Annotated in this window: 55 protein-coding genes, 5 tRNA genes and 1 pseudogene (2 of these 61 running past the window's edge); 51 read left to right on the top strand and 10 right to left on the bottom strand. The window is 60.8% G+C overall.

What is annotated here, in order from left to right:
- Positions 1–365, bottom strand: the 5' end (the start) of a protein-coding gene (locus tag OH720_RS25005; RefSeq protein WP_032831861.1) for a response regulator. 394 nt of this gene lie to the left of the window's left edge; only the first 365 of its 759 coding nucleotides appear in the window; its start codon is at positions 363–365; its stop codon lies beyond the left edge, outside the window.
- Positions 366–661: 296 nt separating this feature from the next.
- Here OH720_RS25005 and pyrF point away from each other — a divergent pair, with 296 nt between their 5' ends.
- Positions 662–1360: an orotidine-5'-phosphate decarboxylase gene (gene pyrF / locus OH720_RS25000; protein ID WP_008016546.1), complete on the top strand. Its 699-nt coding sequence runs from the start codon at positions 662–664 to the stop codon at positions 1358–1360.
- Between the two features lie 111 nt (positions 1361–1471).
- Here the strand turns inward: pyrF and OH720_RS24995 are convergent, their stop codons facing one another.
- On the bottom strand, positions 1472–2476 hold the full coding sequence (locus OH720_RS24995) for an NADP-dependent oxidoreductase (protein WP_180202714.1): 1005 nt from the start codon (positions 2474–2476) through the stop codon (positions 1472–1474).
- Between the two features lie 235 nt (positions 2477–2711).
- On the opposite strand from OH720_RS24995, the gene OH720_RS24990 reads away from it, so the two are divergent.
- The 3 genes and pseudogenes from OH720_RS24990 (at position 2712) to OH720_RS31920 (ending at position 5572) form a co-directional block, all read left to right on the top strand.
- A complete protein-coding gene (locus OH720_RS24990; RefSeq protein ID WP_008062892.1) occupies positions 2712–3473 on the top strand; it encodes an SDR family oxidoreductase in 762 nt (253 codons plus the stop codon).
- Positions 3474–3607: 134 nt separating this feature from the next.
- Positions 3608–4666, top strand: a pseudogene (locus tag OH720_RS31925) (HAMP domain-containing protein); the annotation flags it as partial.
- 24 nt (positions 4667–4690) lie between these two features.
- Complete coding sequence (locus OH720_RS31920; protein WP_442967322.1) at positions 4691–5572, top strand: methyl-accepting chemotaxis protein; 882 nt, start codon at positions 4691–4693, stop codon at positions 5570–5572.
- Positions 5573–5642: 70 nt separating this feature from the next.
- Here the strand turns inward: OH720_RS31920 and OH720_RS24980 are convergent, their stop codons facing one another.
- Positions 5643–6401, bottom strand: a complete 759-nt coding sequence (locus OH720_RS24980) for a hypothetical protein (RefSeq protein ID WP_272603292.1) — start codon at positions 6399–6401, stop codon at positions 5643–5645.
- A 384-nt stretch (positions 6402–6785) separates the two neighbouring features.
- Between OH720_RS24980 and OH720_RS24975 the strand changes: the two genes are divergently transcribed.
- From OH720_RS24975 to OH720_RS24955, 5 genes are all read left to right on the top strand, one after another.
- Positions 6786–6861 (top strand) — tRNA-Glu (locus OH720_RS24975).
- A 2-nt stretch (positions 6862–6863) separates the two neighbouring features.
- Positions 6864–6939 (top strand) — tRNA-Gly (locus OH720_RS24970).
- A 104-nt stretch (positions 6940–7043) separates the two neighbouring features.
- Positions 7044–7119, top strand: a tRNA-Glu gene (locus OH720_RS24965).
- Positions 7120–7122: 3 nt separating this feature from the next.
- Positions 7123–7198, top strand: a tRNA-Gly gene (locus OH720_RS24960).
- 77 nt (positions 7199–7275) lie between these two features.
- A tRNA-Gly gene (locus OH720_RS24955) sits at positions 7276–7351 on the top strand.
- 113 nt (positions 7352–7464) lie between these two features.
- On the opposite strand, the gene OH720_RS24950 is transcribed toward OH720_RS24955, so the two are convergent.
- Together OH720_RS24950 and OH720_RS24945 are read right to left on the bottom strand one after the other, a co-directional pair.
- The gene (locus OH720_RS24950) at positions 7465–8103 is read right to left on the bottom strand and encodes a LysE family translocator (protein WP_272603291.1); all 639 of its coding nucleotides are present in this window, start codon (positions 8101–8103) and stop codon (positions 7465–7467) included.
- A gap of 24 nt (positions 8104–8127) precedes the next feature.
- Entirely contained in the window at positions 8128–8754 is a 627-nt protein-coding gene (locus OH720_RS24945; protein WP_272603290.1) for an alanyl-tRNA editing protein, read from the bottom strand.
- Between the two features lie 91 nt (positions 8755–8845).
- Here OH720_RS24945 and OH720_RS24940 point away from each other — a divergent pair, with 91 nt between their 5' ends.
- On the top strand, positions 8846–9844 hold the full coding sequence (locus OH720_RS24940; RefSeq protein WP_008062897.1) for a LysR family transcriptional regulator: 999 nt from the start codon (positions 8846–8848) through the stop codon (positions 9842–9844).
- Between the two features lie 59 nt (positions 9845–9903).
- Here OH720_RS24940 and OH720_RS24935 read toward each other — a convergent pair whose 3' ends face one another.
- Together OH720_RS24935 and OH720_RS24930 are read right to left on the bottom strand one after the other, a co-directional pair.
- Positions 9904–10311 carry a PA2817 family protein gene (locus tag OH720_RS24935; RefSeq protein WP_008062898.1) on the bottom strand — a complete coding sequence of 136 codons (408 nt, stop codon included), beginning with the start codon at positions 10309–10311 and terminating at the stop codon, positions 9904–9906.
- Between the two features lie 81 nt (positions 10312–10392).
- Complete coding sequence (locus OH720_RS24930) at positions 10393–12840, bottom strand: acyl-CoA dehydrogenase (RefSeq protein WP_272603289.1); 2448 nt, start codon at positions 12838–12840, stop codon at positions 10393–10395.
- 261 nt (positions 12841–13101) lie between these two features.
- Between OH720_RS24930 and OH720_RS24925 the strand changes: the two genes are divergently transcribed.
- From OH720_RS24925 to OH720_RS24910, 4 genes are all read left to right on the top strand, one after another.
- Positions 13102–13761, top strand: a complete 660-nt coding sequence (locus OH720_RS24925) for a transglutaminase-like domain-containing protein (protein ID WP_272606518.1) — start codon at positions 13102–13104, stop codon at positions 13759–13761.
- A gap of 43 nt (positions 13762–13804) precedes the next feature.
- The gene (locus OH720_RS24920) at positions 13805–14428 is read left to right on the top strand and encodes a glutathione S-transferase family protein (protein ID WP_272603288.1); all 624 of its coding nucleotides are present in this window, start codon (positions 13805–13807) and stop codon (positions 14426–14428) included.
- A 132-nt stretch (positions 14429–14560) separates the two neighbouring features.
- Positions 14561–15493 (top strand): ABC transporter ATP-binding protein, encoded by a 933-nt coding sequence (locus OH720_RS24915; protein ID WP_272603287.1) that lies wholly within the window; start codon positions 14561–14563, stop codon positions 15491–15493.
- On the top strand, positions 15490–16269 hold the full coding sequence (locus OH720_RS24910; RefSeq protein WP_008062909.1) for an ABC transporter permease: 780 nt from the start codon (positions 15490–15492) through the stop codon (positions 16267–16269). Before OH720_RS24915 ends, OH720_RS24910 begins: the two co-directional genes overlap by 4 nt.
- Positions 16270–17076: 807 nt before the next feature.
- Here OH720_RS24910 and OH720_RS24905 read toward each other — a convergent pair.
- A complete protein-coding gene (locus tag OH720_RS24905; RefSeq protein WP_008066572.1) occupies positions 17077–17592 on the bottom strand; it encodes a DUF2062 domain-containing protein in 516 nt (171 codons plus the stop codon).
- A 136-nt stretch (positions 17593–17728) separates the two neighbouring features.
- On the opposite strand from OH720_RS24905, the gene OH720_RS24900 reads away from it, so the two are divergent.
- From OH720_RS24900 to OH720_RS24845, 12 genes are all read left to right on the top strand, one after another.
- Complete coding sequence (locus OH720_RS24900) at positions 17729–19954, top strand: DNA internalization-related competence protein ComEC/Rec2 (RefSeq protein ID WP_272603286.1); 2226 nt, start codon at positions 17729–17731, stop codon at positions 19952–19954.
- Positions 19955–20061: 107 nt separating this feature from the next.
- On the top strand, positions 20062–20697 hold the full coding sequence (locus tag OH720_RS24895) for a MotA/TolQ/ExbB proton channel family protein (RefSeq protein WP_008066570.1): 636 nt from the start codon (positions 20062–20064) through the stop codon (positions 20695–20697).
- Positions 20694–21122, top strand: a complete 429-nt coding sequence (locus OH720_RS24890; RefSeq protein WP_008066569.1) for an ExbD/TolR family protein — start codon at positions 20694–20696, stop codon at positions 21120–21122. The genes OH720_RS24895 and OH720_RS24890 overlap by 4 nt, the downstream gene beginning before the upstream one ends.
- Positions 21122–22132: a tetraacyldisaccharide 4'-kinase gene (gene lpxK / locus OH720_RS24885; protein WP_272603285.1), complete on the top strand. Its 1011-nt coding sequence runs from the start codon at positions 21122–21124 to the stop codon at positions 22130–22132. The genes OH720_RS24890 and lpxK overlap by 1 nt, the downstream gene beginning before the upstream one ends.
- 25 nt (positions 22133–22157) lie before the next feature.
- On the top strand, positions 22158–22343 hold the full coding sequence (locus OH720_RS24880; protein ID WP_007945752.1) for a Trm112 family protein: 186 nt from the start codon (positions 22158–22160) through the stop codon (positions 22341–22343).
- A complete protein-coding gene (gene kdsB, locus OH720_RS24875) occupies positions 22340–23104 on the top strand; it encodes a 3-deoxy-manno-octulosonate cytidylyltransferase (protein ID WP_272603284.1) in 765 nt (254 codons plus the stop codon). Before OH720_RS24880 ends, kdsB begins: the two co-directional genes overlap by 4 nt.
- Complete coding sequence (locus tag OH720_RS24870) at positions 23104–23568, top strand: low molecular weight protein-tyrosine-phosphatase (protein ID WP_272603283.1); 465 nt, start codon at positions 23104–23106, stop codon at positions 23566–23568. Before kdsB ends, OH720_RS24870 begins: the two co-directional genes overlap by 1 nt.
- A complete protein-coding gene (murB, locus tag OH720_RS24865) occupies positions 23565–24584 on the top strand; it encodes a UDP-N-acetylmuramate dehydrogenase (protein ID WP_272603282.1) in 1020 nt (339 codons plus the stop codon). The genes OH720_RS24870 and murB overlap by 4 nt, the downstream gene beginning before the upstream one ends.
- Before the next feature lie 240 nt (positions 24585–24824).
- Positions 24825–25295, top strand: a complete 471-nt coding sequence (locus OH720_RS24860; RefSeq protein WP_008066557.1) for a (2Fe-2S)-binding protein — start codon at positions 24825–24827, stop codon at positions 25293–25295.
- Positions 25292–27613: a xanthine dehydrogenase family protein molybdopterin-binding subunit gene (locus OH720_RS24855; RefSeq protein WP_272603281.1), complete on the top strand. Its 2322-nt coding sequence runs from the start codon at positions 25292–25294 to the stop codon at positions 27611–27613. Before OH720_RS24860 ends, OH720_RS24855 begins: the two co-directional genes overlap by 4 nt.
- The gene (locus OH720_RS24850; protein ID WP_272603280.1) at positions 27613–28596 is read left to right on the top strand and encodes an XdhC family protein; all 984 of its coding nucleotides are present in this window, start codon (positions 27613–27615) and stop codon (positions 28594–28596) included. Before OH720_RS24855 ends, OH720_RS24850 begins: the two co-directional genes overlap by 1 nt.
- The gene (locus OH720_RS24845) at positions 28593–29183 is read left to right on the top strand and encodes a nucleotidyltransferase family protein (protein WP_272603279.1); all 591 of its coding nucleotides are present in this window, start codon (positions 28593–28595) and stop codon (positions 29181–29183) included. Before OH720_RS24850 ends, OH720_RS24845 begins: the two co-directional genes overlap by 4 nt.
- 210 nt (positions 29184–29393) lie before the next feature.
- On the opposite strand, the gene rne is transcribed toward OH720_RS24845, so the two are convergent.
- On the bottom strand, positions 29394–32621 hold the full coding sequence (gene rne, locus OH720_RS24840) for a ribonuclease E (RefSeq protein WP_272603278.1): 3228 nt from the start codon (positions 32619–32621) through the stop codon (positions 29394–29396).
- A gap of 702 nt (positions 32622–33323) precedes the next feature.
- Between rne and rluC the strand changes: the two genes are divergently transcribed.
- Genes rluC through OH720_RS24825 form a run of 3 tightly spaced genes read left to right on the top strand, consistent with a single transcriptional unit; the run spans position 33324 to position 35949 of the window.
- Positions 33324–34286 (top strand): 23S rRNA pseudouridine(955/2504/2580) synthase RluC, encoded by a 963-nt coding sequence (gene rluC, locus OH720_RS24835; protein WP_008066549.1) that lies wholly within the window; start codon positions 33324–33326, stop codon positions 34284–34286.
- Positions 34273–34935 carry an HAD-IA family hydrolase gene (locus OH720_RS24830; protein ID WP_272603277.1) on the top strand — a complete coding sequence of 221 codons (663 nt, stop codon included), beginning with the start codon at positions 34273–34275 and terminating at the stop codon, positions 34933–34935. Before rluC ends, OH720_RS24830 begins: the two co-directional genes overlap by 14 nt.
- A 24-nt stretch (positions 34936–34959) precedes the next feature.
- Positions 34960–35949 carry a S49 family peptidase gene (locus OH720_RS24825; protein WP_272603276.1) on the top strand — a complete coding sequence of 330 codons (990 nt, stop codon included), beginning with the start codon at positions 34960–34962 and terminating at the stop codon, positions 35947–35949.
- Between the two features lie 44 nt (positions 35950–35993).
- Here OH720_RS24825 and OH720_RS24820 read toward each other — a convergent pair whose 3' ends face one another.
- A complete protein-coding gene (locus tag OH720_RS24820) occupies positions 35994–36572 on the bottom strand; it encodes a Maf family protein (protein ID WP_180202691.1) in 579 nt (192 codons plus the stop codon).
- Positions 36573–36677: 105 nt separating this feature from the next.
- On the opposite strand from OH720_RS24820, the gene OH720_RS24815 reads away from it, so the two are divergent.
- The 22 genes from OH720_RS24815 to araH form a co-directional block, all read left to right on the top strand.
- Positions 36678–37205, top strand: a complete 528-nt coding sequence (locus OH720_RS24815; RefSeq protein ID WP_008066540.1) for a YceD family protein — start codon at positions 36678–36680, stop codon at positions 37203–37205.
- Between the two features lie 13 nt (positions 37206–37218).
- The gene (gene rpmF / locus OH720_RS24810; protein WP_003179396.1) at positions 37219–37401 is read left to right on the top strand and encodes a 50S ribosomal protein L32; all 183 of its coding nucleotides are present in this window, start codon (positions 37219–37221) and stop codon (positions 37399–37401) included.
- Positions 37402–37405: 4 nt separating this feature from the next.
- Positions 37406–38416, top strand: coding sequence for a phosphate acyltransferase PlsX (gene plsX, locus OH720_RS24805; RefSeq protein WP_272603275.1), 1011 nt, complete (start codon positions 37406–37408; stop codon positions 38414–38416).
- 126 nt (positions 38417–38542) lie between these two features.
- Positions 38543–39481, top strand: a complete 939-nt coding sequence (gene fabD, locus OH720_RS24800) for an ACP S-malonyltransferase (protein ID WP_033043587.1) — start codon at positions 38543–38545, stop codon at positions 39479–39481.
- A 16-nt stretch (positions 39482–39497) separates the two neighbouring features.
- Complete coding sequence (gene fabG / locus OH720_RS24795; RefSeq protein WP_008066534.1) at positions 39498–40241, top strand: 3-oxoacyl-ACP reductase FabG; 744 nt, start codon at positions 39498–39500, stop codon at positions 40239–40241.
- A gap of 191 nt (positions 40242–40432) precedes the next feature.
- The gene (acpP, locus tag OH720_RS24790) at positions 40433–40669 is read left to right on the top strand and encodes an acyl carrier protein (protein WP_007987170.1); all 237 of its coding nucleotides are present in this window, start codon (positions 40433–40435) and stop codon (positions 40667–40669) included.
- Between the two features lie 110 nt (positions 40670–40779).
- Entirely contained in the window at positions 40780–42024 is a 1245-nt protein-coding gene (gene fabF / locus OH720_RS24785; protein WP_272603274.1) for a beta-ketoacyl-ACP synthase II, read from the top strand.
- Positions 42024–42839 (top strand): aminodeoxychorismate lyase, encoded by an 816-nt coding sequence (gene pabC, locus OH720_RS24780; RefSeq protein WP_272603273.1) that lies wholly within the window; start codon positions 42024–42026, stop codon positions 42837–42839. The genes fabF and pabC overlap by 1 nt, the downstream gene beginning before the upstream one ends.
- Positions 42840–42842: 3 nt before the next feature.
- Positions 42843–44129 (top strand): endolytic transglycosylase MltG, encoded by a 1287-nt coding sequence (gene mltG / locus OH720_RS24775; protein WP_272603272.1) that lies wholly within the window; start codon positions 42843–42845, stop codon positions 44127–44129.
- A 19-nt stretch (positions 44130–44148) separates the two neighbouring features.
- A complete protein-coding gene (tmk, locus tag OH720_RS24770) occupies positions 44149–44781 on the top strand; it encodes a dTMP kinase (protein WP_272603271.1) in 633 nt (210 codons plus the stop codon).
- Positions 44774–45760 (top strand): DNA polymerase III subunit delta', encoded by a 987-nt coding sequence (locus tag OH720_RS24765; RefSeq protein WP_272603270.1) that lies wholly within the window; start codon positions 44774–44776, stop codon positions 45758–45760. Before tmk ends, OH720_RS24765 begins: the two co-directional genes overlap by 8 nt.
- 134 nt (positions 45761–45894) lie before the next feature.
- A complete protein-coding gene (locus OH720_RS24755; RefSeq protein WP_272603269.1) occupies positions 45895–46680 on the top strand; it encodes a TatD family hydrolase in 786 nt (261 codons plus the stop codon).
- Positions 46681–47022: 342 nt separating this feature from the next.
- Positions 47023–47661, top strand: coding sequence for a TetR/AcrR family transcriptional regulator (locus OH720_RS24750; protein ID WP_007945721.1), 639 nt, complete (start codon positions 47023–47025; stop codon positions 47659–47661).
- A gap of 137 nt (positions 47662–47798) precedes the next feature.
- Positions 47799–48767, top strand: coding sequence for a GTP 3',8-cyclase MoaA (locus OH720_RS24745; protein WP_272603268.1), 969 nt, complete (start codon positions 47799–47801; stop codon positions 48765–48767).
- A gap of 110 nt (positions 48768–48877) precedes the next feature.
- Positions 48878–49486, top strand: coding sequence for a DUF4823 domain-containing protein (locus tag OH720_RS24740; RefSeq protein ID WP_272603267.1), 609 nt, complete (start codon positions 48878–48880; stop codon positions 49484–49486).
- A gap of 16 nt (positions 49487–49502) precedes the next feature.
- On the top strand, positions 49503–50063 hold the full coding sequence (locus tag OH720_RS24735; RefSeq protein WP_272603266.1) for a DUF1285 domain-containing protein: 561 nt from the start codon (positions 49503–49505) through the stop codon (positions 50061–50063).
- Between the two features lie 125 nt (positions 50064–50188).
- Entirely contained in the window at positions 50189–50905 is a 717-nt protein-coding gene (locus OH720_RS24730) for a FadR/GntR family transcriptional regulator (RefSeq protein ID WP_272603265.1), read from the top strand.
- Positions 50906–50942: 37 nt separating this feature from the next.
- Positions 50943–51818: an SMP-30/gluconolactonase/LRE family protein gene (locus OH720_RS24725; RefSeq protein ID WP_272603264.1), complete on the top strand. Its 876-nt coding sequence runs from the start codon at positions 50943–50945 to the stop codon at positions 51816–51818.
- A 273-nt stretch (positions 51819–52091) separates the two neighbouring features.
- Positions 52092–52910: an SDR family oxidoreductase gene (locus OH720_RS24720; protein WP_272603263.1), complete on the top strand. Its 819-nt coding sequence runs from the start codon at positions 52092–52094 to the stop codon at positions 52908–52910.
- A 98-nt stretch (positions 52911–53008) separates the two neighbouring features.
- Positions 53009–54013 carry a substrate-binding domain-containing protein gene (locus OH720_RS24715; protein WP_272603262.1) on the top strand — a complete coding sequence of 335 codons (1005 nt, stop codon included), beginning with the start codon at positions 53009–53011 and terminating at the stop codon, positions 54011–54013.
- Positions 54014–54076: 63 nt separating this feature from the next.
- Positions 54077–55621, top strand: a complete 1545-nt coding sequence (gene araG, locus OH720_RS24710) for an L-arabinose ABC transporter ATP-binding protein AraG (protein WP_272603261.1) — start codon at positions 54077–54079, stop codon at positions 55619–55621.
- 12 nt (positions 55622–55633) lie between these two features.
- Positions 55634–56569, top strand: partial view of an L-arabinose ABC transporter permease AraH gene (araH, locus tag OH720_RS24705; RefSeq protein ID WP_272606517.1) — the 5' portion only. The gene runs 33 nt beyond the window's last position; the window shows 936 of its 969 coding nt (coding positions 1–936); the start codon lies at positions 55634–55636; its stop codon lies beyond the right edge, outside the window.

The raw sequence follows: 56569 nt of genomic DNA, 5'->3' as shown, positions 1-56569 counted from the left end.
TTGGCCATGTAGTCGTCGGCGCCGAGCTCAAGGCCGATGATCCGGTCGGTGGGTTCGCAGCGAGCCGTGAGCATCAGGATCGGAATATCCGATTCGCCGCGCAACCAGCGGCACAGCGACAGGCCGTCTTCGCCGGGCAGCATCAGGTCGAGCACCACCACGTCGAAATGCTCCGCCTGCATCGCCAGGCGCATGGCGGCGCCATCGGTGACACCGCTGGCATGGATGTTGAAGCGGGCCAGGTAGTCGATCATCAGCTCGCGGATCGGCACGTCATCGTCGACGATCAGTGCGCGAATGCTCCAGCGTTTCTCATCGCCGGGCGCTTTTTGATCGTCGTTCACGGGGGCTGGAGTGTTGTACATGCGTGCGTTCATCTGCCAGGTAGGCTGCCAACCACAAAGATAGGCCGCGAGGTTGTGGTTCCAGCATAGGCGTCCTGCCCGGAGGCGGGAAGCGCTGAGGTAAGGACGTATTGCGGTTGCCGAGGGTAGCGGGCAAGGATGTTGAGTGCGTGTCGTGACTGTACCGAACTCGACACAATTGCCGCAAAGGCTAGTCTTGCCTGAGCGTTCTCGACGATTTACCGATCATCGGGTCCCGCAGGGCCATTGGTTCCGCTACAATGCGCGCCGATTTCGACTTGCCTGAGAGCCCACTCATGTCCGCCTGCCAGACTCCTATCATCGTCGCCCTGGATTTCCCTACCCGTGACGCCGCACTGAAGCTGGCCGACCAGTTGGACCCGAAACTGTGCCGGGTCAAAGTCGGTAAAGAACTGTTCACCAGCTGCGCTTCGGAAATCGTCGGCACCCTGCGTGACAAGGGTTTCGAAGTGTTCCTGGACCTCAAGTTCCATGACATCCCCAACACCACCGCCATGGCCGTCAAGGCCGCGGCGGAAATGGGCGTGTGGATGGTCAACGTCCACTGCTCCGGTGGCCTGCGCATGATGGCTGCCTGCCGCGAAGTGCTGGACCAGCGCACCGGCCCGAAACCGCTGCTGATCGGTGTGACGGTGTTGACCAGCATGGAGCGTGAGGATCTGGCCGGTATCGGTCTGGACATCGAGCCGCAGGAGCAGGTGCTGCGCTTGGCCGCACTGGCGGAAAAAGCCGGGATGGATGGCCTGGTGTGCTCGGCCCTGGAAGCCCAGGCGCTGAAAGCGGCGCACCCGTCGCTGCAACTGGTGACCCCGGGGATTCGTCCGGCGGGCAGCGCCCAGGACGACCAGCGCCGCATCCTGACTCCACGCCAGGCGCTGGATGCAGGCTCCGATTACCTGGTGATCGGCCGTCCGATCAGCCAGGCGGCGGATCCGGCCAAGGCGCTGGCCTCGGTGGTCGCCGAACTGGCGTAAGCACCGCTAAACCTGTAGGAGTGAGCCTGCTCGCGATGAGGGCGTGTCAGTCGACATTAATGTTGTCTGATACACCGCTATCGCGAGCAGGCTCACTCCTACATAGTTACTTCAAACCTTTAGAACCAACTTGCCGAAATTCTCCCCGCTGAACAACTTCATCAGCGTCTCCGGGAAGGTCTCCAGCCCCTCCACGATGTCTTCCTTGCTCTTGAGCTGCCCCTTGGCCATCCAGCCGGCCATTTCCTGTCCGGCGGCGGCGAACTGCGCGGCGTAGTCCATCACCACAAAACCTTCCATGCGTGCGCGGTTGACCAGCAGTGACAGGTAGTTGGCCGGGCCCTTGACCGCTTCCTTGTTGTTGTACTGGCTGATGGCGCCACAGATCACCACCCGGGCTTTCAGGTTCAAGCGGCTCAATACCGCGTCGAGGATGTCGCCACCGACGTTATCGAAGTACACGTCGACGCCTTTGGGGCATTCGCGCTTGAGGCCTGCAACGACATCTTCGTTCTTGTAGTCGATGACGCCGTCAAAACCCAGCTCGTCGATGAGGAACCTGCACTTGTCCGCACCGCCAGCAATGCCGACTACCCGACATCCCTTGATCTTGGCAATCTGCCCGGCAATGCTGCCCACCGCACCGGCAGCGCCTGACAACACGACGGTATCGCCGGCCTTGGGCGCACCCACGTCGAGCAACGCGAAGTAAGCGGTCATGCCGGTCATGCCCAGCGCGGACAGATAGCGCGGCAGCGGCGCCAGTTTCGGATCGACCTTGTAGAACCCGCGCGGCTCACCCAGGAAATAATCCTGCACCCCGAGGGCGCCGTTGACGTAATCGCCGACCGCGAACCCCGGGTTGTTCGAAGCCACGACCTTGCCCACGCCCAACGCGCGCATCACTTCGCCAAGACCGACCGGCGGGATGTAGGACTTGCCTTCGTTCATCCAGCCGCGCATGGCCGGGTCCAGGGACAGGTATTCGTTCTTGACCAGGATCTGGCCTGCAGCCGGTTCGCCGACCGGTACTTCCTGGTAGGTGAAGGTTTCCCGGGTCGCGGCACCCACTGGGCGTTTGGCGAGCAGAAATTGGCGATTGGTCTGGGACGTCATGGCAGGCACTCAGGATGAATGAAACCTTGTTGATAGACCCTCAAGGTCGATGTCGCAAGTTCGGCTGATGCGGCGAATACGGACTGATCCAGTGCAGTGATAGTTGGTACGGTAGTTCCATCACTGCCGCTCATGGGGGCTCAACCGGCCTTTTGATAGTGCTGCCGGGCCAGGGAGGCTGTGGCTATGCTGGGGAACACGCGATCCCCGCAAACTTATCTTCGAGGACAGAACAATGAGCATGACGTTTTCCGGCCAGGTGGCAGTGGTAACAGGCGCGGCAGCCGGCATTGGCCGGGCCACTGCCCAGGCGTTTGCCGCCGAAGGCTTGAAGGTGGTGGTAGCCGACATGGACACCGCGGGCGGCGAGGGCACGGTCGCGCTGATCCGTACGGCAGGTGGCGAAGCGACCTTCGTGCGTTGCAACGTGACGCTGGAAAGCGATGTAAAGAATCTGATGGACGAAGTGGTCAATACCTACGGCCGTCTCGACTATGCCTTCAACAATGCCGGTATCGAGATCGAGAAAGGCAAGCTGGCCGAGGGTACGGTCGACGAGTTTGACGCGATCATGGGCGTCAACGTCAAGGGGGTCTGGCTGTGCATGAAGTACCAACTGCCTTTGCTGCTGGCCCAGGGCGGTGGTGCAATCGTCAACACCGCGTCAGTGGCCGGCCTTGGGGCTGCGCCGAAGATGAGCATCTACGCGGCGTCCAAGCACGCCGTCATCGGCCTGACCAAATCGGCCGCGATTGAATACGCCAAGAAAAAAATCCGCGTCAATGCCGTGTGCCCGGCGGTGATCGACACCGACATGTTCCGCCGTGCTTATGAAGCAGATCCGAAGAAGGGCGAGTTCGCCAATGCGATGCACCCGGTCGGCCGCATCGGCAAGGTCGAGGAAATCGCCAGCGCGGTGCTGTACCTGTGCAGCGATGGCGCGGCGTTCACCACGGGGCATTCATTGGCCGTGGATGGCGGAGTTACCGCGTTTTGATAGCGGATCGACCTCCAGCGTTCTGAAAGCGACGTTGACGTAGCTTTTTGCCATTATTCGGGCGCCAGAGTCTTGTGTTGATACAGGGCCGGCGCGACTCTGCCGTTACTGATAATGGCGGGGGACTGAGTGCAATGAATTCGGCCGTGCAAGGACGTTTTGCCAACCTCGGTATGGCAAAAAAACTGGGTGTGGGGTTTGCGCTGGTGCTGTTGCTGACGGCCCTGGTGGCGGCGATCGGCGTATGGTCGCTGCAAACCATCAGCCAGCGCTTCGACGGGCTCAAGCAGATGTCTTCGCTCAACAGCGGTTTGCTCAAGGTGCGACTGCTGGAGCAGGAATATGCCTTGCACGGCAGCCCGAAAACCGTCGATGCCCTGCACGCAGGCGTTGATGGCCTGATCGACCTGGCAAACCAGCTCAAGTCAGCATCGGCGACCAACGTACCGGTCATGAATGATGTCGAGCAGTCCCTGGGGGCTTACCGCAAGGCGTTTGACGAGTTTGTCTCGCTCAGCCAGGCCAAGGACCTGGCGCTGGAAATGGCCAGTTGGTCGGTGTCCAGCGTGGCCAACAACCTCGACATCCTGCAAGCCGGGCTGGCCGATGACGGCGCTTACACCTTGAAGGAAACCGAAGGCAAGGACGGGGCGGCATTCATCGAGCAAGCCAGTCAGGTCAGCCAGGTTTCGCGGTTGATGCTGCAAGCCATGAACGAAGCGCGCGTGCGCCTGGACCAAAGCCGCAAGGGCGACGACAGCGCCGGGCAGGGCAAGATCGAGCAGGCCAGCCAGGCGCTGGCCCAGGCTGAGCAACTCAAGACCACGGTCAAGGATGAGGGCTACCAGACGGTCCTCAATGAAGTCACCGGCCATATCGCCAGTTTCAGCGACAAGCTCGCTGAATACACCGGCCTGCTGGAACAGGAAAAAACCGTCTACCAGCAATTGCATCAACGCGCTGCCCAGGTGGTGGAACGGGTGGACCAGGCCTATGTCGCCGAAGACCAGTCGATGCAGGCGCAACTGAAAAACAACTCGCTGCTGATACTCGGCTCTTCCGTGTTGGCCTTGCTGGTCGGCTTGATTGCGGCCTGGGTGATTACCCGCTTGATCGTGGCGCCGCTGCGCACTGTGATTAAGGTGGCGCAGCAGATCGCTGCAGGGGACCTGAGTGCGAAGGTCGAGGTGACCCGTCGTGACGAGATCGGTCAGTTGATGCAGGCCATGCAACAGATGGGCGCAGGGCTGAGCCAGATCGTCAGCGGCTTGCAGGCGGGCATCGAGCAGTTGGCCACTTCAGCGCAATCCTTGTCAGCCGTGACCGAACAGACCAACCTCGAAGTCAGCAGCCAGAAAGAAGAAACCGAGCAGGTGGCGACGGCCATGAACCAGATGACCGCCACCGTGCACGACGTCGCGCGTAATGCGGAGGAGGCCGCCCTGGCGGCGCAAACGGCCGATGGCAAGGTTGAAAGCGGGCAACAGGTGGTGCGCCAGAGCATGGTGCGGATCGAGCAACTGGCGGATTCCGCCACGTCGGCCAGTTCAAGCATCGAAAGCCTGAGCGCGGAAATCCAGAACATCGGCACGGTGCTCGGCGTTATCAAGAGCGTGGCGGAACAGACCAACCTGTTGGCCCTGAACGCGGCCATCGAAGCGGCCCGGGCCGGCGAGCAGGGCAGGGGGTTTGCGGTGGTGGCCGATGAAGTGCGGGCCCTGGCCAGGCGCACCCAGCAATCGACCGAAGAGATCGAACGACTGGTCAGCGCCTTGCGCGCGGCGGCGCAGGCGTCGGTGCAGCAGATACAAGGCAGTGGCGAGTTGGTGAAACTGGCGGTCAGTGATGCGCTGCAGACCGAGAGTGCGCTGGGCAGTATTGCTGCGGCCGTGTCCTTGATTCAGCAGATGAACCAGCAGATCGCCGCGGCTGCCGAAGAGCAGAGTTCGGTGGCCGAGGAAATCAATCGCAGCGTCACGAGCATTCGTGCGAGTGCGGACCAGTCTTCGCTGGCGATGCAGGGCAATGCGGCGTCGAGTATCGAGCTGGCGCAGTTGGGGGTTGAGTTGAAGGGGATGGTGGGGCATTTCCGGCTTTAATAGCTCTCCCTGATCCCATAGGGCAAAAAAAAGCCACCTGACCCGGTGGCTTTTTTACGTGTTGGAATGATCAGTCGTAGATCACTTTCTTCTTCCAGTCCGCATCCGCCTCGACGTCCTTGAGGCCTTCGGTCAACTGGTTGACGTCGCCTTCCACCGGCGCGATACGGTCCATGACCTGGTCGTTGGCGCGGGCCAGGAGCTTTTCCAGGTATTCCAGTTGTTCGGCGTAGACCTGGGGTTCCTGCTGTTTGCGCAGGTACTGCACACCGCGTTCGAACGCCAGTCGCGCCTGGCCGGGCTGGTTCTGCTGCAGGGAATGTTGGCCGAGGTTGTTGAAGAACTCGATGTGCAGCAGCACGAGGATATGGCGCACTTCACGGATCCAGCCCTTGGCTTCGCTGGGTGGCAGGAAACCATCCTGGGCAGCGCGGGTGACCTGGCCGTGCAAGGCTTCGAGCAGGAAGCGCACGTCCTTGGCCTTGGCTTCCGTCTGGATCGGTGCTGGTGGGTTGTTGACCGGAATCGATTCGCCCTGGGCAACCAGAGCTTCCAGTTCGCTAATCCGTGCCTTGAGGTTGGCGCTGGTCTTTTCCAGGTTCAGCAGGCGTTGGCAGACATTCAGTTCCAGGCGGGTCAACAACAGTTTGAGCGCAGGCTTCATCAACTGGCCGGGAAACGTCTCGGTGATTTCGCCACAGCGACGCAGGCGGTCATTGAGTTCAACCTTGGTACGGGCCCTTTCCAGTTTATTGTTTTCCACCACATGGTTGATGTAGCCAATGGCGATCAAGAGTGCAATCCCGGCTACGACGAGCAGGGTGATCATGAGTGGTGTCACCGGTAAAACCTCTTTTTAGGGTTTGCATGCGAGTGAAGTGGCCTGGCCTCCAAGAGCAGTGGAGCCGCTCGGCTGCCTGGCTCGGCGTGGCTGAAGTTGTATCGGCCACGGCCCGCTTATATGAATGCTGGCACTCTGAAGCATATTGCCATCACTCATGGCGTCGACTATAACGCCTTGGCGAGTGTCAGAATATAGGCGCCAGACCCCAGGCGACGGAAAAGCCGGGAGGGGCCGTAAAGCAGCGCGAAGTCATTGATTTAAATAAATTTATAACAGGGGGTTGACGACCTCTCAATCCATCCATAGAATGCGCGCCACTTGCAGCGTAAAGCGAACAGCGAAACGAAGCAGGGAGTGAAGTTGTAGTGTGTCCCCTTCGTCTAGTGGCCTAGGACACCGCCCTTTCACGGCGGTAACAGGGGTTCGAGTCCCCTAGGGGACGCCAATGCGGGAATAGCTCAGTTGGTAGAGCACGACCTTGCCAAGGTCGGGGTCGCGAGTTCGAGTCTCGTTTCCCGCTCCATTTTTAAACAGTATTGCTTTCGGGCGGTACTGAGTGAAACCAGAACCAAGTCTTCGGATGCGGATCTGGGCACCGAAACACACACCATGTGTTCCGGGCAGCGTGTCCCCTTCGTCTAGTGGCCTAGGACACCGCCCTTTCACGGCGGTAACAGGGGTTCGAGTCCCCTAGGGGACGCCATTTGCGGGAATAGCTCAGTTGGTAGAGCACGACCTTGCCAAGGTCGGGGTCGCGAGTTCGAGTCTCGTTTCCCGCTCCATATTTAACGAGAATGCCGCTCATCGAGCGGCGTTTTTGTTTGCAACAAGTGTTTGAGTCCCCCAGGGGATGCCATTTGCGGGAATAGCTCAGTTGGTAGAGCACGACCTTGCCAAGGTCGGGGTCGCGAGTTCGAGTCTCGTTTCCCGCTCCATATTTAACAAAAGCGCCGCTCATTGAGCGGCGCTTTTGTTTGTGCGTGATTTATCGTCATCACAAAAAAAGCCCGCCAGTCAGACTGAGCGGGCCTTTTGTGTGCGCGCGCAATTACATCGACAGGATCAACCGCCCGGCAAACAGGATCAGGATCACCCCCATGCTGCGTTCGAACCAGTGCCCCATGCGCATGAACAGCAACCGCACCCGGCTGCTGGAAAAGAACAAGGCAACGATCACGAACCACAGGGCATTCACAAGGCACATCCAGGCACCGTATAGCGCCTGAATCTTCAAAGGTGTCTTGGCGCTGATGATCGTGGTGAAGATCGCCAGGAAGAACAGGGTGGCCTTGGGATTGGTGGCGTTGGTCAGAAAGCCTGTCGTAAACGCCTTCAGCAGCGTTTGCTCGACCACTGGTTGATCAGCCGACTGATCGCCTTCCAGTACGGATTTCGGCCGGCTGCGCACCAGGCTCACACCCAGATAAAGAATGTAGGCACCCCCCACGACCTTGGCCACCGTCAACAGCCAGGGAATGCTATGCATCAGCGCGCCGACACCGAGCAAGGTGTACAGCACGTGCACGGAAATCCCCGCGCCGATCCCCAGTGCCGTGCAGATGCCAACCACCCGGCCGAAACGCACACTCTGGCGAATCGTCACGGCGAAATCCGGTCCGGGAGCGACCACGGCCAGAAAGTGAATCATTGCCAGTGCCAGGAACTCGCCCAGGTAATTCGAAAGCATCTCAACTCCAGAAGGTCGCGGGACTCAGTCCACGTGGTAGTGGACGGACAACGTGCCTTTCTTTTGCGAGAGGGCCGTGATCGTGACCGCGCCCAAATCCTTCAGGCTACGAACATGGGTGCCGCCACAGCCATAGGCGGGTAGTTCACCGAAACTGATTTCCCGGGCGCCCTCGCGTACTGATGTCAGGCGCGGCAGGTCATGGGCGATCCACTGTTCGAGGCCGTTTTGAACGGTCTGCGCGTCAACGTCCTGTGCCGATTCTGCGGGTTTGAATTGCACCCGCCCTTCGCCTGGCCAGTGATGCGCCTTGATCGGCATCCAGCCCATGGCCTGGACGAAGTGGCCAATCAAATGGCCGGCCGAATGCATGCGCGTATTGAACTGGCGACGTTGTTCGTCGATCCGGATCTGGGTCATGCCAAGTTTGACCGGCTGATCGACGAAATGGACGATCCGGTCTGGGTCCTGGACGACGCGCAGCACCCGGCTGTCGGCAATCCAGCCCGTGTCACAAGGTTGCCCGCCACCCTGGGGGTGAAACAGGGTTGCGCGCAGCACCACGGCAAATTCGCTCTCGTGGGGTGCGCAGTCCAGGACTTCCACATTGGCCTTGAGCTCATCACTATGGAAAAAGAGGCGAAGCGTCATATTCCATGCTCGTATTCAAATTTCTATTTTTTATTATATGAAGCGTGGTTTAGCGTGATAATCCGTTCAAACATCAAAGGACTGTTGCGTTGTGAGCATAAATCTTCCACTGCCGCTGCTGGGTGAAATGGCGATTTTCGTTAAGGTCGTCGAAACCGGCAGCTTCTCCGAAGCCGCACGCCAGCTGGGTTCTTCGCCCTCGGCTGTCAGTCGCAGCATCTCGCGCCTGGAAAAGGCCCTGGCCACTCGCCTGCTGCAGCGGACCACGCGCAAGTTACGTTTGAGCGACGGTGGCGAAGAGGTCTTCAAGCGCTGTCAGGAGATGGTCAACGCCGCCCGGTCAGTGATGGAAATCAGTGGCCAGTTCACCGACGAGCCCGAAGGGGTGGTGCGCCTCAGCGTCCCCAAAGCGGTAGGCCGAATTGTGATTCACCCGCATATGCCGGAATTTTTGCGCCGTTATCCCAAGGTGGATGTGGAGCTGTTGCTTGAGGATCGCCAGGTTGACCTGATCGACGATCACGTCGACCTGGCGATTCGGATCACCGACCGGCCACCCGCGGGATTGGTGGGGCGACAGTTGCTGAGCATCGACCATTTGCTCTGCGCCACACCTCAATACCTGGCTGAACATGGTACGCCAACTCACCCCCATGACTTGCTCAACCACAGTTGCATCTACCTGGGCGAAACCCCGAGCGATGCGCGCTGGAAGTTCAAGAAAGGCAGCAAAACGGTAACCGTCGGGGTGCGCGGGCGCTATGCCGCCAATCACACAGGTATACGTTTTGGCGCGGTACTGCAGCACATCGGCATCGGCAGCCTGCCGTACTTCACCGCGCGGCGTGCCTTGGAGAAGGGGTTGATGGTGCAAGTGCTGCCGGACTGGACTTTTCTGGCGTCCTACCATGGAGGCGCGTGGCTGCTGTACTCGCCCACTCGATACCTGCCTCCAAAGCTGCGGGTGTTGATCGATTACCTGGTGGAGTGCCTGGAGAAGGAGCCGACGTTGGGCAAGCCCGGCAAGTCGAGCCCAATGAGTATGGCTGTATCGGAATATGAGTTGCCCGAGAGCGAGGGCTTGTTCTGACGGCATGAAAAAGGCCCGCAGGTTCAACCATGCGGGCCTTTTTCATTGCCGATTGCGGATCAGTGCTTGCTGTCCTGATTGGACAAGGACAGCAGCTGTTTTTCCTGGTTCCAGTCGAAAGGTTCGTCGTTCTGTTCGGCTTCGAAACGACGCTCTTCCAGTGCCTGGTACAGGTCGATTTCATCATCGGGCATGTAATGCAGGCAGTCACCGGCGAAGTACCACAGCAGGTCGCGCGGAACCAGGTGGGCGATTTGCGGGTAGCGGGTGATGACCTGGCACAGGATGTCCTGGCCCAGGTATTGGCTTTCGATCGGGTCGACCGGCAGCAGTGCAAGCAGTTCGTCGAAGCGCTCCAGGAACAAGGCATGGCTTTCGTCGGGAACCTGTTCGGCCTCACCTACGGCGACCAGGATGCTGCGCAAATGGTCGAGCAAAACGAGATGATCGGCAACAATGTTGGACACGAGATAAGTCCTCAAGAGCAAAACGGGCGCGGGAGTATAAAGCTCCCGCGCGCATTTTCCCATGATCGAGCGCTGGATGGGTCAGCGGACATTCCCATTGGTCAGTGCTATTTCCTCTTTAGCGAAATCATCCACGTCGATCACCTTGCGTCGCGCCGCCTGGGCCTGACTGAGCGTGTGGGCCTCCATCGGTTGTAACACGCCGGCTTCCAATGCCGTATCGATGACATCTTCCCCTGCGACCGGTTTGACCTGGCCGCTCTTGAGCGCCACATGCAGTTTCTTGCGCAAGGGCTGCGTAGCGTCCAGCAGGTTGCAGGTGTGCTGCAGGACGCCAACAGGGTCTTCGGCCGATTGCGGGCGGTAGCAACCCAGCAGCACTTCTTCCAGGGCCGGATCACCCTTGGCGCGACCAATCACTGCCGCGACTTCGGCGCCGAGTTTATCCGATGGCCCTTTGTGGCGTCGCCCGAACGGGAACACGATCACCCGCAACAGGCAGGCCAGCACCTTGTTCGGAAAGTTGTTCAGCAGTTCATCCATGGCCCGCTCGCCGTGACCGAGGCTTTCCTCCATGGCCCAGGTAAACAGCGGCTTCATGTATTCCGGCGAGTCGAGGTCGTTGTAACGCTTGAGCGCGGCGCTGGCCAGATACAGGTTGCTCAGCACATCACCGAGACGTGCCGACAAGCGCTCGCGGCGTTTCAGTTCGCCGCCGAGCAGCATCATGCTGAGGTCGGCGAGGAGGGCGAACGCGGCAGCCTGACGGTTCAGCGCGCGGAAATAACCCTGGCTGAGCTTGTCGCCCGGCACGTGCTCCAGGTGCCCGAAGCCGAGGTTCAATACCAGCGTGCTGGCGGCGTTGCCCACGGCAAAACCGATGTGCTTGAGCAGCAGGCCATCGAACTCGGTGAGTGCCTGATCCTTGTCCTCCCGAGTGGCCAGGGCCATTTCCTTGAGCACGAAGGGGTGGCAGCGAATCGCGCCCTGGCCGAAGATCATCAGGTTGCGCGAAAGAATGTTCGCGCCTTCCACGGTAATGAAGATCGGTGCGCCGTTCCATTTGCGCCCCAGGTAGTTGTTCGGCCCCATGATGATCGCCTTGCCGCCGTGCACATCCATCGCGTGGCTGATGCACTCGCGGCCACGCTCGGTGAGGTGGTACTTGAGAATCGCCGACAGCACCGACGGTTTCTCGCCGAGGTCCACCGCGTTGGCGGTCAGCATCCGCGCGGCATCCATCATCCAGGCGTTGCCGCCGATGCGTGCCATGGCTTCCTGAATACCTTCGAAAGCGGCAATCGGCACGTTGAACTGCTCGCGAATCTGCGCGTACTGGCCGGTCACCAGGCTGGTGAACTTGGCCATGCCGGTGCCCACCGCCGGCAGGGAAATCGAGCGCCCGACGGACAGGCAATTCATCAGCATCATCCAGCCCTTGCCGAGCATTTCCTGGCCGCCGATCAGGAACTCCAGCGGTACGAACACGTCCTTGCCGGAGTTCGGTCCATTCATGAATGCCGCGCCCAGGGGCAGGTGGCGACGGCCGATTTCCACACCGGGTAGATCGGTTGGGATCAGCGCGAGGCTGATACCCAGGTCTTCCTCTTCTCCCAGCAGATGGTCCGGGTCGTAGGCCTTGAATGCCAGGCCGAGCAGGGTGGCGACCGGACCCAGGGTGATGTAGCGCTTTTCCCAGTTCAGGCGCAGGCCGAGGGTTTCCTTGCCTTCCCATTCGCCTTTGCAGATCACCCCGGTGTCGGGCATGCCGCCCGCGTCGGAGCCGGCCAAGGGACCGGTCAGTGCAAAGCAGGGGATTTCGTCGCCGCGCGCCAGGCGTGGCAGGTAGTGGTTGCGTTGTTCATCAGTGCCGTAATGCAGCAACAGCTCGGCCGGGCCGAGGGAATTGGGGACCATCACGGTGGAGGCGAGATCGCCGCTGTGGCTGGCCAGTTTCATCGCCACTTGCGAGTGGGCATAGGCCGAGAAACCCTTGCCGCCAAACTCCTTGGGAATGATCAGGGCAAAGAAGCCGTTGTCCTTGATGTAGGTCCAGGCCTCGGCCGGCAAGTCCATGGTTTGCCCGAGCTGCCAGTCGCTGACCATGGCGCAGAGTTCTTCAGTCGGGCCGTCGATAAAGGCCTGTTCTTCTTCGTTCAGTTGCGCTTTGGGGTAGGACAGTAGTTTGTTCCAGTCCGGGCGACCGCTGAACAGCTCGCCGTCCCACCACACGGTGCCGGCTTCGATGGCGTCACGTTCGGTTTCCGACATCGGCGGCAGGGTTTTCTGGAACCAGTTGAACATCGGTGCGCTGAAGAATTTGCGGCGCAGATCAGGCAACAGCAGGGGGGCCGCCACGGCGGCGGTCAGTACCCAGAAAATCAAAAGCAGCCAGCCCGGTGCGCGGCTGAACGCGCCCATTGCCAGCAGATAGACAGCCACGATGCCCAGGACAGGCAGCGGCGCGATGCGACGGTGGGCTAAATAAGCTATCCCGACAACCAGAACCAGTATCCACAACAGCAGCATATTTAATCCTCCGTGAACCCAGGGCGAACCAACCCACAGAGCTTAGACGGCATCCGCGAAACGGGATGGTCAGAGCGAGGGGATTGAAATTGTGGGAAACCCTGGATGATTGTGTAGGCCTTCAGTGCGACAGACCGTGAAAAATCGTTCATTGAGCGGGCGGCAAAGCGCCCATGTTTGGCCGAAACGTCGTTATCTCTGTGCTGAACCTGTCGCTAGACTCGGGACTTGCCCTGGATTACCAGCATGGAGATAGCCCGCATGGACGAGTACCTGAGCCCCGGCCGCTTCATCGATAGTGACCACCCTTCGGTGGTGGAGTTCGCCGAAAAACATCGCGGTACCAGTCGCGACCCGCTCGAGCAGGCGATCCATCTCTATTACGCCGTTCGCGAGGCGGTGCGCTACAACCCGTACACCTTCAGCCGCGATCCACAGACCCTGCGTGGCAGCTATGCATTGGCGGCCGGGGAAAGTTACTGCGTGCCCAAAGCCACGCTGCTGGCCGGTGCAGCGCGGCATTGCGGGATTGCTGCACGCATCGGTCTGGCGGACGTACGCAATCATCTGTCGACCCCGCGCCTGCTCGAATTGCTCAAGAGCGACGTGTTCGCCATGCATGGCTACACCGAGCTTTACCTGAAGGGTCGTTGGGTCAAGGCCACCCCTGCGTTCAACCAGGGCTTGTGCGACCTGTTCAATGTGGCACCGCTGGAATTCGACGGGATCAATGACAGCGTTTTCCATCCCTTCAATCGCGACGGCGAGAAACTGATGGAGTACCTGATCGACCACGGCCAGTTCACCGACGTGCCGGAAAGGTTCTTCTTCGAGCACCTTGAAAAGTGCTATCCGCACTTGTTCGGCGAGCATCTTGCGCCGCTGCTGGGGGACATGCAGAGCGATTTGAGTCGCGCCTGATCCGGCGTATGCTGCCTGCGCATTCATCAATCGAGAGGCGGACATGCTGAAGATCTGGGGTCGGAAAAATTCATCGAATGTCAGAAAACCATTGTGGGCCGCCGAGGAACTGGGCTTGGCCTATGAGGCCATCGATGCGGGTGGCGCCTTCGGTGTTGTCGATACGCCCGAGTACCGCGCCATGAACCCCAATGGCCGCGTGCCGGTGATTGAAGAGGATGGGTTCGTGTTGTGGGAGTCCAACGCCATCGTCCGTTATCTGATGGCCAGGCATGCGCCGAACACCCCGTGGTATCCGGCAGACCTGCAAGCGCGGGCCAGCGCCGAGAAGTGGATGGACTGGACCACTTCGAGTTTTGCAGGACCCTTCCGTACAGTGTTCTGGGGCGTTTTGCGCACCCCCGCCGATCAACAGGACTGGCCCGCGATCAAGGCGGCGATCAAGGAATGCGAGACACTGCTGGCGATGGCAGACCAGGCACTGGCGACCCAGCCATACCTGTCCGGTGACGAGATCGGCATGGGCGACATTCCCTTGGGCAGTTTCATTTATGCCTGGTTCGAGATGCCGATCGAACCTTCGCCGCTGCCCCGCCTGGAGGCCTGGTACGCAAGGTTGAAACAGCGTCCGGCGTATCGCAAGGCGGTCATGACCGCGTTGACTTAATACTCACTATCGACACACTTGACTGTACTTGTGGGGCGGCGACAAGCACCATTGCGTCCATGCGCCGCGGTTGCATTGCTTGCCGCCCGCCCTTATTTGTCCCTTTCTTCCCTTCTTGGTGCGTAATCCGATATGAGTTCCGCTCTGTCCATACGGCAGCTAACCAAAACCTACGGCAACGGTTTCCAGGCCTTGAGTGGTATCGATCTGGATGTCGCCGAAGGTGACTTCTTCGCCTTGCTCGGCCCCAACGGCGCCGGCAAATCCACGACCATCGGTATTCTCTCGACCCTGGTGAACAAGACCAGCGGCACGGTGAATATCTTCGGTCACGACCTGGACAAGAACCCGGCGGCGCTCAAGCGGTCCATCGGCGTGGTACCCCAGGAGTTCAACTTCAACCAGTTCGAAAAGACCTTCGACATCGTCGTGACCCAGGCCGGTTACTACGGCATCCCGTCGAAAGTCGCCAAGGAACGCGCCGAGCAGTACCTGACCCAGCTGGGCCTGTGGGATAAGCGCGATGTGCCGTCGCGTTCGCTGTCCGGCGGCATGAAGCGTCGCCTGATGATCGCCCGCGCGCTGGTCCACGAACCGCGCCTGTTGATCCTCGACGAACCGACTGCCGGGGTGGACATCGAGCTGCGTCGTTCGATGTGGACCTTCCTCACCGAGCTGAACAAGAAAGGCATCACCATCATCCTCACCACCCACTATCTGGAAGAGGCTGAGCAGTTGTGCCGCAACATCGGCATCATCGACCATGGCACCATCGTCGAGAACACCAGCATGAAGCAGCTGCTCGGCCAGCTGCATGTCGAGACTTTCCTGCTGGATTTGAAGAACAGTGTGAGCGCGCCGCCGCAGCTGATCGGCTATCCATCACGTTTGCTCGATGGCCATACCCTGGAAGTCCAGGTGGATAAAAGCATGGGCATCACTGCGCTGTTCACTCAGCTGGCCCAGCAGAACATCGAAGTGCTGAGCCTGCGTAACAAAACCAATCGCCTCGAGGAGTTGTTCGTGTCCCTGGTGGAGAAAAATCTGTCGAAGGTGGCGGTATGAGTTCCGAGCTGCAGCCCAACCTCGTAGCCCTCAACACCATCGTTTACCGTGAGGTCCGGCGCTTTACCCGGATCTGGCCGCAGACCCTGCTGCCGCCAGCGATCACCATGGTTCTGTACTTCGTGATTTTCGGCAATCTGATCGGCCGGCAAATCGGCGACATGGGTGGCTTCACCTATATGGAGTACATCGTGCCGGGGCTGATCATGATGTCGGTGATCACCAACTCCTACGGCAACGTGGTGTCGAGTTTCTTCGGCAGCAAGTTCCAGCGTTCCATTGAGGAACTGATGGTATCGCCGGTGTCGCCGCACACCATTCTGATCGGCTACACCCTCGGTGGTGTGCTGCGCGGCCTGATGGTCGGGATCATCGTGACGCTGTTGTCGCTGTTCTTCACTGATTTGCAGGTGCATCACCTGGGCGTGACCATTCTGGTGGTGGTGCTGACGGCGACCATCTTCTCGCTGCTGGGCTTCATCAACGCCGTGTTTGCGCGCAACTTCGATGACATCTCGATCATCCCGACGTTTGTGCTGACGCCCTTGACCTATCTGGGCGGGGTGTTCTACTCGATCTCGTTGCTGCCGCCGTTCTGGCAGACCGTGTCCTTGGCCAACCCGGTGTTGCACATGGTCAATGCGTTTCGCTACGGCATTCTCGGGGTTTCGGATATCCGGATCAGCATTGCGATTACGTTCATGGTGGTGGCGACGGTTGTGTTGTACATCGGTTGTGCGCGGTTGCTGGTGAGTGGGCGGGGGATGCGTACTTAAGATTTCAAACGATGGCAGCCTGGCAGCCGACCATTCTCTTTCAGGTGTACATATCCATTCCTGCGGTAACGGCCACTTAGGGTTTCGCCCTTACGGCGAGTCACTTGGAAGAGCCCCAAGTAACCAAGGGCTCTTGCCCCTGGCGTTCGGCCCCTCGCTAAGGCTCGGGGTACCCTCGCTCCGGTCCTGCTCTTGTGGGTCGCCGCGCTGGGCCATCCTTGGCCCAGCGCGGCTAAACCGGCATCCATGCCGGTTTACCCACTGCGCAGAACCTCCACTCGGCCTCTCGATGGGGCAAGAAAATCAAAAGCCAAAGCAACAGCCAAAGCGAGGCGGCCTGACAGCCGACCTGACTTTTGCGGGTGTACCCGACCCCCCGTAGGAGCCAGGCTTGCCGGCGAAAAACGATAATGCGGTTCAACAGACACACCGCAGCGCCTGCTTCGCCGGCAAGCCTGGCTCCTACAGCGGGATTGGGGGTATCTGCAAAAGTCAGGTCGGCTGTCAGGCCGCCTCGCTTTTGTTTTTGATCTGGGTGCCCCGTTAACCACGATGGCCGAACGCAGGCATTGCGCAGTGGGTAAACCGGCAGGACGCCGGTTTAGCCGCGCTGGGCCAAGGATGGCCCATCGCGGCGACCCACGGAGCAATGCCGGAGTGAGGGCATGCCGAGCCCTAGCGAGGCACCGAGTGGTGGGGCAAAGCCTTTTGGTTCCTTTTTGGCGTTTGAAAAAGGGACTCGCCGTAAGGGCGAAACCCTAAGTGGCCGTTACCGCAGAAATGGATATGTACGCATCAAACCGCCTCTCACATACGACTCTGCTTACGCCGCCGCCACTGCCGCGCAACCCACCAGCGCCAATACATCATCACCAGACAATAGGCCAACGCCCCAAGCACAACGCCTACCACCACCGACCCCAGCAAAAATGGCTGCCACAAGGTCGAGAGCTCACCGCTTATCCATTCCCAGGTCAGCTCGTCCGGCAGGTGCCGTGCGGGAACATCCATCAACCAGGCCCCGGTCTGATAAGTGCAGAAGAACACCGCCGGCATGGTGATCGGGTTGGTCAGCCAGACCAGGCTGACCGCAATCGGCATGTTGCCGCGCACGATGATCGCGAGAACCGCAGCGACCAGCATCTGCAACGGAATCGGCAGGAATGCCGCGAACAGGCCGACCGCCATGGCCCGGGCGACGGAATGGCGATTGAGGTGCCAGAGGTTCGGGTCATGCAGCAGGGTGCCGAGAAAGCGTAAGGACTTGTGTTCCCTGATGCTGGTCGGGTCTGGCATGTAGCGTTTGAATAAGCGCCGGGGCATAAGGCTTCTCGGTCGATCAAGGCGGCAAGTATGTCTGGATTCTATGAGGCGCCCATTCAGACTTTGTGACAATTGTTAACGACGGACGTGCGCCAGGCCGGCTATGCCTAGTGACGGGACTCTCAAGGACGGGCTTATGCGCACAGGGATGATGGCGCTGGCGTTGGGCCTGTTGGCCTTGCGTTTTTTACCGGTGTTACCGCCGGTCTGGTTGTGGTTATTGATGCCGGTGGCCGGCTTGATGTTGCTGCCGTTCAGGACGTATCCGGCGGCGTTTTTCCTGTTCGGCCTGAGTTGGGCCTGCGCCAATGCCCAATGGGCCCTGGATGATCGGCTGTCGCCGGCCCTCGACGGGGAAACGCGTTGGGTCGAAGGGCGGGTCAGCGGGTTGCCACAGAATGGCGAGGGTGTGGTGCGTTTCGAACTGACCGATAGTCAGTCACGCCGCACCGTCCTGCCGCAACATTTACGTTTGGCCTGGTACGACGGCCCGCCGGTCAACAGCGGTGAACGCTGGCGGCTGGCGGTCAAGCTGAAGCGACCCGTGGGGTTGCTCAATCCACATGCCTTCGACTACGAGGCCTGGCTGTTGGCGCAACGTATTGGTGCAACCGGTACCGTCAAGGCCGGGGAGCGACTTGCGCCTGCCCGGTGGGCCTGGCGCGACGGTATCCGCCAGAGGCTGCAGGCCGTGGACGCCCAGGGCCGGACTGGCGTGCTGGTGGCGTTGGTGCTCGGAGACGGCGCGGGGCTCAGTCGCGAAGACTGGCAGGTGTTGCAAGACACCGGCACCGTGCACCTGTTGGTGATTTCCGGGCAACACGTCGGCTTGTTGGCGGGGCTGGTTTATCTGTTGATCGCCGGGCTTGCCCGTTACGGCTTGTGGCCAGGCCGTCTGCCATGGTTGCCCTGGGCCTGCGGCCTGGCTTTCGTTGCCGCCCTTGGCTATGGGCTGCTGGCTGGCTTCGAAGTGCCGGTTCGCCGGGCCTGCCTGATGATCGGCCTGGTGCTGCTGTGGCGCCTGCGTTTTCGCCACCTCGGTGCCTGGTGGCCGCTGTTGCTGGCGCTCAATGGCGTCTTGCTGATGGACCCGTTGGCGAGTCTGCAACCGGGTTTCTGGCTGTCCTTCGCGGCGGTGGCGGTGCTGATCTTCACGTTCGGTGGGCGCCTGGGACCTTGGCCATGGTGGCAAACCTGGACCCGTGCACAGTGGCTGATCGCTATCGGCCTTGGCCCGTTCTTGCTGGTCCTGGGATTGCCGATCAGCCTCAGCGGGCCACTGGTCAACCTGCTGGCGGTGCCCTGGATCAGCCTGGTGGTGCTGCCCCCTGCATTGCTCGGCACACTGTTGCTGCCGGTGCCCTACATCGGCGAGGGGTTGCTGTGGCTGGCGGGTGGCTTGATCGATTGGCTGTTCACTGGGCTGGCATTGGTCGCCGGCAAGGTTCCCGCGTGGGTGCCCGCGGCCATTCCGCTATGGGTCTGGGGCATCGGCACACTGGGCGCCTTTTTGTTGCTGCTGCCGCGCGGCGTGCCGATACGACCGTTAGGCTGGCCTTTGCTGCTATTGCTGGTTTTTCCGCCGCGGCCGATGCTGCCCGAAGGCATTGCCGAGGTCTGGCAACTGGATGTGGGGCAAGGGCTGGCGATCATGGTGCGCACTCGCCATCACACACTGTTGTATGACGCCGGTCCGCGTGTGCGTGGTCTTGACCAGGGTGAGCGGGTGGTACTGCCGGCACTGCGCAAACTGGGGGTGAAGGCGGTCGACCTGATGTTGATCAGCCATGCCCATGCCGATCACTCCGGTGGCGCCCGGGCAGTGGCCAATGGCTTGCCGGTCAAACGGGTGCTCAGTGGCGAACCTGCCGACCTGCCTGGCGAGTTGCAGGCCGGGGGCTGTGAGAGCGGCCGGCAATGGACGTGGGACGGGGTGAACTTTCAACTGTGGCACTGGCCGCTGGCCAGGGACAGCAACCAGAATTCCTGCGTGTTGCAGATCGAAGCCAATGGCGAGCGATTGTTGCTCAGCGGTGACATCGACACCCACGCCGAACGCGCGTTGCTCGACAGCGCATTGGCCGTGCCTACCGATTGGTTGCAGGCACCGCACCACGGTAGTCGCAGTTCGTCTTCGATGGCGCTGCTCAACGTCTTGAAGCCCAAGGCGGCACTGATCTCCCGTGGTCATGGCAACTCGTTCGGCCATCCCCATCCGGTGGTGATCGAACGCTATCGGCATCGTGCGATGGCGATCTACGACAGTGCGGAGCAAGGCGCCGTTCATCTGCAGCTGGGGCGTTTCGAAGCGCCGCGCTCAATGCGTCAAGAACGTCGTTTCTGGCGTGATCCGCCACCCTAGGGCAAATAACCCGGGATTATCAAAGGCCGACCGGATGCGACATCACAGTCTTCGGTGCGCCCACCCCCTATGTTAGAGTGGCGCACTTTTTCGAGGGGACTGTCACTGTGTGGGAATTGGTCAAATCCGGCGGCTGGATGATGCTGCCGATCATCCTGAGTTCCATCGCGGCCATGGCAATTGTTGCCGAACGCCTGTGGACCCTGCGGGCCAGTCGCGTGACCCCGGAGCATTTGCTCGGGCAGGTCTGGGTCTGGATCAAGGACAAGCAACTCAATAAGGAAAAGCTCAAGGAGCTGCGCGCCAATTCGCCGTTGGGTGAAATCCTGGCCGCTGGCCTGGCGAATTCCCGGCATGGTCGCGAGATCATGAAGGAGTGTATCGAAGAGGCCGCCGCGCGGGTCATCCACGAGCTGGAGCGCTACATCAATGCCCTCGGCACCATCGCCGCCATGGCCCCGTTGCTGGGACTGCTGGGCACGGTGCTGGGCATGATCGATATTTTCAGCGCGTTCATGGGCACGGGCATGACCACCAACGCCGCAGTGCTGGCCGGGGGTATCTCCAAGGCGCTGATTACCACGGCTGCCGGTTTGATGGTCGGTATCCCGTCGGTATTCTTCCACCGCTTCCTGCAACGCCGGATCGATGAACTGGTGGTGGGCATGGAGCAGGAAGCGATCAAGCTGGTCGAAGTCGTGCAGGGTGATCGTGACGTGGATCTGGCGGGGGTCAAAGCGTGAAATTCCGCCGCAAGCAACGGGAGAATGTGGACATCAACCTCGCGTCGCTGATCGACGTGGTGTTTATCCTGCTGCTGTTTTTCGTCGTGACCACCACGTTCACCCGTGAAACCCAGTTGCGCGTCGATCTGCCCGAAGCGGTCAGCGGTGCACCTTCCGATGACCAGACCCGGCAACTGGACATCGCGATCAGTGCCGATGGCGTGTTTTCGGTGAACAACCAGGTATTGCCCAAAAGCGACCTTGCGACGCTGATGGATGCCCTGCAGAAACAATCCAATGGCGACACCAGTCGGCCGCTGTCCATCAGCGCCGACGGAAAATCCCAGCATCAGTCGGTCATCACCGCCATGGACGCTGCCGGCAAGCTCGGCTTCAGCCATTTGCGCATGACCACGGTCGAGGCGGCTCCGGCCGCGCCCTGATGACCATGTCCGATCGCTTGCTCGCTGCGTGGTACCGGGGTCATCCGGCCCTGAAACTGTTACAGCCGCTGGAGTGGTTGTACCGCTGCGTGGTCAACAACAAGCGCAAGCGCTTTCTGGCGGGCGAGGGTGAAATCTATCAGCCACCGGTGCCGCTGATCGTGGTGGGCAACATCACCGTCGGCGGCACCGGCAAGACACCGCTGATCCTGTGGATGATCCAGCACTGTCAACGCAGTGGTTTGCGGGTCGGTGTGGTCAGCCGGGGTTACGGTGCCAAGCCTGCGCAATTGCCGTGGCGGGTCGAGGCGCAGCAAAGCGCCGACATCGCCGGCGATGAGCCGCTGCTGATCGTGCAGCGAACCGGCGTGCCCTTGATGATCGATCCGGATCGCAGTCGCGCGGTCAAAGCCCTGCTGGCGAGTGAACCTCTGGACCTGATCCTGTCCGATGACGGCATGCAGCATTACCGCCTGGCTCGGGACCTGGAGCTGGTCCTGATCGACGCTGCCCGCGGTTTGGGCAACCGCCGCTGCTTGCCGGCCGGGCCCCTGCGTGAACCGGTCGAGCGTCTGCAAAGTGTCGACGCGGTGCTCTACAACGGCGCCACGGCGGACAGCGGCGACGGCTTTGCCTTCCAGTTGCAACCGACGGCGCTGGTCAACCTGCAAAGCGGCGAACGGCGCCCGCTCGATCACTTTCCCGCGGGCCAGGCGCTGCACGCGGTGGCCGGTATCGGTAACCCGCAGCGTTTCTTCAAGACCCTCGAAACGTTACACTGGCAGCCAGTGCCGCATGCGTTCGCCGACCACGCTGAATACAGCGTGCAGGCCCTGAATTTCAACCCGTCATTACCATTGGTGATGACCGAAAAGGATGCGGTGAAGTGCCGTGCCTTCGCCGCCGCCGACTGGTGGTACCTGGCGGTCGACGCTGTGCCGTCGCCAGCCTTCACGGCCTGGTTCGATACCCAGTTGATGCGCCTGTTGCCGGCGCGTCTTTTGCCTTAACTCCGTTTCTATCCAGGGAATGATCATGGACACCAAATTGCTCGATATCCTCGCTTGCCCGGTCTGCAAAGGCCCGCTCAAGCTCAGCGCCGACAAGACCGAGCTGATCAGCAAGGGCGCTGGCCTTGCGTACCCGATTCGCGACGGTATCCCGGTGATGCTCGAAACCGAAGCCCGTACCTTGACCACCGACGAGCGCCTGGATAAATGACCACAGCCTTTACCGTCGTTATTCCTGCGCGCTACGCCTCCACCCGCCTGCCGGGCAAGCCGCTGTTGTTGATCGCCGGCAAGCCGATGATCCAGCACGTCTGGGAGCAGGCGTGCAAGAGCAGCGCCCAGCGCGTGGTGGTTGCCACGGACGATGCACGCATCGCCCAGGCCTGCGAAGGTTTTGGTGCCGAAGTGGTGATGACTCGCGAAGACCACAACTCCGGAACCGATCGCCTGGCTGAGGTCGCGACGAAGCTGGGCCTGTCGCCTGACGCGATCGTGGTCAACGTCCAGGGTGACGAGCCGCTCATCCCGCCCAGTGTCATTGATCAGGTGGCCGTCAACCTGGCTGCCCACACCGAAGCGCGCATGGCCACGCTGGCCGAGCCGATCGAAGACGTGGAGAGCCTGTTCAACACCAACGTGGTCAAGGTCGTCAGCGACCTCAATGGCCTGGCACTGACCTTCAGCCGCGCCACGTTGCCATGGGCACGGGACACGTTCGCCAAGAGCCTGGAGCAAATGCCCGAAGGTGTGCCGTATCGCCGCCACATCGGCATCTACGCCTACCGCGCCGGTTTCCTGCATGACTTCGTCAGCTGGGGCCCGTGCTGGCTGGAAAACACCGAGTGCCTGGAACAGCTGCGCGCCTTGTGGCACGGGGTACGGATTCACGTCGCCGACGCGCTGATCGCTCCGCCTGCCGGTGTCGATACCGTTGAAGACCTTGAGCGCGTTCGTCGCCTGCTGGAGGCCTGATGCGGGTTCTGTTTGTCTGCCTGGGCAATATCTGCCGTTCACCCACGGCCGAAGGCGTTCTGCGGCACAAGCTGCGCGAAGCGGGGCTGGCCGATCAAGTCGAAGTGGCCTCCGCCGGTACCGGCGACTGGCACGTGGGCAGTGCACCGGACAAGCGCAGCCAGGCAGCGGCCAAGCGCCGTGGTTATGATTTGTCCGCCCAACGCGCCCAGCAGGTCACCCGCGCCGATTTCTCCGAGTACGACCTGATTTTGGCGATGGACAACAGCAACCTGCGCAACCTCATGGATCTGCAACCGGCCAAGGGCAGGGCGGAGCTGGACCTGTTCCTGCGTCGCTACGCCTCGGAGGTCGAGGAAGTCCCGGACCCGTACAACGACAGTGAGCATGGCTTTGAACATGTGCTGGACTTGATCGAGCGCGCCAGTGACCTGTTGGTGATCGAACTGAAGGAACGGTTATGAGCTTGCAACTGCGATCACGGGTTTCGCTCAAGCCGTTCAACAGTTTTGGCGTGGATGTCCAGGCCCGCCTGTTTGCCGAGGCCCACAGCGACGCGGATGTGCGTGAGGCCCTGGCCTATGCGCGGGAACACCAGGTGCCCTTGCTGGTGATCGGCGGTGGCAGCAACTTGCTGCTGACGGCCGATATCGAATCGCTGGTGCTGCGCATGGCCACCCGCGGAATACGCGTGATCAGCGACGATGGTAGCAAAGTCGTGATCGAGGCCGAGGCGGGCGAACCCTGGCACCCGTTCGTGCAGCACACCCTGGTGCAGGGCTTGTCGGGCCTGGAAAACCTCAGCCTGATTCCCGGCACCGTTGGCGCGGCACCCATGCAGAACATCGGCGCCTATGGCGTGGAAATCAAGGATGTGTTCGCCGGCCTGACCGCCCTGGATCGCCAGAGTGGCGAACTGCGAGACTTCAGCCTGAAAGAGTGCAACTTCGCTTACCGCGACAGCCTGTTCAAACAGGAGCCTGGGCGCTGGTTGATCCTGCGCGTGCGTTTCATCCTCGATCGCACCGCGCACCTGCACCTGGAGTACGGTCCTGTGCGGCAGCGCCTGACCGAGCAGGGCATCGACCATCCGACGGCCACGGACGTCAGCCAGGCCATTTGCAACATTCGCAACGAAAAGCTTCCGGATCCAGCGGTGCTCGGCAATGCCGGCAGCTTTTTCAAGAACCCCCTGGTGCCAGCGGCGCTGGTCGCACAGCTCAAGGGCGAATATCCGGACCTGGTGGCCTACGCGCAACCCGACGGACAGATGAAGCTGGCTGCCGGCTGGTTGATCGAGCGGGCAGGGTGGAAAGGTTTCCGTGATGCCGACGCCGGCGTGCACAAACTGCAGGCTCTGGTGCTGGTCAATTACGGCAATGCCACTGGGTTGCAACTGCTGGGCCTGGCACAGCGCATCCAGAAAGACATTTCAGAGCGTTTCCATGTCGACCTGGAAATGGAGCCCAATAGGTATTGAGCTAAGCTTTCATGATGGATTGCCAAAGCCCTGCATAACTCAAGTTGTGCAGGGCTTTTTTGTTAATGCAGGCTTAACCCGGTCTGCTGACGATGCAAGCATTTGCTCCACCAAAGGCCCGGTGCAGACGTGTCCGTTTGTACAAGAGAGCCCATTAGCCTGAGCCGATCTGCGTGACCCACCAAAGATCCAACGGCAGATTGCTCGACCCCATAACTCAAGCACTATGCGGGCGTGCCCATGATTACCCTGAAACTCAATGGTCAAGACCATCCACTCGACGTCACCGAGGATATGCCCTTGCTCTGGGCGATTCGCGACGTGGCCGGTTATAACGGCACCAAGTTTGGCTGTGGCATGGGCCTTTGCGGTGCCTGCACGATTCATATCGAAGGTGCTCCGGCGCGCAGTTGCATCACGCCGATTGGCTCGGTCGTCGGCCAGAACGTCACCACCATCGACAACCTGCACGCCGACCCGGTTGGCAAAGTCGTGCAGCAAGCCTGGCTCGATACGGCCGTGGCCCAATGCGGTTACTGCCAGGGCGGGCAGATCATGTCCGCCACCGCATTGCTCAAGACCAATCCCGACCCCAGCGATGAGCAGATCGAAGAGGCGATGGTCGGCAATATCTGCCGCTGCGGTACCTACAACCGTATCAAGACCGCTATCCGCCAGGCATCCACTCACCTGAAGGAGGCCAAGGCATGAGCCAGTTAGTGAATGATTTCGCCCTGAGCAACCTCAGTCGGCGGGGCTTCCTCAAGGGCGTGGGGGCCGCCAGTGCACTGGTGGTGGCTGCGAGTTGGGGCTGGCAGGACGCGTTTGCCGAAGAGGCGCAGAAAAAGTTCGGCGCCGATGGCATGCCCAATGGCTGGATCGACGATCCCAAGGTGTATGTGAGCATTGCCACTGATGGCACGGTGACGGTGGTCTGCAACCGTTCGGAAATGGGCCAGGGCGTACGGACCAGCCTGACCATGGTGGTGGCCGACGAGCTGGAGGCCGATTGGGCGCGGGTCAAGGTGCAACAGGCGCCGGGCGATGAAGTGCGGTTCGGCAACCAGGACACCGACGGCTCACGCAGCATGCGGCACTGGTACGAGCCGATGCGCCGCTGTGGCGCCGCCGCCCGGACCATGCTGGAGCAGGCTGCCGCCGACCAATGGAAAGTGCCGGTCGGCGAATGTCGTGCGCAGCTGCATAAAGTCATCCATACGCCTTCCGGTCGCGAATTGGAGTATGGCGCGCTGGCCGCCGCTGCCAGCGCCCTGGCCGTGCCGGCCCGTGACAGCCTGCGCCTCAAGCAACCCTCGGAGTTTCGCTACATCGGCAAGGAAGGCACCAAAGCCATCGATGGTGACGACATCGTCAATGGCCGCGCGGTATACGGCGCAGACGTGCATTTTGATGGCATGCTGTTCGCCACCATTGCCCGCCCGGCGGTGTACGGCGGCAAGGTCAAGAGCTTCGATGGCAGTGCTGCGATGAAAGTGCCGGGGGTGGTCAAGGTCATCCAGATCGAAAGCCGGCCCTTGCCCTCGGAGTTTCAACCCCTGGGCGGCATCGCGGTGGTGGCCAACAACACCTGGGCGGCGATCAAGGGGCGTGAGGCCTTGAAAATCGAATGGGACGACGGCCCCAACGCCAGCTACGACTCGATCGCCTACCGCAAGGAGCTGGAGGCCGCCTCGCTCAAGCCCGGCAAAGTGGTACGCAATACCGGCAACATCGACGACGCCATGGCCAATGCCGTGAACACCCTGGAAGCCTCCTACTATCTGCCGCACCTGTCACAATCGCCAATGGAGCCGATGGTCGCCATCGCTCGCTACAAGGACGGCATGTGCCAGGCCTGGGGGCCAAGCCAGGCGCCACAGGTCACCCGCGAGCGCATCGGCGAACGCCTGGGCGTGCCATTCGATAACGTCACCTTCAACGTGACGCTGCTGGGCGGAGGCTTCGGGCGCAAGTCCAAACCGGACTTCATCATCGAAGCGGCCATCCTGGCCAAGGAGTTCCCTGGCAAGGCGGTGCGGGTGCAATGGACCCGTGAAGACGATATTCACTGTTCGTATTTTCACACCGTGTCGGCCGAATACCTCAAGGCCAGCCTGAACAAGGACGGCTTGCCCTCTGGCTGGCTGCACCGCACGGTGGCGCCGAGCATCACCGCGTTGTTCGCGCCGGGCATGAACCATGAGGCTGCCTTCGAGTTGGGCATGGGCTTCACCAACATGGCCTACGCGATTCCCAACATTCGCCTGGAAAACCCCGAGGCCACCGTCCACACGCGGGTTGGCTGGTATCGCTCGGTGTCGAACATCCCCCATGGTTTTGCCATCCAGAGCTTCATCGATGAGCTGGCGCACAAGGCTGGGGAGGATCCGCTCAAGTATCAGGTCAGATTGCTTGGCCCGGACCGTCAGATCGATCCGCGCACCTTGAGTGAAGAATGGAACTACGGTGAATCGCCCGAGCGTTATCCGATCGACACCGCTCGCCTGCGCAGGGTACTGGAAACCGCCGCCAAGGCCGCCGGTTGGGGCCGCGAGTTGCCCAAGGGCCGAGGCCTGGGCCTGGCGGTGCATTACAGTTTCGTGACCTACGTGGCGGCGGTGATCGAGGTCGAAGTCAAGGATGATGGCACCCTGATCGTGCACAAAGCCGACATCGCCGTGGATTGCGGGCCGCAGATCAACCCCGAGCGGATTCGCGCGCAGTTCGAAGGCGCCTGCGTCATGGGCCTGGGCAACGCGGTGTTGGGCGAAATCAGCTTCAAGGATGGCAAGGCCCAGCAGGACAACTTCCACATGTACGAAGTGGCGCGCATGTCCCTGGCGCCCAAGGAAGTCTCGGTGCACCTGGTGACGCCGCCGGGCAACGTGCCGTTGGGCGGTGTCGGTGAGCCGGGTGTGCCGCCGATTGCACCGGCGCTGTGCAACGCGATCTTCGCGGCCACCGGCAAGCGTATCCGCAGCCTGCCGATTCGATATCAATTGCAGGGTTGGCAGAAGGTCGAGGCGTGATGGACAGTGCCGATCTGAATGTCCTGCGCAGCGTGCTGGAGTGGTGCCGCGCCGGCCAGCGGGTGATGTTGTACAGCGTCGTGCAGACCTGGGGCACCGCGCCCCGGGCGCCTGGCGCCATGCTGGCGTTGCGCGGGGACGGCGTGGTGATTGGTTCGGTGTCCGGCGGTTGTGTCGAGGACGACCTGATTGCCCGCTTGCATGACGGTCGCATTGCGGCTGATGGGCCGCCCGTGCAACTGATCACCTACGGCGTGACGCGTGAGGAGGCCGCGCGCTTCGGTTTACCCTGCGGCGGCACCTTGCGTTTGACCGAGGAGCGCGTTGGCGACCCAGGGTGGGTGGCCGAGTTGCTGGCTCGCTGCGAAGCCCATGAAATCGTCGCACGTTCGCTGGATATCGCCACCGGAGAAGTCATTTTGCAGCCCGCCGCCAAGGCGGATGAGCTGGTTTTCGATGGTCACACTCTGCGGGCCATTTATGGCCCGCGTTGGCGCTTGTTGTTGATCGGCGCCGGGCAGTTGTCCCGGTATGTCGCCGAAATGGCGCGGCTGTTGGATTTCGAAGTACTGATATGCGATCCGCGCAGCGAGTTCGTCTACGGCTGGGAGGAGCAGCACGGTCGATTCGTCTCGGGCATGCCTGATGAGGCGGTGGTGAACATCCAGACCGACGAGCGCACGGCCATCGTCGCACTGACTCACGACCCCCGCCTGGATGACATGGCCCTGCTGACAGCGCTCGACTCCCGGGCTTTTTATGTCGGCGCACTCGGTTCGCGGGTCAACAGCCAGAAGCGCCGGGACAACCTGGCTCAGCTCGGCCTGTCGCAACAGGCCATCGAGCGGCTGCATGGCCCGGTCGGCTTGCACATCGGCAGCCACAACCCGGCGGAAATCGCCTTGTCGCTGATGGCTGAGATCGTGGCAATCAAGAATGGTGTCGAGCTCAAGCAAAAGAAATCGCTGCGGGAGGGTGTATGAGTCAATCCATCGGGGTGATCGTGTTGGCGGCGGGGCAGGGCAGTCGGTTTCGCCAGGTCGCGGGCGACGACAAGGACAAGCTGCTGGCTGATTGCATGGGGCGTGATGGCGCGGTTCGATCCGTTATCGAACACGTCCTGGTGAATCTGCCTCCCACCTTGGATAAGCGCTTTTTGGTGACCACGGCAGATCGACCGCAAGTGATCCGCATGGCCAAGGCCTATGGCTATGAGATCGTCCTGATCGAATCGACCGGGATGGGCGATAGCATTGCGGCCGGGGTCTCGGCGAGTGCGCAGCTTGATGGTTGGCTGATGGTGCTGGGGGACATGCCATTCATCCTGCCGTCGAGCATTGAACACGTTGTGGCTCAGATGGGCGATGACTGTATCAGCGTGCCGGTACAGGACGGGGAATACGGGCATCCGGTGGGCTTTGGGCGCCGTTTTGGCCCGGGGTTGATGACGTTATCAGGCGATCGCGGCGCCAAGGCGTTGTTTGCCCAGGGGCGGGTGGTTGAGGTGAAGGTGGATGATTCTGGTGTGTTGTGGGATGTGGATGTGCCTGAAAAGCTGAACTTCAAATAATCATAGATCCCCTGTAGGAGCGAGCGGGCGACGATCCGACTTGCCCGCGAAGAACGATAACGCGGTCGGCCTGATGGACCGCAGTGTCTCCTTCGCGGGCAAGTCGGATCGCCGCCCGCTCGCTCCTACAGGGGGAACGGTGTGATTGTTTCGGACATAAAAAAGCCCCGCCCGGGATCACCGGGCGAGGCTTTTCACTTGCCGAGGGAATCAGACGAGGGGTTTAGGCTCGTGCTCTTTTTCCTGGGCTTTCTCGTGTTGCTCAACCGCTTCCTGAACGGAGCGAGGTGCTTCGGCAATCACCGACTCAACCGGCTCGGCAGCGACAGCTGCTTCAGCCTGAGCCGCAGCGGCCGCCAGTTCGGCTTCCTTCTGCAGGCGCTCTTCTTCACGCTTGCGGCGACGCACTTCACGTGGGTCGTTCGGTGCGCGGCCACTTGGCGTCAGGGCGCTGACAGGCGCGGCTTCAACCACCGGAGCAGGTTCTTCGGCAACTACCGGCGCTTTAACTACCGGAGCAGGCACTTCGGCAACCACCGGCGCTTCAACCACTGGAGCAGGCTCGGCAGCGGCAACCACTGGCTCGGAGACCATCGCTTGTTCCACTTCAGCTTCAGCAACCGGCGCTGGAGCAGGGGTTTCGGCTACGGCTGGCTCGGCAACCCAGTTGAACGCCGTTTGCTCTTCGCGAACTTCACGAACAGTTTCAGTCACGGTTTCAGCTACGGTTTCGCTAACCGGTTCTGCAACCACGACTGGCTCAGCGACAGCTTCAACCACTGGCTGGGCTTCTGGAGCGGCTGCCACTTCGATTTCCGGCGCTGCAGTGGCTTCGACCGGAGTCGTCGCTTCCACGACTGGCGCTTCGACAGGAGCCGTTTCCAGCGTAGCGGCGGTGGCGCGTTCGGCTTGCTCGTTGGCCTGTGCTTCGGCCGGAGCGCTGATCACGCTGCTGGCAACGGCTGCGGTAACAGCCAGGCCAGCGGCCAGGTCAGCAGTGCTTGGCGCTTCATTGTTATCGCCGGCTTCGGACTCATCCGAACCTTCGATCACGTTGCCGTTGGCATCACGCTGACGCTCGCGACGGTTGCTGCGACGACGCTGGCCACGGGAGCGGCGGCGTGGACGATCGCCTTCGGCGCCTTCCTGACCCTCTTCCTGCAGTTGCTCTTCGTTCCCGGTCAGCTCTTCTTCGGCTACGGCAGCGGCTTGTTCGGCACGTGGTTGACGTTCTTCACGCGGTGGGCGTGGAGCGCGTTCTTCGCGTGGCGGACGGGCCGGGCGTTCTTCAGTGGTAGCGGCAGCGACAGCAGCGGCAGGAGCAGCGGCAGGCGCGACGGCGTCGAGAGGCTCGCGCAGTTCACGCACACGCTCTTCACGCTCGCCACGTGGCTTGCGATCTTCGCGTGGGGCGCGTGGAGCACGTTCTTCACGAGGCGCGCGTGGTGCGCGTTCTTCACGAGGGGCACGTTCTTCGCGGGCTACGACCGGCGTTTCTTCACGGGTTTCGCGAGGCTCGCGGACTTCGCGCGGCTGGCGCTCTTCGCGTGGGGCGCGTTCCTCACGGGGGGCGCGCTCTTCACGAGGCTTGCGTTCTTCATCGCGGCGACCGGTACGGGTGCGGCTCTGCTGGCGACCGTTGCGACGTTCTTCGTTGCTGCGTGCTGGACGCTCAGGGGCAGCCGGTTTCTCGACCACGGCCGGAGCGACAGGCTCTTCCTTGCCGGCGAACAGGCTGACCAGCGACTTCACCAGGCCTTTGAACAGGCTTGGCTCTGGTACCGCGACTGGTGCGGCAACCGGAGCGGCGACGACTTCGGTCGGAACCGGAGCGTTGGCGCGGGCGGGAGCCGTCTTGACCGCGGCTTCCTGGCGAACCAGGGTGCGGGTCGCGGCAGCAGGCTGCACTTCTTCCACTTCGGCAGCGGCAGCAGCGATTTCGTAGCTGGACTGGTTGATCGCCGCTTCCGGGCTGTCATCACGCAGGCGCTGCACTTCGAAGTGCGGCGTTTCGAGGTGATCGTTCGGCAGGATGACGATGCGGGCACGGGTGCGCAGTTCGATCTTGGTGATCGAGTTGCGTTTTTCGTTGAGCAGGAACGCGGCCACCGGGATCGGCACTTGGGCACGAACTTCGGCGGTACGGTCTTTCAGGGCTTCTTCTTCGATCAGGCGCAGGATCGCCAGGGACAGCGATTCAACGTCACGGATGATGCCGGTGCCGTTGCAGCGCGGGCAAACGATGCCGCTGCTTTCGCCCAGGGATGGACGCAGGCGCTGACGGGACATTTCCAGCAGGCCGAAGCGCGAGATGCGACCGACTTGCACGCGAGCGCGGTCGGCTTCCAGGCATTCGCGGACTTTTTCTTCCACGGCGCGCTGGTTCTTGGCAGGGGTCATGTCGATGAAGTCGATGACGATCAGGCCGCCGATGTCGCGCAGGCGCAACTGACGGGCGATTTCTTCGGCGGCTTCAAGGTTGGTCTGCAGCGCGGTTTCTTCGATGTCGCTGCCTTTGGTGGCGCGCGCCGAGTTGATGTCGATGGACACCAGGGCTTCGGTCGGATCGATCACGATGGAGCCGCCGGAAGGCAGTTCGACGACGCGCTGGAAAGCGGTTTCGATCTGGCTTTCGATCTGGAAGCGGTTGAACAGCGGTACGCTGTCTTCGTACAGCTTGATCTTGCTGGCGTACTGCGGCATCACCTGGCGGATGAAGGTCAGGGCTTCGTCCTGGGCTTCAACGCTGTCGATCAGCACTTCGCCGATGTCCTGGCGCAGGTAATCGCGGATCGCGCGGATGATCACGTTGCTTTCCTGGTAGATCAGGAAAGGCGCGGAACGATCCAGCGAGGCTTCTTTGATGGCGGTCCACAGTTGCAGCAGGTAGTCGAGGTCCCACTGCATTTCTTCGCTGCTGCGGCCCAGGCCGGCAGTGCGCACGATCAGGCCCATGTCGGCTGGTGCGACCAGACCGTTCAGCGCTTCACGCAGTTCGTTGCGCTCTTCACCTTCGATGCGACGGGAAATACCGCCGGCACGCGGGTTGTTCGGCATCAGGACCAGGTAACGACCGGCCAGGCTGATGAAGGTGGTCAGGGCTGCGCCCTTGTTGCCACGCTCTTCTTTTTCGACCTGGACGATGACTTCCTGGCCTTCGCTCAGGACGTCCTTGATGTTGACGCGGCCTTCAGGGGTTTTCTTGAAGTATTCGCGGGAGATTTCTTTGAGGGGCAGGAAGCCGTGGCGCTCAGAGCCGAAATCGACAAAGGCAGCCTCCAGGCTTGGTTCGATGCGAGTAATCCGGCCTTTATAGATGTTGGCCTTCTTCTGCTCGCGTGCACCGGATTCGATGTCCAGGTCGTAGAGGCGCTGGCCATCTACCAGTGCAACACGCAACTCTTCGGGTTGAGTTGCGTTAATCAGCATTCTTTTCATGTAGTACCGTCGGTTTCCGGGCTGCCGGAAACGGCGTTCGGCACACACGACTTCTCATGGTCGGTGTCAGGTGCGTCGGGAGTGGTTGGCCATTCCCGTGTCCAGCGATGTCCGGCCAATGTGGGCCTTTGTCGCGACGTACGCGTCCTGCTTGCTGTGGCTACTTAAGCACTCAGTCAGGAGGAGGAATCAACCGGCGGCTGTGGACGAGATGAAGCGTCTTGATAAAGCCTATTGCTACACAGGCCAGCGGTTGTGCATCTCCACCCTACACGTATCCCTGATAATTCGGGTGCTGCCGCGCGCAGAATCCGCAGCGGGTTGGCATTTACCGTGAGCTCCGAAAGGGGAGGTCACGCATCATGGCTAATTTAGGCGTTGTTTCCGAAGCCTTTCGCTCGGGGTCATCCGCAGCTGACTGCACTTTGTGAACTGGCCATGAATATTGGCTCGAAAAGCGAGTGGAAACTCTGCTTCGCGGTTTGATTCAGGCCTCATGTCACCTGCGCTTGTTACAGTTGCAAACTCCACCGTTACGTAGCGAAAGCCCCGTAGGACGGCCTCGCGTCCTGGTGAATTGCGTTGGTCAGGGCCGGTTTTTGACCGTTGGTCCGCTGGCCAGGCCGCTTTTGGCGGCGTTCGCGACTATAGCAGCAATGATTAAGTGCTTCAATTCCATAAAAAATTGTTATCATCCGCGCCATGACGACGACTACCCCCCCGACTCCAGGCGTACAACTGCTTGAGGTCTCGCCGGAATATGCCGGCCAACGTATTGATAACTTCCTTCTCGCTCGGCTCAAAGGCGTGCCCAAGACCTTGATTTACCGCATTTTGCGCAAAGGCGAAGTGCGAGTGAACAAGGGCCGGATCAAGCCCGAATACAAGCTGCAGGCGGGCGATATCGTGCGCGTGCCGCCGGTTCGCGTGCCTGAGCGCGACGAGCCGGTACCGCTGGCCCAGGGGCTGTTGCAGCGCCTGGAAGCCTCGATTGTCTTCGAAGACAAGGCCCTGATTGTGATCAACAAGCCCGCCGGCATTGCGGTGCATGGTGGTAGCGGCCTGACTTTCGGGGTGATCGAAGCCTTTCGTCAGTTGCGCCCCGATTGCAAGGAACTGGAACTGGTTCACCGTCTCGACCGTGACACGTCCGGCCTGTTGATGATCGCCAAGAAGCGCAGCATGTTGCGCCACTTGCACACCGCGTTACGCGGTGATGGCGTCGACAAGCGCTACATGGCGCTGGTGCGCGGTAATTGGGCGAGCTCGATCAAGCAAGTCCGCGCGCCGCTGGGCAAGAGCAACCTGCGCTCCGGCGAGCGCATGGTCGAGGTCGACGAGGAGGAGGGCAAGGAGTCCGTGACCGTGTTCAAGGTCCTGCGCCGCTTCGGCGACTTTGCCACCCTGATCGAAGCCAAGCCGATTACCGGCCGGACTCACCAGATCCGCGTGCATACCTTGCACGCCGGGCATTGCATCGCTGGCGACACCAAGTATGGCGAGGAAGGTTTCAGCAAGGAAATCCGCGATCTGGGCGGCAAGCGCCTGTTCCTGCATGCCTACATGCTGACCGTGCCGCTGCCGGATGGTGGCGAACTGAAGTTGCAGGCGCCTGTCGACGAAATGTGGGCTAAAACCGTGGAGCGCCTGAGTGCACCCATCTGATTACAAGCTGCTGATTTTCGATTGGGACGGCACGCTGGCCGATTCCATTGGCCGGATTGTCGAGGCGATGCACGTGGCGTCGCAGCGCTCCGGGTTTGAGCAGTGCGATGACTTTGCCGTCAAGGGCATCATCGGCCTGGGGCTGCCGGAGGCGATTCGGACCCTGTATCCCGACATCGGCGATGCCGAGCTGGTAGCCTTTCGTCAGCACTACGCCGACCACTATATCGCTTCGGAAGCACAGCCTTCGCCCTTGTTCGAGGGCGTGGTCGAGTCCCTCGAGGCGTTTCGTGCCGAGGGCTATCATCTGGCCGTGGCCACGGGCAAGGCTCGTCGCGGGCTGGATCGGGTGCTGAAGTCTCACGGTTGGGAAGATTACTTCGATATCACCCGGGCCGCCGACGAGACGGCCAGCAAGCCCCATCCGTTGATGCTTGAGCAGATACTTGCCCATTGTGATGTGCGTGCGGATCAGGCCCTGATGGTTGGCGACTCGTCCTTCGATTTACAGATGGCACGCAACGCGGGCATGGATTCGGTGGCGGTCAGCTACGGCGCGCAATCGATCGAAGCGCTGAAGCTGTTCGAGCCGCGACTGGCCATCGATCGTTTTTCACAATTGCATGCCTGGCTGAGTCAGCGGGCCTAATACGTTATTGCTGGGGTAGATGGCATGGCCGACAAATGGAAAGCGCCCGCCAAGGCGAGCGCAGAGAGCGGTGACGAAAAAAGCTGGAAGCTGCTGGAAAAGACCCTGCTGGCCGGTGTGCAGGAGCAGCGTCGCTCACGGCGCTGGGGGATTTTCTTCAAGTTGCTGACCTTCGTGTACCTGTTCGTCGCGTTGGCGCTGTTCACGCCACTGATGGACATTGAGAAGGCCGCTACCCGCAGTGGCAACTACACCGCGTTGATCGACGTTAACGGCATGATCGCCGACAAGGAGCCGGCCAGTGCCGACAACATCGTCGGTAGCCTGCGGGCTGCCTTCGAAGACGAAAAGGTCAAGGGCGTCATCCTGCGCATCAATAGCCCGGGCGGCAGTCCGGTGCAGTCAGGGTATGTCTATGACGAGATCCGCCGACTGCGTGGCCTGCATCCGGATACCAAGCTTTACGCGGTAATTTCCGATCTCGGCGCTTCCGGTGCGTATTACATCGCCAGTGCGGCGGACCAGATCTATGCCGACAAGGCGAGCCTGGTGGGTTCCATCGGGGTGACGGCGGCCGGGTACGGGTTTGTCGGTACCATGGAGAAGCTGGGTGTGGAGCGTCGCACCTACACCTCGGGCGAACACAAATCCTTCCTCGATCCGTTCCAGCCGCAGAAGCCTGAAGAAACGGCGTTCTGGCAGGGCGTGCTCGATACCACGCATAAACAGTTCATCAATAGCGTCAAGCAGGGTCGTGGCGATCGGCTGAAGGACAAGGAGCATCCGGAGCTGTTCTCCGGGCTGGTCTGGTCGGGTGAGCAGGCGCTGCCGCTGGGCCTGGTCGATGGCCTGGGTAATGCCAGTTATGTTGCGCGGGATGTGATCGGCGAAAAAGAGCTGGTGGATTTCACCGTTCAGGAATCGCCGTTCGATCGCTTCTCGAAAAAGCTCGGCGCCAGCGTGGCTGAGCATCTGGCGATGTGGATGGGGTTTAACGGTCCGTCGTTGCGCTGATTTTTCCATTGTGCAAAAAACCGGCTTCGGCCGGTTTTTTCACGTCAGGGGATTTGCACGCCTTCGGCCAGCAACATATCCACCAGGCGAATCAGCGGCAAACCGACAAGGCTGGTGGCATCGGGGCCCTCGGTGCTCTGAAACAGGCTCACCCCCAGTCCCTCGGCCTTGAAGCTGCCAGCGCAGTCGTAGGGTTGTTCGGCGCGCAGGTAGCGTTCGATGCGTTCGCTGTCGAGTGTGCGCATGTGCACTGTGAAAGGTACGCAGTCGACCTGGCAGTGGCCGGTCTGGCTGTTTAGCAGGGCAAGGCCAGTCAGGAACGTCACGCTGGCGCCGCTTGCGGCCAGCAGTTGTTCGCGGGCTTTCTCGAAGGTGTGGGGCTTGCCGATGATCCGTTCGCCCAGCACCGCGACCTGGTCGGAACCGATAATCAGATGAGCGGTATGACTGGCCGCCAGGGCGCGCGCTTTCTCTTCGGCGAGGCGTTTGACCAGCTCGATGGCGGATTCGCCAGGGCGATGGCTTTCGTCGATGTCCGGCGAGCTGCAGCTGAATGGCAGCTGCAGGCGGGCCAGCAAATCCCGGCGATAGACCGAGCTTGAAGCGAGTAATAAAGGCAGCATGCGCAACTCCAAATGGCAGGCGAGAATTCTAGCGGGGCTTCCAAGTGACGGATAGGGCTGAATTTCCTTTGACATGGGCGGGTGCATCCCTATAATGCTGCGCCTATGTTGAATGACCCGATTCCACCTCACGTTGACCCGCGCAAATTGGCTGATCGTGGCACCACCCTCCAAGGTGAAATGCTGCTGGCCGATTTGAAGAGACTCTGCGACCCGCTTTCCGACAATGTCGGTACGGTGCAGGCTAAATTCGTTTTTGAACGAGATGAACGTAAATCTGTGGTCATCCACAGCTTTATCGACACTGAAGTCAAAATGGTTTGCCAGCGTTGTCTTGAGCTGGTCACCCTGCCGATCCATAGCGAATGCAGTTACGCTGTGGTGAAGGAGGGTGCGAATACCCAGTCGTTACCGAAAGGTTATGACGTGCTGGAACTGGGCGAAGATCCTTTGGATCTGCAGTCACTGATCGAGGAGGAGCTTCTGCTCGCCTTGCCCATTGTGCCTGCTCATCATCCGGAAGAATGCCAGCAGCCGGCGGGAGCAGATGAGCCCGAACCGAGCGAGGACGAGGTAACGCGGTCCAACCCGTTCAGTGTATTGGCGCAGTTAAAGCGTGACCCAAACGTTTAGGAGTTAATCAATTATGGCTGTTCAGCAGAACAAAAAATCCCGCTCTGCCCGTGACATGCGCCGTTCGCACGACGCTCTCGAGGCTAGCACCCTGTCTGTAGAAAAAACCACCGGTGAAGTTCACCTGCGTCACCACGTATCGCCAGAAGGCGTATACCGTGGCCGTAAAGTGATCGACAAGGGCGCTGACGAGTAATCACTTGTCCGCTCAAGTCATCGCGATTGACGCAATGGGCGGGGACTTCGGTCCCCGCAGCATTGTCCAGGCCAGTATTGCTTGCCTGTCTGCTACGCCCTCGCTGCACCTGACCCTCGTCGGTCAACCCTCCCTCCTTGAAGAATTGATCGCTGGCCATTCGGCTGTGGATCGCGCGCGCCTGTCGATTGCTCCGGCGTCCGAAGTCATCACCATGGACGAAAAACCTGCCCAGGCCCTGCGCGGAAAGCCCGATTCGTCGATGCGCGTGGCGCTTGAATTGCTGCGCGATGGCAAGGTCCAGGCCTGTGTCAGTGCCGGTAATACCGGGGCGCTGATGGCATTGTCGCGATTTGTCCTCAAGACCTTGCCTGGCATTGATCGACCAGCCATGGTGGCGGCGATCCCGACGCAGAAAGGTTACTGCCAGTTGCTCGACCTGGGCGCCAATGTCGATTGCAGCGCCGAGCATCTGTTGCAGTTTGCGGTGATGGGTTCGGTCGCTGCAGAAACCCTGGGCATCGTGCGTCCGCGCGTGGCATTGCTGAACATCGGCACCGAGGACATCAAGGGCAATCAGCAGGTCAAGCTCGCTGCAACCTTGCTGCAAACTGCCCGTGGCATCAATTACATAGGTTTTGTCGAGGGCGACGGGTTGTACCGTGGCGAAGCGGACGTCGTGGTGTGCGATGGTTTTGTCGGCAACATCCTGCTCAAGTCCAGCGAGGGCTTGGCCACCATGATTGCCGGGCGTATCGAGGCGTTGTTCCAGAAAAACCTGCCGTCGCGCATGGTCGGAGCCTTGGCCTTGCCGCTGATGAAGCGCCTGAAGGCCGACCTGGCACCGGCGCGACATAATGGCGCGAGCTTTCTCGGTTTGCAGGGGATTGTCGTAAAGAGTCACGGTTCTGCAGGGGTCCAGGGCTTTCAAAGTGCCATTTCCCGTGCTCTGATCGAGATTCAGGAAAACCTGCCGGAACGCATCCACGGTCGTCTGGAGGATTTGTTGCTTTAGGCGTTTTCGTCGGACAATGCTTAAATGTGACCGCTTGGTTCAAATGGCCATCCAACTCTCAGTTTCTTGCGTCCCCCTGAGCGGGACGTCAATTCTCCGACGACAAGATCATTAGGGGCTTGTTACATGTCTGCTTCCCTCGCATTCGTCTTTCCGGGACAGGGTTCGCAGTCCCTCGGCATGCTGGCCGAGTTGGGCGCGCAACACCCGGTCGTCCTCGACACGTTCAAAGAAGCTTCCGATGCCCTGGGTTACGACCTGTGGGCGCTGACCCAGCAAGGGCCGGAAGAACAACTCAACCAGACCGATAAAACCCAACCGGCGATTCTGACCGCTTCGATCGCCCTGTGGCGTCTGTGGCTGGCTGAAGGCGGCGCGCGCCCGGCTTATGTGGCCGGTCACAGCCTGGGTGAATACAGTGCCCTGGTGGCGGCTGGCAGCTTGAGCCTGGCGGACGCGGTAAAGCTCGTCGAGCGCCGTGGCCAACTGATGCAGGAAGCCGTGCCGGCCGGGCAGGGCGGCATGGCTGCCATCCTCGGCCTGGAAGACGCCGACGTACTGGCTGCCTGTGCCGAAGCGGCACAAGGCGAAGTGGTCAGCGCGGTCAACTTCAACTCCCCGGGGCAAGTGGTCATTGCCGGTGCCAAGGCGGCGGTCGAGCGTGCCATCGAAGGCTGCAAGGCACGTGGCGCCAAGCGCGCGATGCCGTTGCCGGTCAGCGTGCCGTCGCACTGCGAACTGATGCGCCCGGCGGCCGAGCGTTTCGCCGAATCGATCGCCGCGATCGATTGGCAGGCTCCACAGATCCCGGTGGTACAGAACGTCAGTGCCCAGGTGCCGGCGGATCTGGAAACCCTCAAGCGTGATCTGCTCGAGCAACTGTACAAGCCAGTACGCTGGGTAGAATCCGTGCAGACCCTGGCCGCCAAAGGCGCGACCAATCTGGTGGAATGCGGCCCGGGCAAAGTACTGGCCGGTCTGAACAAGCGTTGCGCCGAAGGCGTATCGACTTCCAATCTCAATACCCCAGACGCTTTCGCTGCCGCCCGTGCAGCGCTAGCCTGAATCAGGAGAAGCTTGCATGAGTCTGCAAGGTAAAGTTGCACTGGTCACCGGTGCGAGCCGCGGTATCGGCCAGGCCATCGCCCTGGAACTGGGTCGTCAGGGCGCCATCGTTGTGGGCACCGCGACCACAGCTTCGGGTGCCGAGCGCATTGCCGCCACCCTGAAGGAAAACGGCATCCAGGGCACCGGCCTTGAGCTCAATGTCACCAGCGACGAATCCGTTACCGAGGTGCTGAAGAACATTCAGGCGCAGTTCGGTGCGCCGGCGATCCTGGTCAACAATGCCGGCATCACCCGCGATAACCTGATGATGCGCATGAAAGACGACGAGTGGCATGACGTGGTCGATACCAACCTGACCAGTCTGTTCCGCCTGTCCAAGGGTGTTTTGCGCGGTATGACCAAGGCCCGTTGGGGACGAATTATCAGTATTGGCTCGGTTGTGGGTGCCATGGGCAACGCAGGCCAAGTAAACTACGCTGCCGCCAAGGCCGGCCTGGAAGGTTTCAGCCGCTCACTGGCGCGTGAAGTCGGTTCGCGTTCGATTACGGTAAACTCGGTGACCCCAGGGTTCATCGACACCGATATGACCCGCGAACTGCCCGAGGCACAGCGTGAAGCCTTGCAGACGCAGATTCCGCTGGGTCGTCTGGGGCAAGCTCAAGAGATCGCGTCTGTGGTCGCTTTTCTTGCGTCGGACGGTGCGGCTTACGTTACTGGGGCTACAATCCCGGTGAACGGCGGGATGTACATGAGTTAAATGTGACGGATCGTTTCAAAAAAATGTCATACGAGCTGTCTAAAATCCGTTATAAAGCTGCAATCTATTTATAGGCAGAGGGTCGCCGGGTTTGAGGAGTGAAGCTTTCAGTTGAAAAGCTGAAAAGTCTTTCTATACACTTACCCACTGGCCAGCTGCCTGAATTTGTCCATTAGGAGTGAAAACAAGGTATGAGCACCATCGAAGAGCGCGTCAAGAAAATCGTTGCCGAGCAACTGGGCGTTAAAGAAGAAGAAGTGGTCAACACTGCTTCCTTCGTTGAAGACCTGGGTGCTGACTCCCTTGACACCGTTGAGCTGGTGATGGCTCTGGAAGAGGAATTCGAGACCGAAATCCCTGACGAAGAAGCTGAGAAGATCACTACTGTACAAGCTGCAATCGACTACGTTACTGCCCACCAGGCGTAATAGTTTGTAATCGTTGCTCGCTGTCATGGAAAAACCGCACTGCCATCATGGCGTGCGGTTTTTTCTTTAGGCCTGATGCAAAGTCGTCATTTGAAAAAAAGGAGAGTGCTGTGTCGCGTAGACGCGTCGTAGTCACCGGTATGGGTATGTTGTCGCCACTGGGCACGGATGTGCCGAGCAGCTGGCAGGGCATTCTGGCTGGCCGCAGTGGCATTGGTCTGATCGAACACACCGACCTTTCTGCCTATTCCACCCGTTTTGGCGGCTCGGTAAAGGACTTCAAAGTCGAGGAATACCTGTCGGTCAAGGAAGCCCGCAAGCTCGACCTGTTCATTCAGTACGGTCTGGCCGCAGGTTTTCAGGCAGTGCGCAATGCCGGTCTGGAAGTGACCGATGCCAACCGTGAGCGCATCGGCGTGGCCATGGGTTCGGGTATCGGTGGGCTGACCAACATCGAAGAAACCAGCCGCACCTTGCATGAGACCGGTCCGCGACGGATTTCTCCGTTCTTCGTGCCTGGCTCGATCATCAATATGATTTCCGGTTTCCTGTCCATCCACCTGGGGGCACAGGGGCCTAACTATGCCATCGCCACGGCGTGTACCACCGGTACGCACTGCATTGGCATGGCTGCTCGCAACATCATGTACGACGAAGCTGACGTGATGATCGCCGGCGGCGCCGAAATGGCCGCCTGCGGCCTGGGCATGGGCGGTTTCGGTGCTTCCCGCGCCCTGTCGACCCGCAACGACGAGCCAACCCGCGCCAGCCGTCCATGGGACAAGGGCCGTGATGGCTTCGTATTGTCCAATGGCGCCGGTGCGCTGGTGCTCGAAGAGCTGGAACACGCCAAGGCCCGTGGCGCGACCATCTATGCCGAGCTGATCGGTTTCGGCACCAGTGGCGATGCCTACCACATGACTTCGCCGCCAGCTGATGGCGCGGGGGCTGCACGCTGCATCACCAATGCGCTGCGAGACGCCAAGATCAATGGCGATCAAGTGCAGTACATCAATGCCCACGGCACCTCGACGCCGGCTGGCGACCTCGCTGAAGTCAATGCGATCAAGTCGGTGTTTGGCGAGCACGCCTACAACCTGGCCGTCAGTTCGACCAAGTCGATGACCGGGCACTTGCTGGGCGCGGCGGGCGCGGTCGAAGCCATCTTCAGCGTGCTGGCGATCAACAGCCAGGTGGCGCCACCGACCATCAACCTCGATGAGCCGGACGAAGGTTGCGACCTCGACTTCGTGCCGCACACCGCGCGCAACATGGATATCGATGTGGTCGTGTCCAACTCCTTCGGTTTTGGCGGCACCAACGGCTCGCTGGTGTTCCGCCGGTTCGCAGGCTGATGGACAGCTGGGTCGACGGTCAGCCGGCTGACGCATTGTCGCTGAAGGATCGCGGCCTGGCCTACGGCGACGGTCTGTTCGAGACCATCGCCGTGCATGATGGCTTTCCGGTGCTACTGGACCGTCATCTGGTGCGCCTCGCCAGGGGCTGCCGACGGTTGGCAATCAATCTGGACCAGGCTGTCGTGGTCGCGGAATTGTTGACCTATGCCGAGCAACTGAACGAAGGCGTGCTCAAGCTGATCGTTACCCGCGGCGACGGCCAGCGTGGCTACGCTTTCGATCCTTCGGCCCAGGCCCGTCGTATCCTGTCGGGTAATCCTCCTGCGGTTTACCCGGATGCCCATGCAGAGCAGGGCATTCGCCTGTTCCCGTGCACCACCCGACTGTCCTTCCAGCCCTTGCTCGCAGGTCTCAAGCACCTGAACCGTCTCGAGCAGGTGTTGGCGCGCGCCGAATGGCAGGACACCGATCATGCCGAAGGCTTGATGCTCGATCAGGCCGGTCGCGTGATCGAGGGCGTGTTCAGCAACCTGTTCCTGGTGCATGACGGCGTGTTGATCACCGCGGATTTGACCTACTGCGGTGTAGAAGGTGTGATGCGTGCCGAGTTGTTGTCCCAGGCCGAATCCTTGGGCATACCCCTGCAAATCACCGATATCACGCTCGAGCAGCTGCAGGGCGCTGACGAAGTGTTTGTCTGCAATAGCGTGTATGGCGTTTGGCCGGTGCGCGCCTATGCCGCACTGAGCTGGCCGGTTGGGCCGCTCACCCGTAAACTCCAAACCATTGCCCGCGCGCTACTGGATGCTTGATACGTGAGACGTAAATTCTTGCTGCTGCTGGAAACCGGACTGGTTCTGGCGGGGCTGATGTTAGGTGCTTCTGCCTGGAAAATTCATTCGGCACTGGTGCAACCGCTGAATATCACGCAGGAAGAACTGCTGGAGGTGCCAAAGGGCACCACTCCGAACCGCACCTTCCTGCGGATGGAAGCCGACGGCGTCATCAAGGACGCTTTCTGGCTGCGCGTCTATTGGCGCTTCAACTTACCCAAACAGCCATTGCACAGCGGTGAGTACCGCATGACGCCCGGCATGACCGTCGAAGGTCTGATCGACCTGTGGAAGCGCGGGGAAATGGTGCAATACAGCCTGACCCTGGTCGAAGGCTGGAATTTCCACCAGGTCCGCGCGGCCTTGGCCAAGGAAGAAAAGCTCGAGCAAACCCTGAGCGGCCTGAGTGACAGCCAGGTCATGGACAAGCTCGGCCATAGCGGGATTTTCCCCGAGGGGCGATTCTTTCCCGATACCTACCGCTTCGTGCGCGGCATGACCGACACCGAATTGCTGAAAACCGCTTACCAGCGCCTCGACGAAGTGCTGGCCAAGGAGTGGAACCAGCGTGCGGCCGACCTGCCTTACTCCGGGCCCTATCAAGCGCTGATCATGGCCTCGCTGGTGGAGAAGGAAACCGGCGTGCCACAGGAGCGTGGGCAGATTGCCGGCGTGTTCGTGCGTCGCATGGAAATCGGCATGCTGTTGCAAACGGACCCGACGGTGATCTATGGCCTGGGTGACCGTTACAATGGCAAGTTGACTCGCGCCCATCTCAAGGAAGCGAACCCTTACAACACCTATATGATTTCCGGTTTGCCGCCGACCCCGATTGCCATGGTCGGCCGCGAAGCCATCCACGCGGCGCTCAATCCGGTGGAGGGCACCAGCCTCTACTTCGTGGCGCGCGGTGACGGCAGCCATGTGTTCTCCGATGATCTGGACGCGCACAACAATGCCGTGCGAGAGTTCCAGCTCAAGCGCCGCGCCGATTACCGCTCCAGCCCGGCGCCAGTGAGCACGCCCGAGACGCCGGATACCCAGGCGACGCCGACCGAGGCACTGCCAACGGAGGTGCCGCAATCCGAGGTTGCGCCAACCGAAACGACGCAACCGCAGGCTCCCGAGGCCCAGCCCCCCGTCCCGGCGGCTTCGCCCGATACCGCGCCCGAGGCTGCACCTGCAGAGCCAGCGCAAGAGTCCGTGCCTGAGCCTGCTGCCACACCGGAGCCGCAACCGAACTCAACAACGCCGCAAAGCCCGCAATGAATCTGACTAAGGACTGCCTGTGACTGGCTTGTTTATTACGCTGGAAGGCCCGGAAGGCGCCGGCAAGAGCACCAATCGCGAATACCTGGCCGAGCGCCTGCGCGCAGCCGGTATCGAGGTGCTGCTGACCCGCGAACCTGGCGGCACGCCGCTGGCTGAACGCATCCGGGACGTGCTGTTGGCGCCGGTCGATGAAGCCATGAACCCGGACACCGAGTTGTTGCTGGTGTTCGCCGCGCGCGCCCAGCACCTGGCCGAAGTCATTCGCCCGGCGCTGGCCCGTGGTGCCGTGGTGTTGTGTGATCGTTTCACCGATTCGACCTACGCCTACCAGGGCGGCGGCCGCGGTTTGTCACTGGAGCGCATTGCAACGCTGGAAGCTTTTGTCCAGGGTGACCTGCGCCCCGACCTGACGTTGATTTTCGACCTGCCGGTGGAAGTCGGCCTGGCGCGCGCCAGTGCCCGTGGGCGCCTGGATCGCTTTGAGCTGGAAGGCCGGACCTTTTTCGATGCCGTGCGCAGTGCTTTCCTCCAGCGAGCGGCAGCGCAGCCTGCGCGTTACGTGTTGATCGACGCCGCGCAGCCTTTGGCGCAGGTTCAGCAATCCCTGGATACACTGCTGCCACGTCTGCTGGAGTTGAGCCGTGGCTGAAGCCTATCCATGGCAGGACAGTCTCTGGCAGCAACTGGCGGGTCGTGCGCAACACGCCCATGCCTATTTGCTGCATGGGCCGGCCGGGATCGGCAAGCGGGCCCTGGCCGAGCGCCTGATGGCCAGCCTGCTGTGCCAGCGTCCGACCGCCCAGGGCGCGTGTGGCGAATGCAAGTCGTGCCTGTTGCTCAAGGCCGGCAGTCATCCCGATAACTACATCCTGGAGCCGGAAGAAGCCGACAAGGCCATCAAGGTCGACCAGGTGCGCGACCTGGTCAGTTTCGTGGTGCAGACCGCGCAACTGGGTGGACGCAAAGTGGTGCTGATCGAGCCGGTCGAGTCGATGAACATCAACGCCGCCAACGCCTTGCTCAAAAGCCTCGAAGAGCCGTCTGGCGACACCGTGTTGCTGTTGGTGAGCCACCAGCCCAGCCGCCTGTTGCCGACCATCAAGAGTCGCTGTGTGCAGCAGGCCTGTCCGCTGCCGGGCGAGGCCATGAGCCTGGACTGGCTGGCCAGGGCCTTGCCGGACTGTTCGCAGGAAGAACGCATCGAGTTGCTGACCCTGGCCGCCGGTTCGCCGTTGGCCGCCGTCAACCTGAACGCCCAGGGCGTGCGCGAGCAGCGCGCGCAAGTGGTCGAAGGGGTGAAGAAGTTGCTCAAGCAGCAACAATCGCCGACACAACTGGCCGAGGGCTGGAATGCGATTCCGTTGTTGCTGCTGTTCGACTGGTTCTGTGATTGGTCGAGCCTGATCCTGCGCTACCAATTAACCCAGGATGAACAAGGGCTGGGGCTGGCGGACATGCGCAAGGTGATCCAGTACCTGGCGCAAAAAACCGCCCAGGACAAAGTCCTGAATATCCAGGACTGGATTCTCGCCCAGCGCCAGAAGGTGTTGAGCAAAGCCAACCTCAACCGGGTGTTGTTGCTGGAGGCGCTGCTGGTGCAATGGGCGACGCTGCCTGCCCAGAGGTGACCGTCGGCGCCTGGATTCCGGGCATCAAGCGTCATTGACGGCGATAATACTGTACGCAGTCGAATCGAAACCCACCCGGCCGGAGCTCTGAAATCCGGCCGTCCCACTCATACGATGTAAGTTGCAGCCCTTTTATGCTCGTAGATTCCCATTGTCACCTTGATCGCCTCGACCTCGCCGCCCATGACGGCTCGCTGGATGCCGCCCTCGATGCGGCCCGGCAGCGTGGGGTAGGGCACTTCCTGTGTATCGGCGTCAGTGCTGATAACGCGGCCGACGTCAAAGCCCTGGCCGAGCGCTATGACGATGTCGATTGTTCGGTCGGCGTGCATCCGCTGGATGTGCAGCCCGGTGCGGCGCCTGCGCTGGACTGGCTGTTGCAAGAGCTCAATCATCCGCGCGTGGTGGCGATCGGCGAAACCGGCCTGGATTATCACTACGAGCCGGAAGCGGCCGAGTTGCAGCAGCAATCTTTCCGTTTGCACCTGCAAGCGGCCCAGCAGACCGGCAAGCCGGTGATCATCCACACCCGGGGCGCGCGCGCCGATACCTTGAACCTGCTGCGTGAGGCCGCTCTGCCCCAGGCGGGCGTGCTGCACTGCTTCACCGAAGACTGGGACATGGCGAAAGCCGCGCTGGACATGGGTTACTACATTTCCCTGTCCGGGATTGTCACATTCCGCAACGCCGACGCGTTGCGCGACGTGGCGAGCAAAGTGCCGGCCGACCGTTTGTTGGTGGAAACCGACTCGCCATACCTCGCGCCGATCCCCTACCGTGGCAAGCCGAACCTGCCGCAGTACGTACGGGAAGTAGCGGAATTTCTGGCAATGTTGCGTGGTGAGCCTTACGAGCGATTTGCCGAGCAGACCACGGCGAATTTCAAGCGCCTGTTCCCGCTGACGCATGTAAAAGGTTAAATCGCAGGCAAAAAAAACCCGGGTTCTGGGGGGTGAATCCGGGTTAAGACCATTAGGAGTAAAACAATGGCACGCGGTCCGTTGGTACCAATATCGGCGTGACACTTGGGGGAGATGCCCCGCCGACAGTTCAAGTATTGATCAGGATTTCGTACCGTCCAGTTTGTAGATCGCGGTTTTTAAACATATTTGGAATACAGGCGCTTCAGAAGAGTTCTCATCAACGGACGATGTGGTGAGAAATCATCAAGAAACACAGATATGGTCGGATGATCCGTGCATTTTTGCGCAATTTAGGCATAATACGCGGCTTCGAATTTTGACCCCTACAGACCTTTTCTTATGCATAAAGAACCTCGTAAGGTCCGTGAGTTTCGTCGCCGCGAGCAAGAAATTCTCGATACCGCGCTCAAGCTGTTCCTCGACCAGGGTGAAGACAGTGTCACCGTCGAGATGATTGCTGATGCTGTCGGTATCGGCAAAGGCACGATCTACAAGCACTTCAAGTCCAAGGCCGAGATCTACCTGCGCCTGATGCTCGACTATGAGCGCGATTTGAACGAGCTGTTGCATTCGGCCGATGTCGACAAGGACAAGGAAGCCCTGTCCCGCGCCTATTTCGAATTCCGCATGCGCGATCCACAGCGGTACCGGTTGTTTGACCGCCTGGAAGAAAAGGTCGTCAAGGGCAACCAGGTGCCGGAGATGGTCGAGGAGCTGCACAAGATCCGCGCCTCGAACTTCGAACGCCTGACCTTGCTCATCAAGGGCCGGATCAGCGAAGGCAAGCTCGAAGATGTGCCGCCTTACTTCCATTACTGCGCTTCCTGGGCGCTGGTGCACGGTGCCGTGGCGCTGTATCACTCGCCGTTCTGGAGCAATGTGCTGGAAGACCAGGAAGGCTTCTTCCAGTTCCTGATGGACATCGGCGTGCGCATGGGCAACAAGCGCAAGCGCGACAGCGATACCCCGAGCAGCTGAGCCATTCAGCCGCCTTATTGCCCGTGATTTCGCTATATGGCGCAGTACCGCAGGAATATACTCAGGCAGAGGGCTTGCTAAAACTTGATTTGTGAGTCAAGTTTTAACGGCCCGAATATTCTTGCGCCGGAGTGATCATGATCGTTGACCGACAAGGCAGGCGTTTTCGCAATTTGCGAGTCAGCCTGACCTCAGCCTGCAATTACGCGTGTACCTATTGCGTGCCTAACGGCAAGCGGCTGGTGGCTGCGCAGGATGAACTGTCGGCCGAAGCCATGGCGCGCGGGGTGGCCTACCTGATCGAAGCGGCGGGTATCGAGCGCTTGCGCATCACCGGTGGCGAACCGCTGGTCAGCCCGAAACTCGAAGCCTTCATGGCCGCCGTCGGCCAGATGGGGCTGCAGGACATCAGCCTGACCACCAATGGCCAGCTGTTGGCGAAGAAGCTGCCGATCCTGGTCGATGCCGGCATTCGGCGCATCAACGTTTCCCTCGATACCCTCGACGCCAGTGCATTCCGCGGCATTGCCCGTGGCGGTGATCTGGCGACCGTGCTGGGCGGCATGGACCAGGCCCGGGCGGCGGGCATGAAGGTCAAGGTCAACATGGTGCCACTGCGCGGCCAGAACCTCGATCAGGTGATGCCGCTGCTCGATTACTGCCTGGAGCGCGGCTATGAGCTGCGCTTCATCGAGTTGATGCGCATGGGCCACCTGGCCAGCGACTCCAATGCCTTCCTGCAGCAGTTTGTCAGCCTGCAACAGCTGCTGAGCCTGATCGGCGAGCGCTATGAATATCTCCAGGCCGATGCGCCTGTCGATGCGACCGCCGTGCGTTATGAAATTCCGGGGTTGGGGCATTTCGGCGTGATCGCCAACGAAAGCGTGCCGTTCTGCCGCACCTGCTCGCGGTTGCGCCTGTCGTCCACTGGCTGGCTGCATGGCTGCCTGTCGTCAAGCAATCGCCACTATGTCGGCGACCTGCTCGATAAGCCGCGTCATCAGGCGTTGCCTGCCTTGCAGCGGTTGCTGGTCAAGGCGTTGGGCGATAAGCAGGAAGTGGCGTTTTCCGGTGGTGCGACGGTCATGAAGATTATCGGCGGCTGATCGGGCCTCATCGCGAGCAGGCTCGCTCCCACAGGTATTGCGGAGCTGGCGCAAAAGCTGCATCCCACGGCCATTCGCCGGTTTTCCGTCACCGGCCCCTGGAGGATAGGATGCGTAGCCTGGTTTTGCTGCTGGCCATTTTGGCGCTCGGTGGCTGCATGAATGTCAGCGACATGGCCGAAGGGACTCGCTACCACATGAGCGACGCCGGCCTGCTGGACCACAGCGACAGCCGCCGGGTGAACAACCTGCGCATTCAGCCGGACTCCTTCGTCTACATTGCCCAGGGTGCCTTTATGCCGCCGGGCAGTGTCGTTTACCCCCGCCCCAATGTGATCGCCGAAGTCGCCTTTGACGGCTTTGTCGAATATTTCCCGATGGTCCGCCGCGCCCGCACTCCGCAAGGCCTTGACCAGGCCATGGGCGAAGCCCGTGCCGTCGGTGCCCATTACCTGCTCTATACCCGTTTCGCCAAGTCCGATGACCGCATCGGCAACTCGGATGAATGGTTGGATCAGGAAGCGGTGGATCGCCTCGGCATCGACACCGGCGTGATTCAAATCATGTTGATCGAGACCAGCACCCAGTATTTGATTGATACTGCGCGTATCAAGAGTCGTGGCGGTCTGCTGACATTCCACGACGAAAAACCAGAAGACCTGATGGGCCCGCCGTTGCAACAGTACGCGCGCAGCCTGCTGGGGCTCAGCGACCAGTAATTTCAAGGAGAACGCCATGAGTGGCCCGCAAAAAGCCAACGACCTGCTGGGGCAAATCCCCAAGACCCAAGGCTTGCCACCGGTCCACTTGTGGAACCCCGATTTCTGCGGCGACATCGACATGCGCATCGCCCGCGACGGCACCTGGTATTACCTGGGCACGCCGATCGGACGCAAGCCGATGGTCAAGCTGTTCTCTACCATCATCCGCCGCGACGGTGATGACTACTTCCTCATCACGCCGGTCGAGAAGGTCGGGATCAAGGTCGATGACGCGCCTTTCGTGGCGATTGCGGTGGACGTGGAAGGCGAGGGCGAGTCGCAGGTTCTGCGCTTTACTACCAATGTCGATGAGACAGCTGAAGCCGGCACCGAGCATCCGATTCGTGTGGTCATCGATCCCGACACACAAGAGCCGGCGCCTTACGTGCATGTGCGCACCAATCTCGAAGCGCTGATCCATCGCAATGTGTTCTATCAGTTGGTGGAGTTGGCCGTTACCCGCGAGATCGATGGGCAGCGCTGGTTGGGTGTGTGGAGTGGTGGTGAGTTCTTCCGCATCGGTCTCGAACCCTGACACATCCCCCTGTGGGAGCGAGCAGGCTCGCTCCCACAGGGGTTTGCTGATTCCAAAAATCAAGTTGACAGCCAATCATATGATGATTAGCGTGGACACCCATCGCAAACGGCTTTGAGGTGTCCATGTCCAGCAGTTTTCACGCGTCGACGGTCGACTGGCTGGGCTGCTGGATCGCTGCCGGGCACGTCAAGCCGGGTGAGGCGCTCAAGGTCGAGGCCGACCTCGGCGAACAACTGGGTGTCAGCCGCACTGTCATTCGCGAAGCCATCAAGACCCTGGTCGCCAAGGGCATGCTCGAAGTCGGGCCGAAAGTCGGTACACGGGTATTGCCGGTGCGGCGCTGGAACCTCTTCGATCCGCAAGTCGTAGGCTGGCTGTCGCGCAGCGGCTTGCCGGAAAACTTCGTCGATGACTTGCTCGACTTGCGCCGCACCATCGAACCGATGGCCGTGCGCTGGGCCTGCGAACGGGCAACCGCCCAACAGCTCGATGCCATTTCATTGGCCTACAACGCGTTGGCGCGGGCGGTGGACAGCGGTGTCGATTACAACCGCGCCGACCAGCTCTTCCACGAGTGCATCCTCGCTGCCAGCCATAACCAATTCATCGAGCAAATGGTTCCGGCCCTGGGCGCACTGTTGGCCGTGTGTTTCGAGGTATCCGCCGCCGACCCCGACGAACTGCGCCGCACCTTGCCCATTCACAAAGACATGGCCGACGCCATCGCCGCCCGGGATACCGCGCGGGGCGTGTGGGCCTGCATGAACCTGATCGATAACGCCGACCTGGCGATCAAGCGTTACTACCCGCAGGTCATGGCCGACAAAAAAGCCAGCTGAGCCCCACATATAAAAAAAGAATAATGCAGGAGGTTTCATGGAGTGGACTGCGGTTACCGAGCATCGGGCGCAACTGGGCGAAGGCCCGTTCTGGGATGCGCCGACCCAGGCGCTGTACTGGGTGGACATTGCCGGCAAACAGGCGCTGCGGTTGAGCGGCGCCAACGTGCAGATCTGGCAGATGCCGGAGCACGTGTCGGCGTTCATCCCCTGTGCGAGCGGCGATGCGCTGGTGACCCTGAGCAGCGGCGTGTATCGGCTTGACCTTGATTCTCCGGGATTGGACCCGCGACTGACCCTGTTCTGCGTCGCCGATCCGCAGCCCGGCAACCGTGCCAATGAAGCCCGCTGCGATGCCCAGGGCAGGCTGTGGCTCGGTACCATGCAAAACAACATCGGCGAGCAGGGTGAAGACCTGCCCATCGAGCGGCGTTCCGGTGGGCTGTTCCGGGTTGATCTCGATGCACGGGTAACGCCGCTGCTGCGTGGCCTGGGCATTCCCAACACGTTGTTGTGGAGCGATGACGCCACCACCGTTTATTTCGGCGACAGCCTCGACGGCACGTTGTACCGGCACTTCATTCGTACCGACGGCCATCTCGAACCGCCACAGCCCTGGTTCGGCCCCCACCCACTCGGCGGCCCGGACGGCTCGGCAATGGACGCCGAGGGTTTCATCTGGAATGCCCGATGGGACGGCAGTTGCCTGCTCAGGCTGAGCCCGCAAGGCAAGGTCGATCGAGTGATCGAACTGCCCGTCAGCCGTCCGACCAGTTGCGTATTCGGCGACGCCGACCTGAAAACCCTGTACATCACCAGCGCCGAGAGCCCCCTTGGACATCCGCTGGATGGGGCCGTGTTGTCGATTCGCGTCGACGTTGCAGGAAAGGTCTGTAGTCGATTTTCCGGATAAGTCCCATAATATGGGACTACAAATTATATATTGAGATTATTGGCCGGTCAGGTTTATAGTCGGCTCCATCAGTTACACGCACTCACACTTAAAAAAACAAAACAGGTGAAGTGATGCAGCGATATTCCCCCGCACTCCCTCGTGGAGTCCTCGTTTCAGAGCATCTCGATGCTGAAACGTTTTCGCGCCTGCCTGTTTCTTCTTCAACGCCTTTTGACCGGACATCCACAGATGTCCGGTTTTCGTCGTGCTTTCGAACAGGAGTCCTGATCCATGGCTGAACCTCTTTCGTTACCACCGGTGCCCGAACCCCCCAAGGGCGAGCGCCTGAAAAACAAAGTCGTGTTGTTGACCGGTGCCGCCCAAGGCATCGGCGAGGCGATAGTGGCGACCTTCGCGTCCCAGCAAGCCAAGCTGGTCATCAGCGATATCCAGGCCGAAAAAGTCGAAAATGTCGCGGCGCAGTGGCGGGGCAAAGGGGCCGACGTGGTGGCGATCAAGGCCGACGTTGCGCAGCCGCAGGACCTGCAAGCGATGGCCCGGTTGGCGGTCGAGCGTCACGGGCGGATCGACGTGCTGGTCAACTGTGCCGGGGTCAACGTGTTCCGTGATCCGCTGGAAATGACCGAGGAAGACTGGCGCCGCTGCTTCGCCATCGACCTGGATGGCGCCTGGTACGGCTGCAAGGCGGTATTGCCGCAGATGATCGAGCAGGGCATCGGCAGCATCATCAACATTGCCTCGACCCATTCCACCCACATCATTCCAGGCTGCTTCCCTTACCCTGTGGCCAAGCACGGCCTGCTCGGCCTGACCCGCGCCCTGGGTATCGAATACGCACCCAAGGGCATTCGCGTCAACGCCATCGCGCCGGGCTATATCGAAACCCAATTGAACGTCGACTACTGGAACGGCTTTGCCGACCCCCATGCCGAACGCCAGCGCGCTTTCGACCTGCACCCGCCGCGCCGCATCGGCCAGCCGATCGAGGTGGCCATGACCGCGGTGTTCCTGGCCAGTGATGAAGCGCCGTTCATCAACGCGTCGTGCATCACCATCGATGGCGGGCGCTCAGTGATGTACCACGACTAACTCATTGGATTTCAGGTGCAAAACTGCGCCTGAAATCCAATCATCATACGATATGACTATTGGCACTACGCTCAACAAAAACAACAAGGAGTCAGCTTATGAATCGTCGTCATGCCATCCGTTCCCTGTGCTGCGCCGCCGTGGCGGTCAGCGCGTTCAGCCTCAGCAGCACGCTGCTGGCGGCCGAGGAAGTGAAAATCGGTTTTCTGGTCAAGCAAGCGGAAGAACCCTGGTTCCAGACCGAATGGGCCTTCGCTGAAAAGGCTGGCAAGGAAAAAGGCTTTACCCTGATCAAGATCGCCGTGCCTGACGGCGAAAAAACCCTGTCGGCCATCGACAGCCTGGCGGCGAACGGGGCCAAGGGTTTCGTGATCTGTCCGCCGGACGTGTCCCTGGGCCCTGCGATCATGGCCAAGGCCAAGCTCAACGGTTTGAAAGTGATCGCTGTCGATGACCGCTTCGTCGATGCCAACGGCAAGTTCATGGAAGACGTTCCGTACCTGGGCATGGCCGCTTTCGAAGTCGGCCAGAAGCAAGGCGGCGCCATGGCCACTGAAGCGAAAAAACGCGGTTGGGAGTGGAAGGACACCTACGCGGTGATCAACACCTACAACGAACTCGACACCGGTAAGAAACGCACCGACGGCTCGGTCAAGGCGCTGGAAGATGCCGGCATGCCCAAGGATCACATCCTGTTCGCGGCCCTGAAAACCCTCGACGTACCGGGCAGCATGGACGCCACCAACTCGGCGTTGGTGAAGCTGCCGAGCGCGGCAAAGAACCTGATCATCGGCGGCATGAACGACAACACCGTGCTGGGCGGCGTACGTGCCACTGAAGCCGCCGGTTTTACCGCGGCGAACGTGATCGGTATCGGCATCAATGGTACCGACGCCATTGGCGAGCTGAAGAAACCCAACAGCGGCTTCTACGGGTCGATGCTGCCAAGCCCGCACATCGAGGGCTACAACACCGCCAGCATGATGTACGAGTGGGTCACCAGCGGCAAAGAACCGGCGAAATACACCGCCATGGACGACGTGACACTGATCACGCGCGACAACTTCAAGCAGGAACTGGAAAAGATCGGCCTGTGGAACTGAGGCCGGTTGATTTCATCGGCGGCCCCGGCAGCGGGGTTGCCTGCTCTGTGAAATGAGGTGGCTATGCACGCGCAAACCCAAGTACAGCAACACTCCGCCGGCGGCAGCTTGCGCTTCAACGGGATCGGCAAGACCTTTCCCGGCGTGAAGGCGCTGGACAACATCAACTTCGTCGCCCATCCGGGGCAGGTTCATGCCTTGATGGGCGAGAACGGCGCCGGCAAGTCGACCTTGCTGAAAATCCTCGGCGGCGCCTACACCCCGAGCAGCGGCGACCTGCAGATCGGCGGCCAGACGATGGCCTTCAAATCCACGGCCGACAGCATCGGCAGCGGCGTTGCAGTTATCCATCAAGAACTGCACCTGGTGCCGGAAATGACGGTCGCGGAGAATCTTTTTCTCGGCCACCTGCCGGCCAGTTTCGGCCTGATCAATCGCGGCACTTTGCGCCAGCAAGCCCTGGCCTGTCTCAGGGGCCTGGCCGACGAAATCGACCCGCAGGAGAAAGTCGGGCGCCTGTCCCTCGGTCAGCGGCAGCTGGTGGAGATTGCCAAGGCCTTGTCCCGTGGCGCGCATGTCATCGCCTTCGACGAGCCCACCAGCAGCCTGTCGGCGCGGGAGATCGATCGCTTGATGGCGATCATCGGTCGGCTGCGCGACGAAGGCAAAGTCGTGCTCTACGTCTCCCATCGCATGGAGGAAGTGTTCCGCATCTGCAATGCGGTGACGGTGTTCAAGGACGGCCGTTACGTGCGCACCTTCGAAGACATGAGCGAGTTGACCCACGATCAATTGGTCACCTGCATGGTCGGTCGCGACATCCAGGACATCTACGATTACCGCCCGCGCCCGCGCGGCGCGGTGGCATTGAGGGTCGACCGCCTGCTCGGGCCTGGCCTGCGCGAGCCGGTGAGTTTCGACGCGCACAAGGGCGAGATTCTCGGCTTGTTCGGCCTGGTCGGCGCAGGGCGCACGGAATTGTTTCGCCTGCTCAGTGGCCTGGAGCGCAACAGCGCCGGACGCCTTGAACTGCGCGGCCATGAACTGAAATTGCGCTCGCCCCGGGATGCGATTGCCGCCGGGATCCTGCTGTGTCCCGAGGACCGCAAGAAGGAGGGCATCCTGCCGCTGGCGAGCGTCGCCGAGAATATCAATATCAGCGCCCGAGGTGCGCACTCGACCTTCGGTTGCCTATTGCGTGGCCTGTGGGAGAAAGGCAACGCTGACAAGCAGATCAAGGCGCTCAAGGTGAAAACACCACACGCCGGGCAACAGATCAAGTTCCTGTCCGGCGGCAACCAGCAGAAGGCCATTCTCGGCCGCTGGCTGTCGATGCCGATGAAAGTCCTGCTGCTCGACGAGCCCACCCGTGGCATCGACATCGGCGCCAAGGCCGAGATCTACCAGATCATCCATAACCTGGCCGCCAGCGGCATTGCGGTGATCGTGGTGTCCAGCGACCTGATGGAAGTGATGGGTATTTCCGACCGCATCCTGGTGTTGTGCGAAGGCGCGCTGCGCGGCGAACTGAGCCGCGAACAGGCCAATGAATCCAACCTGCTGCAACTGGCTTTGCCGCGCCAACGCGCTGACGGCGTGGCGAACTGAGAGGTGACTATGATGACAACCCAAAACGAAACCCTGCCGAGTGCACGCAAACCCCTGGACCTGCGGCGCTTTCTCGACGACTGGGTGATGCTGCTGGCGGCCGTCGGTATCTTCGTGCTGTGCACCTTGCTGATCGACAACTTCCTCTCGCCGTTGAATATGCGCGGCCTGGGCCTGGCGATTTCCACCACCGGGATCGCCGCGTGCACCATGTTGTACTGCCTGGCGTCCGGGCATTTCGACTTGTCGGTGGGGTCGGTGATCGCCTGCGCCGGGGTGGTTGCCGCCGTGGTGATGCGCGACACCGACAGCGTCTTCCTTGGTGTCAGCGCGGCGCTGGCGATGGGGCTGATCGTCGGGTTGATCAACGGTATCGTGATTGCCAAGCTACGGGTCAATGCGCTGATCACCACGCTGGCGACCATGCAGATCGTGCGCGGCCTGGCCTACATCTTCGCCAACGGCAAGGCGGTGGGGGTGTCCCAGGAGTCGTTCTTCGTGTTCGGTAACGGCCAGTTATTCGGCGTGCCGGTGCCGATCCTGATTACCATTGTCTGCTTCCTGTTCTTCGGCTGGCTGCTCAACTACACCACCTACGGGCGCAACACCATGGCCATCGGTGGCAACCAGGAAGCGGCACTGCTGGCGGGGGTCAACGTTGACCGCACCAAGATCATCATCTTCGCCGTGCACGGCCTGATCGGCGCGCTGGCCGGGGTGATCCTGGCATCGCGCATGACCTCGGGCCAGCCGATGATCGGCCAGGGTTTCGAGCTGACGGTGATCTCGGCCTGCGTGCTCGGCGGCGTGTCGCTCAGTGGCGGGATCGGCATGATCCGGCATGTGATTGCCGGGGTGTTGATCCTGGCGATCATCGAGAACGCGATGAACCTGAAGAACATCGATACGTTCTACCAGTATGTGATTCGGGGTTCGATCCTGTTGCTG

The sequence above is a fragment of the Pseudomonas sp. WJP1 genome, from assembly GCF_028471945.1.
Classification (GTDB): domain Bacteria; phylum Pseudomonadota; class Gammaproteobacteria; order Pseudomonadales; family Pseudomonadaceae; genus Aquipseudomonas.
The sequence above is the reverse complement of the archived record's forward strand: the minus strand, read 5'-3'. Positions and strand labels throughout refer to the sequence as shown.

Excerpts from the sequence above, each read along its gene's own strand:
- OH720_RS24740 (WP_272603267.1), top strand. The coding sequence starts at position 48,878 with ATGCGTAGCCTGGTTTTGCTGCTGGCCATTTTGGCGCTCGGTGGCTGC.
- OH720_RS24825 (WP_272603276.1), top strand. The coding sequence starts at position 34,960 with ATGGCCGACAAATGGAAAGCGCCCGCCAAGGCGAGCGCAGAGAGCGGT.
- rpmF (WP_003179396.1), top strand. The coding sequence starts at position 37,219 with ATGGCTGTTCAGCAGAACAAAAAATCCCGCTCTGCCCGTGACATGCGC.
- OH720_RS31920 (WP_442967322.1), top strand. The coding sequence starts at position 4,691 with ATGCAGGCCATGCAACAGATGGGCGCAGGGCTGAGCCAGATCGTCAGC.
- OH720_RS24720 (WP_272603263.1), top strand. The coding sequence starts at position 52,092 with ATGGCTGAACCTCTTTCGTTACCACCGGTGCCCGAACCCCCCAAGGGC.
- OH720_RS24910 (WP_008062909.1), top strand. The coding sequence starts at position 15,490 with ATGAGTTCCGAGCTGCAGCCCAACCTCGTAGCCCTCAACACCATCGTT.
- OH720_RS24930 (WP_272603289.1), bottom strand. The coding sequence starts at position 12,840 with ATGCTGCTGTTGTGGATACTGGTTCTGGTTGTCGGGATAGCTTATTTA.
- OH720_RS24990 (WP_008062892.1), top strand. The coding sequence starts at position 2,712 with ATGAGCATGACGTTTTCCGGCCAGGTGGCAGTGGTAACAGGCGCGGCA.
- rluC (WP_008066549.1), top strand. The coding sequence starts at position 33,324 with ATGACGACGACTACCCCCCCGACTCCAGGCGTACAACTGCTTGAGGTC.
- OH720_RS24815 (WP_008066540.1), top strand. The coding sequence starts at position 36,678 with ATGTTGAATGACCCGATTCCACCTCACGTTGACCCGCGCAAATTGGCT.
- OH720_RS24905 (WP_008066572.1), bottom strand. The coding sequence starts at position 17,592 with ATGCCCCGGCGCTTATTCAAACGCTACATGCCAGACCCGACCAGCATC.
- araG (WP_272603261.1), top strand. The coding sequence starts at position 54,077 with ATGCACGCGCAAACCCAAGTACAGCAACACTCCGCCGGCGGCAGCTTG.
- OH720_RS24845 (WP_272603279.1), top strand. The coding sequence starts at position 28,593 with ATGAGTCAATCCATCGGGGTGATCGTGTTGGCGGCGGGGCAGGGCAGT.
- OH720_RS24900 (WP_272603286.1), top strand. The coding sequence starts at position 17,729 with ATGCGCACAGGGATGATGGCGCTGGCGTTGGGCCTGTTGGCCTTGCGT.
- OH720_RS24870 (WP_272603283.1), top strand. The coding sequence starts at position 23,104 with ATGCGGGTTCTGTTTGTCTGCCTGGGCAATATCTGCCGTTCACCCACG.
- OH720_RS24730 (WP_272603265.1), top strand. The coding sequence starts at position 50,189 with ATGTCCAGCAGTTTTCACGCGTCGACGGTCGACTGGCTGGGCTGCTGG.
- OH720_RS24820 (WP_180202691.1), bottom strand. The coding sequence starts at position 36,572 with ATGCTGCCTTTATTACTCGCTTCAAGCTCGGTCTATCGCCGGGATTTG.
- OH720_RS24915 (WP_272603287.1), top strand. The coding sequence starts at position 14,561 with ATGAGTTCCGCTCTGTCCATACGGCAGCTAACCAAAACCTACGGCAAC.
- kdsB (WP_272603284.1), top strand. The coding sequence starts at position 22,340 with ATGACCACAGCCTTTACCGTCGTTATTCCTGCGCGCTACGCCTCCACC.
- OH720_RS24860 (WP_008066557.1), top strand. The coding sequence starts at position 24,825 with ATGATTACCCTGAAACTCAATGGTCAAGACCATCCACTCGACGTCACC.
- murB (WP_272603282.1), top strand. The coding sequence starts at position 23,565 with ATGAGCTTGCAACTGCGATCACGGGTTTCGCTCAAGCCGTTCAACAGT.
- OH720_RS24945 (WP_272603290.1), bottom strand. The coding sequence starts at position 8,754 with ATGACGCTTCGCCTCTTTTTCCATAGTGATGAGCTCAAGGCCAATGTG.
- pabC (WP_272603273.1), top strand. The coding sequence starts at position 42,024 with ATGGACAGCTGGGTCGACGGTCAGCCGGCTGACGCATTGTCGCTGAAG.
- OH720_RS24995 (WP_180202714.1), bottom strand. The coding sequence starts at position 2,476 with ATGACGTCCCAGACCAATCGCCAATTTCTGCTCGCCAAACGCCCAGTG.
- OH720_RS24920 (WP_272603288.1), top strand. The coding sequence starts at position 13,805 with ATGCTGAAGATCTGGGGTCGGAAAAATTCATCGAATGTCAGAAAACCA.
- fabD (WP_033043587.1), top strand. The coding sequence starts at position 38,543 with ATGTCTGCTTCCCTCGCATTCGTCTTTCCGGGACAGGGTTCGCAGTCC.
- OH720_RS24725 (WP_272603264.1), top strand. The coding sequence starts at position 50,943 with ATGGAGTGGACTGCGGTTACCGAGCATCGGGCGCAACTGGGCGAAGGC.
- OH720_RS24950 (WP_272603291.1), bottom strand. The coding sequence starts at position 8,103 with ATGCTTTCGAATTACCTGGGCGAGTTCCTGGCACTGGCAATGATTCAC.
- OH720_RS24750 (WP_007945721.1), top strand. The coding sequence starts at position 47,023 with ATGCATAAAGAACCTCGTAAGGTCCGTGAGTTTCGTCGCCGCGAGCAA.
- OH720_RS24850 (WP_272603280.1), top strand. The coding sequence starts at position 27,613 with ATGGACAGTGCCGATCTGAATGTCCTGCGCAGCGTGCTGGAGTGGTGC.
- fabG (WP_008066534.1), top strand. The coding sequence starts at position 39,498 with ATGAGTCTGCAAGGTAAAGTTGCACTGGTCACCGGTGCGAGCCGCGGT.
- OH720_RS24735 (WP_272603266.1), top strand. The coding sequence starts at position 49,503 with ATGAGTGGCCCGCAAAAAGCCAACGACCTGCTGGGGCAAATCCCCAAG.
- OH720_RS24980 (WP_272603292.1), bottom strand. The coding sequence starts at position 6,401 with ATGATCACCCTGCTCGTCGTAGCCGGGATTGCACTCTTGATCGCCATT.
- OH720_RS24880 (WP_007945752.1), top strand. The coding sequence starts at position 22,158 with ATGGACACCAAATTGCTCGATATCCTCGCTTGCCCGGTCTGCAAAGGC.
- OH720_RS24755 (WP_272603269.1), top strand. The coding sequence starts at position 45,895 with ATGCTCGTAGATTCCCATTGTCACCTTGATCGCCTCGACCTCGCCGCC.
- OH720_RS24715 (WP_272603262.1), top strand. The coding sequence starts at position 53,009 with ATGAATCGTCGTCATGCCATCCGTTCCCTGTGCTGCGCCGCCGTGGCG.
- OH720_RS24745 (WP_272603268.1), top strand. The coding sequence starts at position 47,799 with ATGATCGTTGACCGACAAGGCAGGCGTTTTCGCAATTTGCGAGTCAGC.
- OH720_RS24925 (WP_272606518.1), top strand. The coding sequence starts at position 13,102 with ATGGACGAGTACCTGAGCCCCGGCCGCTTCATCGATAGTGACCACCCT.
- pyrF (WP_008016546.1), top strand. The coding sequence starts at position 662 with ATGTCCGCCTGCCAGACTCCTATCATCGTCGCCCTGGATTTCCCTACC.
- OH720_RS24855 (WP_272603281.1), top strand. The coding sequence starts at position 25,292 with ATGAGCCAGTTAGTGAATGATTTCGCCCTGAGCAACCTCAGTCGGCGG.
- rne (WP_272603278.1), bottom strand. The coding sequence starts at position 32,621 with ATGAAAAGAATGCTGATTAACGCAACTCAACCCGAAGAGTTGCGTGTT.
- acpP (WP_007987170.1), top strand. The coding sequence starts at position 40,433 with ATGAGCACCATCGAAGAGCGCGTCAAGAAAATCGTTGCCGAGCAACTG.
- lpxK (WP_272603285.1), top strand. The coding sequence starts at position 21,122 with ATGACCATGTCCGATCGCTTGCTCGCTGCGTGGTACCGGGGTCATCCG.